Below are 57,671 nucleotides of genomic sequence, written 5' to 3' on the forward strand. Positions count from 1 at the left end.
AATGATTCAGCGTTTGGTTCCAAATGCCAGAGTCGGAATTGGTCACGGACAAATGGAAGGCGCCAAACTCGAGGAATTGATGTTAGGTTTCATGAATGGAGATTTCGATGTTTTGGTAGCAACCACTATTATCGAAAGCGGTTTGGATGTTCCAAATGCCAACACGATTTTTATCAATAATGCCAACAATTTCGGATTATCAGATTTGCATCAAATGCGTGGACGTGTAGGACGAAGTAACAAAAAAGCATTCTGTTATTTCATCTGTCCTCCGTATTCATCGATGACCGAAGACGCCAGAAAACGTATTCAGGCGTTGGAACAATTTAGCGAATTAGGGAGTGGTTTCAATATTGCGATGAAAGATCTTGAAATTCGTGGTGCGGGAGATTTATTAGGTGGTGAACAAAGTGGTTTCATTAATGAAATTGGTTTTGATACATACCAAAAAATCATGAACGAAGCGATCGAAGAATTAAAAGAAAACGAATTCAAAGATTTATATCCTGAAGAGAATGATATTGAAACCAAAGAATACGTAAAAGATCTACAAATTGATACTGATTTTGAGCTTTTATTTTCTGATGAATATATCAATAATGTCACAGAACGTTTGAGTTTATACAACGAATTAGGTTCTGTAAAAAATGAAGCCGAATTAGTCATTTTCCAGAATAAATTAATTGACCGTTTTGGTCCAATGCCTCCGCGCGCCAATGCTTTGATGAACAGTATTCGGATCAAATGGATTGCGACAGCTGTTGGTATTGAAAAACTGGTGATGAAAAAAGGTAAAATGATTGGTTATTTTGTTTCAGATCAGCAATCAGATTATTATCAATCGAAGCGTTTCCATAAAATGATAAAGTTTGTGCAAACTCACAGTAATCTTTGTCAGATGAAAGAAAAACAAACTCCAAATGGTTTACGACTTTTACTGACTTTCGACAATGTAAAATCTACCAAACGAGCTTTGGAATTGATGGAAATGTTGGGAGAATAATGTTGTTTTTTAGGAGCAGATCAATTTAGTTTCAGAAGAACATTAGTCCCGCTATCCCTTACAATCTTTTGTCCCAAACAACGGGACAAAAGGATTTTCAGTTCTATCGGGGCTAGACGAGAAATCTAGTAATTCTATGAACTTTACTATTGATTTTTAATGATGCAATAAGAAGCTATTAAAGAATATTTCAAACGAGTTTATCAGAGACTTCTCTATTTATTCTGATCTAACAAGATCTCGGTCATATTCTTATAATTATTAAGAAACCCTTTGGTGACTAAATAATGTTCTGTTTCTTCATAATCAATTTGTCTTATTCCTTTTTCATCCAATTGATATATTATCGCTTTTGGATAAGCCAAAAGAATTGGAGAGTGTGTAGCGATTATAAATTGGGAATTGTTATTTACATGTTCATCAATTGCAGTAAATAGAGTAAGTTGTCTCATGGGAGATAAAGCTGCTTCGGGCTCATCAAAAATATAAAGACCATCACCACCTAATCTTTCAGTAAGGATTTTCATGAAAGATTCACCATGAGAACATTCGTGTAAAGAGTGTCCTGTTCCTTGTAGATTATCAGTTTCTTCCATATAGGTTGCAAGGTTATAAAAACTTTCAGCTCTTAGAAAATAAGAATCTTTAGGAAGAATATGACTTTTGATAATCTTAAGATAATTAAAAAGACCTGAGATATTTTGATGGTTGCTAAAGCGAGCATGTTTGCTTCCTCCTTCTTGTCCCAGTCCCATACTTAAAGCAATGGCTTCGATTAATGTAGATTTTCCAGAACCATTTTCTCCCACAATAAAAGTAACATCTGAATGAAACTCCATTTTATCCAATTCTTTTATAGATGGTATCGTAAAAGGGTATTGCTCATAATTGGAAATCAACTCTTTTTTGATGGAGATTTCTTTTAAATATGGTTTATTTGTTATCACTTAATGAGATAGTTTTAATTGAACGGAAGTAGTCTTCAAAAGTAAAACAATTTGATGTAAGAGTTCTTCAAATAAAAAAATGATAAAAGAAAGAGTATTAGAACTGATAAAAATTTTCATTTACAAATGAGTTTCAAAATTTAAATCTTAAGTTTTATTTATCTTTTACTTAAGAAAAACCTTAGAACTAAAGAGTTTTCTTTGAAAGAAATTTTAAAGGAAACCTCTACATGCAATATCAATTTATTCTTCTGTTTTTATTTTTTGGATTAACGACAATTTCAGCTCAACAAACAAAGAAAATCGTTTTAAATGATTCTCTTAAATCAGAAACAATTGATCCGTTGCGTCCCGCAAAAGCAGCATTTTACTCGGCTATTTTCCCTGGATTAGGGCAAATTTATAATAAGAAATATTGGAAACTTCCTTTGGTTTACGGAGCAATTGGAGCGAGTACTTATTTTTATATCGACAGCAAGAAAAACTACAATATTTATCGAAACGAGTATAAAAGCAGATTGTTAGGAAACACTAGTGGTTCTGAATATTTGGCGAACTTAAACAATAGTCAATTAATTGCTGCCCAAAAACAATATCAGAGAAATAGAGATTTATCGGCTTTGTTTATTGTTGGATTTTACGTTTTAAATATAATTGATGCAAATATTGATGCCGCTTTATCTCAATTTAACGTGAGCGAAAATTTGGCCTTTAAACCAGCAATAAATTTTAAGAATGAAAACGTGCAATCTAATTTTGGATTTGCTTGTGTATACTCCTTTTAAGGAAATTACTTTTGTAATTTTAAAACCTTTTTTCTAAATATTAACTTCCCTCAAATAGTATCTTACTTTTTGAGGGAAGTTTCGTTTTTCTTTAAAAACACAGGTTTTTTCTTGCTTTTTACTTTTAAGAATTGAATTTACCTTATATTTATAGGTCACTAAAATTGCTTGATTTATTGTTCAATTAGTAGTTAAGCATATTATTACCAATTATTCTTATGACAGATATATTTAAAGATTTTATTTCTGAATTAGCAGAAGTTAACACGCAGGATATGAGTAGAATAATGTCTTGTATTACTGCTCATAAAGTAAAACGAAATACCATTATTTTATCTCAGGGAGAAGTCTGTAATAAATTTTATTTTCTGGAGAAAGGCTGTATGCGTACTTATTATATCACGCAAGACGGTCAGGAAAAAACAAGATTAATTTCTTTTGACAATACTCCCGTAACAGCACTCACTAGTTTTATCAATCAAAAACCTTCTGTTGAATATATTGATGCATTAGAAGATTCAGAAATACTTTCTATTTCTCATGATGATTTTTTTATTCTTGTGAATGAAATTCCTAGTTGGGGATTATTTTACAGAAGAATGTTAGAATTAGCCTTTACTTTTCAAAATAACAGAATAGAAGATTTGGTTACACTTTCAGCCAAAGAACGTTACGAAAAACTTTTAAAAGAGAGACCACATTATATCCAACGTCTTTCGAATAGAATAGTAGCTAGTTATCTGGGTATTTCTCAGGAAACTTTAAGCAGACTCAAATCTAAATAACGATTTTGACATTTGTCAATGCACACGTTTTTCTATCGACCTAATTTTGTCCTATAAATCATCAGAAAACAAACTGATGTTAATAATAAAATTAAAAAGGTTTGATCATGAAAACACTATTAAGAAAACCATCCGGAAATACTTTAGAAAATGTAACTGATAAATTTAGTATCAAAGAACTCATAGAATTTGAACGTTTTTGCAGAGACAATTCACAATGGGAGGAAATGAAGAAATGTTTTGCAGAAAATTCAACTGTGACAATTTCATGGTTTAAAGGATCTGGACACGGTTTTGTCGACGCTTCAAGCAAAATGGAAACTTATGCGCCTCACAAATTATTTGATACTTTGGTTTGGCTGAATAATGATAAAGCAGTTGCGATTACCATGGCGACAATTCAGATAAGACAGGAAATTCAAGGACATTTATTAGAACTACAATCTGACGTAAAACTTCTATACAAAACTCAGAAAATTAATGGTCTTTGGTCTATTATTTCTATGGAAGGAATTTATGAAAAAGATGCTTTAATTCCAGTTTCTCCTTCTGATGGTATTATAATTCCAAAAGAGGAAATTGCCAAATTCAGACCAAGTTATGCTAATATGTCTTATGCTTTAAGCAAAAGTGGATATACTGTAGATGTTAATTTACCTGGAATTGACAAACCGGAAAGTGTCGCAAAATTGTATCAGGAATCTGAAGAATGGTTAAACTCTTAAAATTAGAAAAAATGAAAATTATAACAATAGAAGAACATTTTAACTCACGAAATGTTAGAGAAAAAATGAAACAGTATCAGAGTAATGATTTAGATGCAGGAAAAGCAAAAGACATGCATGAAATGATCAGACATTTTTTGCCGACTGATGATGATATTGAAGATGTTGGTGCAAGAAGAATAAAATTCATGGATGAAAGCGGTATTGATATGCAGGTTATATCATATGCTGGAGGAAGTCCTCAGGAAATTGCTGATCCAGTTGCAGCTGTAGCGCTTTGCAAAGAAGCAAACGACGAATTAGCAGGCTATATTAGCCAAAACCCAACACGATTTGCCGGTTTTGCCGCATTGCCACTTGCCGATCCAATTGGTGCTGCAAATGAATTAAACCGTGCTGTAAAGGATCTTGGTTTCAAGGGAGCTTTAATAGCTGGAACTTTTCAGGGAAGATTCTTTGATGAACCGGAATTTTATCCGATTTTCAAAATGGCAGCTGAACTAAATGTGCCTATTTATTTGCATCCCGGAATAATTAAAAAAGATGTTGCTGATCATTATTATAGAAATGAAAACTGGTCAAAATTAGTTAATGGAGTTTTTCCTTCAGCAGGTTTTGGCTGGCACATGGACAGCGGAATTCATGTAATCAGAATGATTCTTTCGGGAGTATTTGACAAGTTGCCCAACTTAAAATTAATTTCAGGACATTGGGGAGAATTTGTGCCTGCTTTTCTCGAAAGATTAGACGAAACGCTTTATCCTGAGATTACAAATTTAAAACGTACGATTTCAGAATATTATAAAGAGCATGTTTATATCACGCCAAGCGGAATTTTCTCTGAAACTCAACTGCAATTTGCAATTGCACAAATGGGAGCGGACCACATTATTTACTCAGGAGATTATCCTTATTTGATAAAAAACGAAACAGGAGATTTTCTTAAAAACGCTTCAATTTCTGAAGAAGACAAAGCAAAAATAGGACACTTGAATGTCGAAAAATTATTGAATTTATAATTCTTAAAACACAAAAGAAATGGAAAATACTAAACAACCAATAGAAGGTGTAACAACAGGAATATTAAAAGTATCAGGAGCTGAATTGTATTATGAAACGAAAGGAAGCGGACCGGTTTTATTAATGATTCCGGGAGCAAATGGAGATCATTTTATCTTTACACCTATTCGCGAAATATTATCAAAAACGTTTACAGTAGTAACTTATGATCGTAGAGGATTTTCGGGTTCTAAATTAGTTGGCGAACAAGATTATACGCATCGTATCGATACGGATGCAAATGATGCGGCAGCTTTAATAAAACATTTGACTAGCGAACCTGCTTTTGTGTTTGCAAGCAGTTCAGGAGCTTTGGTTTCGCTTCAGTTAATGGTGCTTCATTCAGATATTATTAAGGCGCTTGTTCCTCATGAACCAACAGCTTTAAAATATCTTCCGGACTTTGACAAATGGAAAGCGCAAAATCAGGCAGTTTATGATCTTTATAAAAAAGAAGGCGAAGGTCCGGCCAAAGCTAAATTTGTAGACGAAATTATTCCCGGAACTCAGGATGGTGAATTCATGAGAGGCGGAAAAGGACCGGAAACACCAAACACAACTTATTGGTTTGAACACGAAATAAGACAATATCCTCCGACTGATTTTGATACCCAAAAGTTAGAAGAAAATAAGGATAAAATTATTTTCTGTGTAGGAAAAGATTCTGTAAATACAATGCCGGCATGGCCAGTTACCAATCTTGCAAAACAATTTGGAACAGAAGTTTTATATGTTCCCGGAGGACATTTAGGATATGCACTTCATGCAGCTGAGTTTGCAAAAGATTTACTTGAAGGTTTACAAAAAAGAGGAAAGCTTTAGAAATAAAAAATGGCGTATGAAAATCTCATACGCCATTTCTTTTATAACTAAAATGAAATTATTTTACGATCAGTTTTTTATTCACATTCAATGTTGCAGAGTTTATATTTACAATATAAATACCAGAAGATAAATGATGATTAATTTGTCCTGAAGTTGAAAGTTTTTCTGTTAAAACAGTTTTTCCGTTCATATCAGAAACCGTAATTGAAGCCTGATTCCCAGTTTCTAATTCAGGCAATGACACATTAAATTGATTGTCTGTAGAAGGATTTGGATAAATAGTGACCACTTTTTCGGTTGCTAAAACTTCTTGTGAATTTGCAACAGATTTTGAAGTAGAAACAGTTGTTGTTTCCAATTGCCATTGTGCGCTGTACCAACCATCTTGAGAATTACCATATTGTGCAGATCCTGTTTGGTTTTCAACATGAATAATGTTTCCGGTTTGCCATCTGTTTCTTAATCTAACCCAAGTTCCGTCGATATAATCGCTTGACCATTGTGCACTCCAGAAAGTAGTATCTGTTATATTAGACTGAACATTTCCGGTTTGACTTTCGATATTCATTAATTCGCCAGTTGCTACATTTTTAAGTACAAAATAAGTTGCGTCAATAGCGATTTTTTGCCATTTGTAATTGTTGTTTGCAACCGTTGCACCGTAACCTACATTTGCTCCGGCATCAGATAAATAAGCACCTGTCCATCTGTTTTTTATTGTATAATAAGTTCCTGTTGCAGTCGAAACTGTTACTGCACAAGTACTTGTTTTGCTTCCATCAACTGTAGTTACTGTAATAGTTGCTGATCCATTTGCTAAAGCAGTTACCAATCCAGATGAATTTACAGTTGCCACAGCTGTATTGCTTGAACTGTAATTTACAGATTTGTTTGTTGCATTTGCAGGTAGAATCGTTGGCGTTAATTGTTGTGTTCCACCTACAGATAATGATGCTGAAGTTGGACTCAAACTTACGCTTGTTACGGCTACATTTGTTGCATTTACGGTTACTGCACAAGTTGCCGTTTTTGCTCCATCCTGAGTTGTAACTGTAATTGTTGCAGAACCTGCAGCTACAGCGGTTATTAATCCCGAAGTATTTACAGTTGCTACAGTAGTATTACTTGAACTATAAGTTACTGCTTTATTCGTTGCTGTTGCAGGCGCAACTGTTGGCGTTAATTGTTGTGTTGCTCCTACTAATAAAGTTGCAGTTGTTGGAGATAATGTAACTCCTGTAACTGCTACAACTGTTCCAGGGTTCGAATCATACCAAGTTGTATTCATGTACCAACCTGTTTTGTTTCTGTTTAAATCAGCTGTTTGACTTGTTCCGTCATTAAAAATTAAATTAGTCGAAGTTACATTTGTAAATGTATAACTGTACCAGCCATTTCCGGCATCGGTCATGTTTACGCCTGGCCATGAAGCATCAGCTAAAACTCCTGTTGGTAAAGCGCTCCAATAATAGATTTTAATTCCAGTTCCCCAATTTGATGGTTTGTAGAAATAAACCGTGAAATTAGTATTCGCGTTTACAGTAATTGCTGCAATTGCAGTTTTACTTCCGTCTTGTGTAGTTACGGTAATATTTGCTGTTCCTGCTGAAACTGCTGTTACTAATCCAGACGAATTTACAGTTGCAACTGCTGAATTGCTAGAACTCCATGTTACGGTTTTGTTTGTTGCATTTGCCGGAGCAATCGTAGCCGAAAGCTGTTGTGTATTTCCTGCATATAAACTTGCCGTTGTTGGCGAAACACTTACTGAAGCAACAGGAATTGCCGCAACAGTTATAGCGGAAGTTGCTGTTTTATTTCCGTCAACTGTTTTAACGGTAATAGTTGTTGTTCCTGCCGAAACTGCTGAAACTAATCCTGAAGCGTTTACAGTTGCTACAGCTGTATTGCTTGAAGTCCAGGTTACGTTTTGGTTTGTTGCATTTGCCGGAGCAATAGTTGGATTTAATTGTTGTGTAGATCCTAAACCAACCGTTGCCGTCGCTGGACTAACCGAAACTCCTGTAACGGCTACAACCGGCGCATTTGTATTGGTTAAAACCAAATATTCGTAAGCCGAAAATGTTCTTGTAGCGCCAGTAGTTAAAGTTACCGAAGCATTATTGTTATACGGATTTACATAAGTTCCTGCTAAAGCTGCCGGAATTACATACGATTTTGAAGCGTTTCTTAAATTTGACATTACGATTACTTTTTCAGTACCTAATGTCTTGGTAAAAATGCTGATATCATCATTCGCATACGTAGTTAAATCACCGCGTCTGATGGCTGCGCTTGTATTTCTAAAATTTAGAATTTTGGCGAAATCTGCTGCTGCAGTTGGATTTTGTGACCAGTTGAATTTAAAGTTAGTCCAAGGCCAATCTGTTTTTGGTTCGTAGTCGATTTCTTGTCCGCTCATTAAAAAAGGAACTCCTTTCATATAAGCCGAAACTAAGAAATTAGCAACAATACCGTTATGGGTTTTGAATGCTACAAATGGTCTTCTTACGCCATTATCATTTGTATAAGTATCGTGGTTACCAATATATCTAACTATTTGCTGATTTCCAGTCGCTTTAGCATATTCATAAGTAGACTGATCCTGGAGCCTTTGAGAAACTGGTCCTCCATTAGCAATATCATATAAACCGCTATGAAACCATCTGTCACCATAATTCATGTCGAAACCAACCTGAAAGTTTTCTTGTCTGTCTCCTTCGGCTAACATTAATAAATTATGAGAAGAAATTCCTCTAAGGTTTGAATTAACTTCAGACCAAAAATCCAAAGGAGGATTATTAGCATAATCACAGCGATATCCATCAATGTTTGCAGCAAAAATCCAATAACGCATTGCGTCTTTTATAGCATTTCTTGTAGCCGAACTATTAAGGTCTAATGCAGCAATATCTGAGAAGTTTCCTAATTGTTGAATCGTAGTTCCGGTTCTCATATAATATTCCGGATGTGAAGTTGTCCAGACATTGTCCCACGAAGTTCCGTTGATGGCAATATCAAGAATAACTGCCATTCCGCGGCTGTGAGCGCCATCGACCAAAGTTCTTAAATCTGAAAGTGAACCATATTCTGATCCTACAGCTTTAAAATCTTTAATACAATAAGGTGATGCTGAACTTTTAGAATCAGTACCATGTGGGTAAATTGGCATTAAATAAATAACATTGGTACCAAGTGCTTTAATATTATCTAAACGGGCGGTTACTCCGGCTAAATCTCCGTTGGCACTAAACGGGCGAATATGTACCTGATACATGTTTACGTCTCTCGTATCTGGAACACCAGCGAATGGCGTGCCGTATTGAGGCGGATCTTGTGCATAAACTGAACTTGCAAATAATAACAGAAAACAGACTATTGTTTTCGTAAAATGAAATAATCTTGGGGTAATTTTTATTTTCATGATTTTTTGTTTTTTGCATGCTTGTCAGCATTTCTAACTAAAATTCATTCTCACTCGCATTGTTTTTAAATTCGACAAACATTTTGTGGTTAATAGTTTTCAAGTAGTAAAATTTTAATTTTTGTCCAAAAAAGGACATAGTCATCTGCCACGAATTTCACGAATTGGCACAAATTTTAATCTGCAGCCTTAATTCGTGTAATCCGTGAAATTCGTAGCAAAAAAACTTAGTAATCTATAACTTTTTCAATCCCTTTAATTCTGTAGCATTTCCTTCCTTAATGCTAATTGCAACACCTCCGCCCGGAGCTAAATACTGTTTTAAAATTGTTTTTGAGGTTACAACAACTTTAGTCACAGTATATTTTTGCGGGTTTTCATTCCAATTTGCTTCTTTGGCATCAGCATAAATTGTAGCTATGAATTTTTTTCCGGCAGGTAAATAATCAAAAGTAATGTTGGCAGTTCTTGAGTTTTCGTCTGTGATTCCTCCCACAAACCAAGCATCTTTTCCTTTTGCTTTACGGGCAATCGTGATGTAATCTCCTGGTTCTGCTTCAAGAATGTAACTGTTATCCCAATCTACAGCAACATCTTTGATGAACTGAAATGCATCTGGAAAACGCTCGTAGTTTCCAGGAATATCAGCTGCCATTTGCAACGGACTATACATCGTAACATAATATGCCAATTGTTTTACCAAAGTTGTATTCACACGTTGCGAACTTCCGGTTCCGTAATAAGAAAGATCAGTTTGAAAGATTCCCGGAGTATAATCCATTGGACCTCCCATTAAACGTGTAAATGGCAAAATCGTGGTGTGATCCGGTGCTAATCCTCCCATAGATTCAAACTCAGTTCCGCGTGCAGATTCTTGTGCAATCCAGTTTGGGAAAGTTCTGTTTAAACCCGTTGGTCGAACGGCTTCGTGACTGTCAATCATGATCTTATAATCGGCAGCACGTTTGGCTACATTAATGTAATGATTCACCATCCATTGTCCGTCATGGTGTTCACCACGCGGAATAATTTTACCTACATAACCTGTTTTTACAGCATCATAACCGTTGTCATTCATAAACTGAAAAGCACGATCTAAACGACGCTCATAATTTGTTGCAGATCCTGAAGTTTCATGATGCATGATAATTTTTACACCTTTTGAAGCTGCATATGCATGAACTGCTTTTACATCAAAATCAGGATAAGCGGTTACGTAATCAAAAACTTCCTCTTTCCAGTTGTTGATCCAATCTTCCCAACCAATGTTCCAACCTTCGATCAGGATGGCATCAAAACCATTTTTAGAAGCAAAATCAATATATTCTTTTGCGCGTTCTGTTGTGGCTCCGTGTTTTCCGTTTGGCGTAAGTTTGGTAAAATCATCCGTTAATTTTACGTTTGTTTCTTTTCCGAATGCCCACGTACTTTTTCCGGCAACAAAATATTCCCACCAAATTCCGATATATTTTACCGGTTTTATCCACGAAACATCTTTATAACTTGTTGGTTCGTTGAGGTTCAGGATTAATTTTGAAGCCAAAATTTCAGTTGCTTTATCACTTACTACAATAGTTCTCCAAGGTGATTGTGCATCGGTTTGCATATATCCTTTTGCACCAACGGCATCAGGTGCCAAATGACTGCGCATTTTGTAATTTACAGCATCAACTTCAAGATACATTGCCGGATAATTGATCAAACCTGCTTCGTGAATGTTAATGTATAAACCGTCATCAGATTTCATCATTGATGGCGTTTGCACAGACAATTCTTTGATAGGCCATTGCGAATTGATATCGATCGTAGCTTTTTTCATTAACGAAGCAACTTCAGAAATTTTCGAAGTTGTATACGCATATTCATTGGTATCATAATCTCCCGGAATCCAGAAAATTTTATGATTTCCAGCCAAATTAAATTCAGAACGTTCTTCTTTTATAACAAAATAATTCAAATCATTTTGCTTCGGAAATTCATATCTAAAACCTAATCCGTCATTGAATAAACGGAAACGAATGCGAATATATCTGTTGTTGTTTTTTGCTTGCGCCAAAGTGACAACCAACTCGTTGTAATTGTTGCGAATTGTTTTTTCTTCACCTAAAACCGGATTCCAATTTTCATCAACAGAGGATTGTGCTGTATTTGTAACGGTAAAACCATCCAAAAACGAAGGCAAATTTTGCAGTTCTAAACCCAAAGAACTTGGTTTTATAACTGCTTTTTGTTTATATGATAATTGGTAAGATGGAATTCCACCTTCTTTTAATTCAAATTTTAGAGAAAGGTTTTTGTTTGGCGAAGTTATTTCCTGCGCCTGAACCCATAATGAGTTTGCACACACAAAAAGACACAAGCAAACTGTTTTGCTTAAAGATGAAACTTTAAGCAATGCTTTTTTGGATTGAAAATTCATGGCATTTAATTTGATGAAACTACAGCAGCGTAGTATTAAATTTTTATTTTTTTAGGATTAAATATTGATAAGCCTCCAATTTGATTTGATTCGTTATTTCAACTGATTCACCTGTAAGCGCGTTTTTCCAGGTAGTGTTAGCAATTCCAGTTGCAGCGCCATAGGTTACAGCATTGTTGCGCAAATTCACTACAACTAAAACTTTTTCGGTGTCAGTTTGCATTATAAAAGCGCTCACATCAGTATTACTGTATCCTGTCAATTTTCCTTTTCTCAAGGCATCACTATTATTTCTAAAAGCAATTAAATTTTTGTATTCTTTTAGCATTGCGTAATCTGCTGTTGACCAATCGATTGGTGTGCGATCAAAATAATCAATTCTTTTATTGTAACCGACTTCCTGACCATTATAAATCATTGGAATTGAGTTCATAGAAAAAGCGACTACAAAAGCGGCAAGTGATCCTTTTTTTCCACCAAATAATTCTAGGGGAGTACCATCAGACAGATTCACATCATGATTGCTTGTATAGCGAACAATTCTTCCTGAAGTTGAATTGACTCCATATTCTTTCGTATTTTGTGTCTGCAAATTTGAGGCAGGTTGTCCATTGGCAACTACTTTTTTTAATGCATCATAAAAACCAAAACCGAAATTATAATCAAATCCAGCTGTAAAATTTTCAGTACGGGTACCTTCTGCCATCATCAGGAAATTTTGATTTTTGATTTTTTTAACAGTAGAAATTGCCTGCGCCCAAAAAGCGGTTGGCACAAAATCAGCATAATCACATCTAAAACCGTCAATGTTCGCATTGTAAACCCAATAGGACATTGCATCAATCATAGCGGTTTTCATTGGAGTACTGTTAAAATTTAATTGGGCAACATCGTTATAATTTGTTCCGGGAGGAATAATAATGTTTCCGCTTGCATCTTTTTGATACCAGTCTGAATGCTCTGTAATCCATTTGTTATCCCAAGAAGTATGATTTGCAACCCAGTCTAAAATAACAGCCATATTGCGTTTATGAGATTCATTTACTAATGAACGAAGATCTTCTAAAGTTCCAAAATCAGCGTTAACAGCTTTATAATCTTTAACGGAATAAGGAGAACCTAATTTACCTGATTTTTTTACTTGTCCAACAGGATAAATCGGCATTAAATAGACCACATTTACACCTAATTTTTTTATTGAGTCTAATCTTTTCTCAACACCTTTTAATGTTCCTTCGCTACTAAAGGCGCGAATATTTACCTGATAAATAATGGCATCAGTACTTTTAGGCATATTAGCAAATGGCTCGCCGTATTGCTGATATTCCGTTCCTGTTCCCGGATTTGGTTTAGGATCTGTTTTCGGATTGTCATCCGATGAACTGCAGGAAACAAACGCCAAAGCAAGCAGCAAAATTAAAACGATGTTGGTATTAGACTTCATAATTAAGGAATTTAATTTTTTATAAGGCTGAGCTGTAATTTTTGAATTTTAAAGTTTGATAGATAACCTGCCTTTCGCTCAAAAAAGGCAGGTATCACTCAAACTAATCTAGCTTATGTTATTATACGTTAGATTATTTTTTAGTAACAGTGAAAGAAGCTGTTGTTGGATATGTATCTTTATCTGTAGCAACTCCGGCTGCTTCATTTACAGTAAATGTAACTTCATATGTTCCTGCTTCTGAAATATAATAAGCTCCTCCGTCATAAGTTGCGACTGTGCTTGATCCATCGTTAGGTCCATAATTAATAACCCATTGATTATTCAATTTGAATTTAATATTTCCAGGGATTAATGCGGCAGTAATTTTCCATGTTTTTGTTTGGTAATCATAAGACATAGGAAGCGCATTGTTCCAACCGTAGTTTGGATCTTCAGCTGTTGGTAAATGTGTTGCATCTCCAGCAATTCCCCATTCATATGCTGTGGTTGTATATTTCAGAGTATTAAGATTTACTTTAACCTGATAAGAACCAGTTCCAGGGAATTCTAAATTTTTATCATTCATTCTTTCAAGATTGCCTTCGCCAGCACCAGCACCGTAAAATTCAGTCCAGTTTCTGGCTGTATTTACTTTAAAGATTGTGCCGTAACCAGGAAGAACCGTAGCGTATCCTTGATAAACACCTTTTTCAATAGCAGTTAAAACAGATGCTGTATCTACATTCCATTCGCCCTGATATGCTCCAGGCATATAGATTTCGCCAAAAACAATCGCTTTTTCGTAAGTAGTAACTGTAATGTCAATTGCATTAGAATATATACTTCTATCCATTACAGCTACAACTCTAACGGATATCGCACCGGTTACTTCGGGTGTAAGTCCTAAGTCTGTAGCAATTTTATTTAATTCTCTTACGGTGAAAGATTTACTCAAAACGTCATTTCCGGCTTCGAAAGCTTTGGCATTTAGCCATGCGTTTTTGCCTTTAGTGTTTGCGGTTAAATCAAATTGAACGGTGTATAGTACGGGAGCTGCAACGGGAAAAACAACAGCCGGCCAAGATATCGTTATAGCCTCATTGTCTGCCGTTGCCTCCGTTAATACAACTGTACTTACTGAAGAAGTAATTGGTGCCGGAAAACTAACAGATTGTAAAACTGTCAATGGCAAATCACTGTCACAAGAAGTAGCAAACACTACAATGGTGAGTAATGCTACTAATTTATTGATATATTTTTTCATAATGTGTACTGTTTTTAGTAACCTGGATTTTGTTTAAGTCCTAGATTAGCATTTAAAGCTGAAGTTGGGATAGGGAATATTTTTCTATATTCTGGTGAAAGACCTCTGAATTGATTTGGTAATAAAAATTTATCAAAACGAATCATATCTTCTCTACGGTGTCCTTCCCAGTTTAGTTCACGACCTCTTTCATCATAAATATCATCAAGAGTTGGATTTCCAGTTAAACCAGAAATACCTGCACGTGTTCTAATAGCATCTACAAATGGTTTAGCTGCTCCGGAATTGCCCATACGAACATTACATTCTGCCATCATTAAAACAAGATCGGCATATCTGTAAATAGGGAAATCATTAGATGCTCCGCCGCCACCTCTTGGTACAACAGGATAAAATTTAATATTACGAACTCCCTCTTGTGCACCAGCACCCGGATCGTCTAATGAAGTTACATCCAGTGTATAATTTGCTCCTCCTGGTTGTTGTCCTACTAAAAACTGGTTTTTACGTACATCACCATCTTCATATTTCAAATAAAACTCTTTAGGTACAATCGTTCCGTTCCATCCGTCATAACCAAATAAGGCTCTGCAATGCGCACCATACAAACTACGTACGGCAAAGATGTTTCTCGAAACTACATCTACTGTTGTATAAATAGATAGAATTGTTTCATCCTGAGGAAGTACATCTCCAAATAATTCGTAGTATTTACTGTTTAAAGGATTGGCAACATCTTCAGCACCAGAGTGTAGTGAAAAACCACCACCATTGACAACGTTACAAGCAGCCAGACATTCAGCCCATTTTGGTGTTCCGGTAAGTACACCTGCATTTAAATATACTTTGGCAAGCAATGTGTATCCTGCCCATTTGTTGAATCGGCCATACAATTCTCCACCTTTACCTGTTGGCAACAAATCAACATTCGCTTTTAATTCAGAAACGATGAAATCAAATACTACCTGACGACTTGCTTGCGGAATTTTATCTACAGTAATATTATTGTCTGTATAAAAAGGAACGTTCCCAAAATCATCAATCAATAAATAATAGAAAAAAGCTCTTAATACTTTTGCTTCAGCAATTTTTGAAGAATCAGCACCTGATAATTCTAATTGATTAACAGCTAAATTGGCATTGAAAACGGATCTATACAACCAGTTCCAAGTATTATTTATCATTGTATCTGTTGGCAACCAATCGTGTTTGTAGGTACGTGCAAAATCAGTACCCCAGTCACCTGTATTTCTGTGCGGAATAACTTGTTCATCGGCACACATAGAATTCAAATCATACCAGCCTAAATCAGCACCAGCATAACCAACTCCATCCCAGTTACCGCCTATCTGGGCATAAACACTTGCCAAAGCGATATCCGCTCCTTCCGGTGTTCCGTAAAATTCATCGGGCTGATATTTGTCATAGACAGTTTCATCAACGTTAGTACAGCTAACCAGAGCAAAGAAACAAACGCTTCCTGCTATCAATATATTTTTAATTTTCATTTCTTTTACTATTTAAATTTGACAATTACCCCAAACGCAACACTTCTTGTACGAGGATAAATACCTCTATCACCACCAAAATATGCATTATTATCGTTACTTCCGTTTAGGTTAATTTCAGGATCGATACCAGTGTAATCTGTGATAAGAAATAAGTTGTTTCCAGTAAGAGAAAGTCTGATAGACTCAAAAAAGCGGTCTTTAAAAGCAAAATTGTATCCTGCAGTAACATTTTCTAAACGAATAAAAGAAGCATCTTCTAACCATATGTCTGAACCATATATAGAAGTCCTGATACCTTTATCTAAAGCACTGTCTAATACATTTGATTTACCAATATTCTCTAAATAACTTGAACGTTGATTAACAAGATTGTAGACCTTATTACCTCCTGAACCTCTTAATAAAAGCGATGCATCAAAGTTTTTATATCGTAAAGATGGATTGAAAGCAAAAGTATACGTTGGCAAGGCAGATCCTTCCATTACACGATCAGGACTTCTGGCACCCTGATCGAAAACTCCATCTCCATTTTGATCCACTACAGTTTCAACACCAGAAGCGTTTACGCCCTCATGTTTTAAAATATTAAATGTACCAATTGGTTGTCCTTTTATCAAATACATGTTAGGCGTTCCTCCCCCCCAAGCTACATAATCAGTATTTAGTGGTATACCATTGATACTTCCGCTTAAGTTAAGTACTTCATTGCGCATAAAAGAAACGTTTCCAGCCAATGTCAATGTTGTATTTTCATTACGAATAACATCATAACCTAAAGAAACTTCCAATCCTTCGTTCCTAATACTACCTACGTTGGCTTTAATATCACTTTTTGGATAAGGTGGTTGCGGCACTGTGTAATTAAATAAAAGATTATCAGTTGTAGCTGTATATACATCAACGGTACCTCTTAGTCGGTTATCGAGCAAGGCAAAATCAAGACCTAAATTGGTTTGTTTTTTTGTTTCCCATTTCAAATCGGCATTGGCATTTTGACTAATGGAGAAATTAGTAATTTGAGAACCTCCAAAATAGGTAGATCCTGCACCATCAACTAAAGATAGGGAACCCTGTGGGCTTAAACCTTGTTGATTTCCTGTAACACCATAACCTGCACGTAATTTCAACTCATTTATTAATGTTTGATTGCGCATAAATGATTCTTTATTAATTTGCCATGCAACTGATGCTGATGGAAAATTACCCCATTTGTTGTTCGCTCCAAAAACAGATGATCCATCACGTCTTAAACTTGCTGTAACTAAATAACGGTCTAATAAAATATAATTAGCTCTTGCTACAAATGAAGCTAATGTTCTGTCATTTTTTTGTGATTTTATATCATTATACAATACTTTAGACATATCTCCATATTGTAATGCATTATACGAAGTCACATCACTAATAAATCCTCGTGCTTGCAAAAAACTTTCTTCGTAAGTTTGATTTTGCCATTCGTATAATGCCAAAGCATTGATATTATGGATGCCAAAGGTCTTTTTGTAAGTTAAACTGATGTCCATCAACTTCTCATTCTGTCTCTTATTTGTAATGTTTCCAAAACCATCTTGTCTAACAGCGCCAGGATCCGTTGATGATACTGGTAAATAAAAACCAGTTGTTGCATTTGTTTTTCTCCAGCTGCCAAACCAACCAGCTTGTAAACCATCAGCTAAATCTAAGTCAGCTTTAAGACTTCCAAATAAGTTATCCCATTGTGCGTCATTAATTGTTTTTTCTGCTACTGCATAAGGGTTTATATATTGAAACAAACCTGGGTCTGTAAAATAAGATTTTCCATCTGTATCAAAAACAGGGTCAGTTGGACGCATTAAATAAGCTTGTGAAATCAAGTTAGAAACCTGTCCCGATCTACCCAAATCTGCGATACTTCTTGTACTATTTTCAATTCCGTTATTTAAATTAAAAGTTAATTTTAATTTATCGTCCAGTCCTCTTTGAGTAGCTTGTACTCTGGCAATATATTTTTTGTTACTAGAGTTTATGACAACACCATCCTGTAAAATAGCAGTCAAAGAAGCACGGTAATTTAATTTATTTGTGCCTCCTCCAAATGAAAGTGTGTGAGTTTGTGTAAAACCAGTTTGGGTTAATACTCCATACCAATCTGTATCAGCGCCATGATTTGAAGAGGCAGGAACACCATTGCTTGCTGCCGCCGTTGTCCATTCCGCAGCATTTAACATATTTAATTTTTTCGGAATAAAATCTATAGATGTAGATCCAACATATTCTATAGTAGATTTTCCATTTTTGTTGCTTTTCGTAGTTACAAGAATAACTCCTGCAGCTCCTCTTGATCCGTAAATAGCTGTTGCAGAGGCATCTTTTAAAATGTCAATAGATTCTATTTCAGTTGGAGGAATCGAAGTTAGCAAGTCTAAATTTCCTTGTATTCCATCCACCACGACTAATGGATCACTTCCGCCAATTAATGAACTCACTCCACGTATACGAACACTTGGGCCGGAGCCTGGCTCACTACCAATTTGGTTAATGTTTACACCGGCAGCTTTACCTGAAATCAATTGCAACGGATTAACAATTGCACCTTGGTTCATGTCTTTTGCAGCTATAGAAGAAACTGCTCCGGTAACATCTTTTCTGGCAGTAGTACCGTAACCAACCACAACAATTTCCTGCAAGTTTGTGGCATCAGGAAGAAGTTGAATGTTGATAATGCTTTGGTTTGCAGTTACTTTTTTCTCTTTATATCCAATAAAAGTTACTACAATTACAGCCGTATTGCTTTCGACAGTAAGTTTGTATTTACCATCAAAATCAGTTACCATTCCGTTTTTAGTTCCTTCTTCAAAAACAGATGCTCCAGGAAGTGGTAAACCATTTTCATCCGTGATAATTCCGGAAACGGTTTGTTTCTGAAACTGGATAACTTCTGTTTTAAGTTCTGGCTTTTTTAGAATAATCTGAGTATCGCGAATTTTAAATTCGGTTGGAGTTCCTTTAAAAAGTCGATCCAAAACAACATATATCGATTGGTCTTTTACAGAAATTGAAATCGTTCGATCTAAGTCGATGTCATTCAGTTTGTAAATAAATCTGAAATCTGTTTTTTGTTCTATGGTCTCAATAACCTTTTCGATTGTTGAATTGTTTAATTCTAGGGTTACTTTTGTTTTTTGGGCATAAGTATTCCCTCTAATATTAAACATGGCGACCAAAATAAGTAGTGTAGTTAATTTCAATTTTAGGTCATTTTGGAACACTCGGTATAAAAACCCAGTATTCTTTGATTTTTTTTTCATAATTTTGTTAATTGATTGTAGTTAATTCGTTATATTCAATCACTTAGTTAATCGGAAATTGTTCGCAGCTCTTTCCGATTTTTTTATTCTAGTACTTTTCTTTCTTCATGTTTTTTCATTGGTTAGTGGTTATTTAATTAGTATTTGATTGTTTTTTATGGTGTAATTGATACCGTGAATGTCATTGAAATAACTCATCACATTTTCTATAGATTCTTCTTTAAAACTTGCATTGAATTTTTCGTTGGCTAATTTTTCATTTTTGTTTACAATTGTAACATTATAGCGTCTTTCCAATTTTGTAATAATGTTTTTGAAAGTCATATTCCTAAAGGTTAATCCGCCATTTATCCATGAAGTATAAATGTCAGTTATAACAGCTTTGGTAGAAATCGCATTGTTTTCTCTGTTGAAACTTCCTTTATAACCAGGTTTCAAAACAGTATTTTTATTAGCATCAAACTCTTCGTTTAAGCCATACATTCCAACAGAACCTTCTACAAGAACTACATCAGTTGCAGCATCTTCTGGATAATTAGAAACATTAAAATGAGTTCCAAGAACACGTACATTCAGCGCGTCAGCATTTACAATAAAAGGGTGTTTTTTATCTTTGGCAACATCAAAAAAAGCTTCTCCGTTTAGAAATACCTGTCTGTTTTCACCGGCAATAAATTTCACAGGATATTTTAAAGTTGTTCCTGCGTTCAAATGAACCATTGTTCCGTCAGACAATTGCAATTTGAATTTTTTGCCATATGGAATTTTAATGATGTTATAAGCTACTTTCTCTAAACCAGTATTTGGATCATAAACAATTTTGTCTCCGTTTTGATTTCCAACGATATTTCCTTTGGCATCTTTTACCTGAGCCGAATTATTTTCTGATATGATTTGAGTTTGCCCATCTTCTAATTGTAAAACGATATCAGAACTTTTGAAATCAAATTTTTGCTCAACAGGTTTAGTCGAAAGGCTTTGTTTGTAGAAAAATCCAACTCCTAATAAAACAACAATAGAAGCAGCAATCGAAATGTACTTTTTGAAATTTGATCTTTCAGGAGCAATTTGAATTGTTGTTTCATTTTCTTTTGAAGCAGATAGAATATTTAAGAAAATATCATCGGCAGTTTGTCGATCCATTTTTGGAGTTTCAATAAGAAGCGCCTGAATATCTTCTACAGAAGGGAAATCATCCGTAAGTTTATTTTTTTTATAATAGGCAACTACCTCGTTTGTTTCCTCGGGTGTACATTCGTTTAAAACAAACTTTTGTAAAAGACTTTTTATTTCAGAATTTGAATTCATTAAGAATTGATTTAAGATCCGGTTCTGATATAATACAGTTGAAGTCTTGTTGAGTACTACTCAAACGTTGTAAATTTTTCAATTTTAACATTTGAGTAAATCGATAAACTTTGTGAAGTACTGATTTTGTTGAGGTTTTTGCTGAAATAAAAATTTAGAAAAAAAATAAAAAAATAGTTCTTTTTAGGATGAAGATAGTGTTTTGTCATTTCGACAGAGGAGAAATCTCCGCGAGAAGCTCCGCAAAGAATTGTGTATATGTTTGTCGATTCTGATTGCGATGGATTAATCCGTTGAAGGGGAGGAAATTTATTCAAACAAAATCGCCAATCTTTGTAGAGTTTCTTGTATGTCCTTCGACTTCGCTCAGGATGACAACCTTCGCGATCGTTGCGTAAATCTTTGCGCACTTTGCGGTTAACCTTAAATTAAAAACAAAAAAAAATCACCCGAGAAGAGTGATTTTAATGGTTAATGTGGTTTTTTGGTTTAGATAATCTCGTCATGAACGTGAAAAAAGACTCGCATCGATTCTAATGCTTTACTCATTTGGTTCCGGACTGTATTTATAGAGATGCCAAGTTCCTGGCTAATTTCTTCATAACTCATTCCCTTCTTTCGGGACATTTTAAAAATCTGCTTTCGTTTGGGAGGCAATTGTTTCATGGCCTGCTTTCGAAGTTTTTTGCAATCCTCTTCCCGAATCGAATAATCACCGTAATCATGTGATTTCTGACTTTCATAAAAAACGGCTTCTTTCAGCACCAAATCATTTGCTGCTTTGTTTAGAGCATTAAATGCCTGATTTTGTGCAATGGTAAAAATATAAGCTTTAAAAGATTGGTCCGGATTTAGGTTCTCCCGGTTTTGCCAAACTTTCATAAAAACATCTTGTACATTTTCTTCAGCGGCCTCTTTTGATTTTAAAAGACTAACGCTGTAACCATAGATATCCTGATAGTATAAATCAAAAAGAGAACGAAATGCTTTTTCGTTGCCATTTTTGAGCTCACTCACCAATAATTGTTCGCTATGATTGTTTGTTTCTAACATTAATTTAATTAGTCCTTATTTAAATCTAATTATATTATGATACTGTCAAAATTGGTACTCTAATCTGCTGACGGGTTAGCAAATATATAAAAATATTATTCTCAGCATATAGTATTAAAAAAAACTTAATTTTATTTTTTTTAGTTCATTTCAGCCAAAATAGCAGTAAAAGCGTTGCTAAGTCTCTTTTTATCAAGTGTGTGACTTTTTAACTGATATTTTGTGTAATAATTACAAATAATTTTATTTTTTACGAATATTCTTATTCTGTAATAAAATGATTGATGATATTGTAATAATTGGAGGAAGAAAAAATCCATTTATCTTTTGTTTAAAAAAGATAAATGGATTTTATAAAATGAAGAATCAGATAAAGATTCTATTGTGTCGTATTTGATTAATTTTTCAAATCTTTAATTACTTTAAAAGCAACATCAACCTGATCTTCACCAACTAAAATTGTAAATTCATTTGAAGTCGAAATTACCTCATTGATAATGATTCCTTCCCACGCTAAACGCTGAAAGATAAAGTAATAAATTCCCGGAACCACGATGTTTTCCTTAGGTAATTTTACTGTGATAGATGCTAAATTATCTAATTTCTGAATCAGTTTTTCGCGCATAAAGTGTTTTTCAACCAAATGATTCACACTACTACTTACTACAATATTAGTTTCGTTAACACCACGTGACGAAGTATAAAAAATATCAGATAAAGCGTTGATATCAGAGATTAAATCAGCTTGTTTGTTTAAAACAGTTTCTGATGCAGCAAAGGTGTAATCTGTCAATTCAGATCTTACGGTGATTTCACCAATATTCTTGATTACTTTATTGATTTTATGATTTAGTTTAAAATCCAATTCTTCTGTAAGCCGTTTTAACGACATTACAACAGCGCCTTGTTTTACCTCTTTGCCAAATTCACTTTCCAATTCGGTCATAATGTTCCGCGAAAGAGAAGTTAGGTTGATAATTCCAAGCGATAATGCATTTAATAAAAAGGGTTTTGTTTTAATGTAATTTTCGACGATTGAAGAAACGGTTTTCATAATTTTTTTTCTTTTTTTTTGTAACTTGATTGGGTTGGTTTAGTTAATAAGGGTGTTATAAATTTATGCAAATATAAATAAAAAAACAATTTGTTATAATTATAACAATGAAAAATTATGTTAAAAGTGATAAAAAGCATCAGTAAGATGTTCAATTGCAAATGTTTCGCCACTTTTATGGATCGCAATGATGTCAAAACGGATTTCAATATTTTCTTCAAAATCCTTTTCCCTATCGTTTATGTAGGCATTTACTGCTTTTATAAGTAGTTGAATTTTTTTTGGCTTCACAAAATCTTGCGGAGAACCAAAATCCAGACTCGATCTTGTCTTCACTTCAACAATTGCTAAAATGGAATCTTTTTGGGCAATAATATCTATTTCGGCTTTTTGAAAAGTCCAATTTCGATCCAGGATTTTATAACCATTTTGTTGAAGATATTCCACAGAAAGTTCTTCTCCTTTTTTTCCGAGTTCATTGTGTTCAGCCATTTTTTTAGTTTTCAGTCTCAGTTTCAGTTTTCAGTCTGGGTGTGAGATTTGTTGTGTAACAATTTATTCCATAAACAGAAACGCAAAGGCACAAAGTAATTTTTAAACTTTGCGACTTCGCGTCTTTGCGAGATTATGATATGTGGTATTTTCTCTTATTTAAAAGAGATAAGAAACGATTATATTATTTTTGAAATGAAACAGTACTTCCAGATTCATTTACATCAATAGAAATTGTATTTCCCATAATTAAGGCACGATTGTCTTGAATATGTCCGGCTGGGAAATTAAAAATTACAGGAATATTATATTTTTTAGTGACGTCGTCTACGATTTCAAGAGCATTTTTACCCCAAGGAACTTCGTTATCTTTCATTTTGGTCATTCCGCCAACAATAATTCCTTTCAGGTTTTCGATGCATCCGTTACGTCTCAAATTCATCATCATTCGATCAATATGATATAAGTATTCATCAAGATCTTCGATAAATAAAATCTTATCCTTACAATCAATTGCCGATTGTGAACCTAATAAACTATAAAGTATGGAAAGATTTCCACCAACTAATTCGCCGGTTGCTTTTCCAAAACGGTTCATTTTATCCGGAGCGATTGAGTAAGAAACTGGTTCACCAAACAAGCTTAATTTCATAGAACTTATAGCTGCCGGAGTTGCACGCGGAATCGTTACAGGCATAACACCGTGAATAGATTTATAACCCATCGTATTCAAATGATTGTGTAGAACTGTTACGTCGCTAAAACCAATAATCCATTTTGGGTGTTGTTTGAATTTAGTAAAATCCAATAAATCGATCATTCTTACCGTTCCATATCCACCTCGAACACACCAAATTGCTTTGATATTAGGATTATCCAATTGATGCTGAAAATCGGCTGCACGTTGTTCATCAGTTCCTGCCAATTGATTAAAATCAAGTCCAATTGTAGTTCCAACAACAGCTTCTAAACCCCAACTATGCAGTAAATCTATTGTAGGTTTTAAGTTATCATCAATGTTTTTTCTGGCAGTTGCTAAAAGCGCAACAGTATCTCCTTTTTGTAAATAAGGTGGTGTGATCATCTTTTGTTGGGATTGACAGGTAAATGAATGTAAAGCAAAAATAAGAAATACGAATGTACCAAAAGCAGAGCTTTTTCTGAAGTCTTGGAGTTTGTTCGTGTTCATGATTTCTTTTTGCTTAAAATTATAAATTATTTTTTAAATCGGGTTTAGATTAAAAGAATCAACCGCCATATTTGTTTTGCAATTCTTCTAATATTAATAGAAGTCCTTTATCAGCCTCTTCAGATTGTACATTGGCAAATAGGAGGAAAGCTTTGTTGATTGTTTTACAAATATACACTTTGGTTAAAAAAGTTCCGGGATTTCCGTTATGAAAAGAATATTTCAATTTGCTTTTTTCATTAATTTCCGAATTCCATCCAAACGAAAATTCGGGTAAACCATAGTGCATGTATTCGAATTCTTCTTTCGTAAACACTTTAGATTTTCCTAACAATCCCTGAAGTTGCATTTGTGTAAACTTGCAATAATCAGGTAAACTAACATTTATATTTCCTGCTGATGAAAGCCAGTTTAATTTATAATTTAAAGAAGGTTTTTCAGGTTCTAGATTTTCATCATGTCCCCAAGGCTGATTTTTATCTTTTAAATTCGGCTGACCAAAATCAAAATCGATATTGAGACTTTTGCCCAATTCCTTTACTAATGATTCATAAGTTTTGCCAGTTGCTTTTTCGAGCATTAATCCCGCAGCAACATAACTTGGATTTGACCAATATACAACTTGCTTTTCTGTGGCAGGATTCTGTTGCAAAAACCAAGCAATAAATTCATAACGCTGTTGCTGATTATTGCCTTTGATTTCTTCCTGAGTCGGAGTGTCATTTCCATACGACCAAGTATTGATTCCTGCTCGAAAAGTGATGAAATCTTGTAATGTAAAATTGTAAGTTGCCGGATTGCTTTTGGCTTTTAACTCTGGATATAAATCAAAAAACTTAGTATCCCATTTTATTTTTCCTTCCTTAACTAAAAGTGCAGCAAGATAGCTTGTTACTGTTTTGGTAATAGATCCCAATCTAAATTTATCATCAATTTTAGCCTTGTATTTTGAATTTATTCTCTGATATCCCAAAGCTTGAATTTCTAAAATTGAATCAGCAGAAATTACTGCATATGCAACTTCCGGAATATTATATTTTACCCTTATACTATCAACAAACGAACTGTTTTTTTGTGCATTTGTGTTATTAAAAAGAATAAGAAATAGAAAGGAAAAAAATATGTTTTTCATTTTATAGAAAGAGAGATTTGAGTCAGCAAGTTACAAGAGATTCTGTGATATTCAAAAAAATGATTCAAAAAATAAATTAGAAATTTCTTACAAAACAATTAATTTGCCTACATTGATCCTTCTAAAGAATTATTTATGCAAACGCTCTCCTTTAAACTTTATATAATGGCATTTTTTTCATTGTCATTTGTACAAGCACAATCAAAAAAATACGCAATTCATACCGTTGCATTTTATAATTTCGAAAATCTTTTTGATACGCACGATGATCCAAATACAAACGATAACGAATGGACACCAACGGGAGCACAAAATTGGACAGAAGAAAAATATCAACAGAAATTAAAGAACCTTTCAAGAGTTTTATCTGAAATAGGAACGCCCGAAAACCCCAATGCACCAACTATTATCGGAGGTTCTGAGATTGAAAACCGTGGCGTAGTCGAAGATTTAATCAAACAAGAGAAACTAGTAGACTTTGGTTACGGAATTATTCATTTTGATTCTCCTGACAAACGCGGAATTGATGTTGTATTGTTATATCAGAAAAAACATTTCAAACCCACTTCTTATTCCAATATACCTTTGTATATCTACAAAAATAAGTTGCCAATAAAGGAAGATAAAAAAGAGGAAACAGATGATGAACTTGAACCTAAATTAGGAAATAACAATCGAATATTTACACGAGATCAGTTATTAGTTACTGGTTTTCTGGAAGATGAAGAAATACATATTATTGTCAATCACTGGCCGTCAAGATCTGGTGGCGAAAAAGCCAGTAGTCCATTTAGAGAAGCTGCAGCAAACCTGAACCGAAAAATTATTGATTCGTTACAACAGATTAATCCAAATGCAAAAGTCATTACAATGGGTGATTTAAACGACGGACCTTTTAATAAAAGTGTAAAAATAGCTTTAGGAGCCAAAGCAAAAAAGAGTGAAGTTGCGGAGTTTGGCGTTTTTAATCCGTTTGAAGAATTGGCAAACAAAGGAATGGGAACAATAGCTTTTCGAGATTCCTGGGATATTTTCGACCAGATTATAATTACAGAATCACTTATAAAACCGGATTTCTCTACATTTAAATATTGGAAAGCAGGGATATTCAGTAAATCTTATCTGATTCAAAAATCGGGGCAATATAAAGGATATCCGTTGCGACATACTTTGACAGAAGTTGGTTTTAGTGATCACTTTCCAGTTTATATTTATTTGATCAAAGAGATGAAATAAAACTTTTCCCTAACTTAGCTACTTAGAAACTTAGCACCTTAAAAAATGGCAATTGCAAAACCTTTTAATCTTACCAAATGGATCGATGAAAATCGTCATTTATTAAAACCACCTGTTGGGAACAAAAATCTTTATGTTGATTCCGGTGATTATATTGTGATGATTGTTGCTGGTCCAAATGCCCGAAAAGACTATCATTATAACGAAACCGAAGAGCTTTTTTACCAACTAGAAGGAAGCATCAAAGTCGTAATTCAGGAAGATGGCGAACGCAAGGAAATGGAATTAAATGCTGGCGATATGTATCTTCATCCAGCAAAAATCCCTCATTCTCCAGTTCGTTCAGAGGGTTCTATAGGTTTAGTAATCGAGCGCAAACGTGCAGGAAAAGGATATACAGACGGTTTGCTTTGGCATTGCGACAACTGCAATCATAAACTTTACGAAGTCTTTTTTGAACTTCATAATATAGAAAAAGACTTCTTGCCACATTTCGAACATTTCTACAATTCTGAAGAATTGAGAACTTGCAACAATTGCGGAACCGTAATGGAATCTGATCCAAGATTTGTAGCGAAGAAATAATAGATTGAGTCAATATATCCTAAAAGGTTTTTAAATCTGTTAGGTATTATATAGTCGAAATAGAAATTATTGAATAGAAGTTTCTTTAGAATTGAAAAATTTAATTTTTTTAGGAGCTATTTCCCGCTATCCGTTTCAATCTTTTGTGTCCGCCGCGGCGGACACAAAAGGATTTCCACTTCTATCGGGGCTAGGACATCACTATAAAAAGAATTTTAATAGGCTTAAAATATGAAAGATATAATTGTAAACAATTCCAATGAAGAAGATTTTTTGAAGGAATTAAAAGAAGGTATAGAACAAGGTAAACTTGATTTTGAAAATGGAGATTTTATAACTCATGAAGAAATGTTAGAGGAATTGAGAAGAAAAAAAATTATTTAAGAACAATGATTAACACAATATTGTCATTTCGACGAAGGAGAAATCACACTAGAAACTCCACAAAAAATGGCGACAATCTTTGTCGATCAGCGCGCGTGATTTCTCCTTCGCCGAAATGACAAAAGACAAAAAAAATCCGTTTAATCTGTGAAATCTGTGGCTAATTAACTCGTTTACAACTCAAATCTCTTCCCTTGTTCCGGATAAACAATCTTCAAACCTAAATCGTTCTGATTTTTAAGTTGCTCTTTAAGTTTGATGATATTTTTGGTTGGTGGTTTCAAATGCGTAACAATAATATTAAAACCTTTCAAAGTGTCTTTTCCTGATAATTCTTCAAGAACATGAAGCTCTTTCAGTAAGTAATTTGGAGTCAAATGTCCAAACAAAAATTTGTCAGGTTGCTCATTTGGGAAGGAAACTTCAATAAAGATTCCCTTTAATTGTTTGCTTTTTACAAGAGGAGCAATCGCTGTCCAAAGAGATTTTAGTTTATCGCTTTTTTCAACCGAATCTGGTCCGGTATCTCCTAAATAAAGCACATAAGAATCTCCATTCCTAATCAGGAAAGCAGTACTTTCAAACGGATTCACATGACTTAACGGAAATGCTTTTACCGTCATTGTGGTATTGGTAATTGGCGTTTCTTCTCCAATATTAAGAGTTTGAAAATGGTATTTTTTTAATGGAGTTCCAGGACCTTTATCACCAAAATTTGCCCAGGTTTGATCATTAAAGTAATGATTTTCCATCATTTCCATACATTTTTCAGTTGCATAAACCGTTTTTGAAGAATCGGCCGGTGAATTAATTATCAAACCAGAAACGTGATCTAAATGTGCGTGTGAAATAAAATATCCTTTAATGTATTTTCTTAAAACCTCGCTAGTTTGAACTTTAAAAACCTTGTTTTCAATTGCTTTTTCGATTCCTGCATTTATGGTTCCTGCATCCAAAGAAATAAAATCGTTTGTATTTGTTGGTGCCACCAAATAAGCTGAAAGATTTTTTTCGTCAATACCACCTTTTATTCCCAAAGGAACAACCTGAAAAGCATGGTTTTGTTCTTTCTGGGCAAATCCATTTATTGAAATTAAAAAGAAGCAGAGTAGAAGACGATTGAAAATATTCATAATTAAGTAATTTTGTTACCGCAAATTTCATGAATTATAGTGAATAAATTATAGCGTATTCCTTTAAATGCTATTAATTAACCCTAAATTTACTTTGATTTTAACAACGGATTTGGGTTTAAATTCAACTCTAAATAATATCTTTACAATAAAAATATAACAATTTTAACTAAAAAAGTTACAATGACAACAATAGCATCGCAATTTGGAATGAATGAGGCTCTGGAAAAATTGGGCATCAAATTGGTAAATGACGGAACATCAACGGGAACGGAGAATTTTGCTTCAGGTGGAAATTTAGATAGTTTTTCACCAGTTGACGGAAAATTAATTGCTTCGGTAAAAATGTCAACACAAGAAGATTACGAAAAAGTAATGCGTGCAGCAACAGAAGCTTTTAAAACATTTCGATTAATTCCTGCACCACAACGTGGAGAAATTGTACGTCAGTTTGGGCAAAAGTTGCGCGAAAATAAAGAAGCTCTTGGTAAATTGGTTTCTTATGAAATGGGAAAATCATTGCAGGAAGGTTATGGTGAAGTTCAGGAAATGATTGATATCTGTGATTTTGCTGTTGGTTTATCACGACAATTACACGGATTAACAATGCATTCTGAAAGACCAGGACATCGTATGTATGAGCAATATCATCCACTAGGAGTTGTCGGAATTATTTCGGCATTTAATTTCCCGGTTGCAGTTTGGTCGTGGAATACTGCTTTGGCATGGATTTCAGGAGATGTTTGCGTGTGGAAACCTTCTGAAAAAACACCTCTTTGTGGAATTGCCTGTCAAAATATCATTGCTCAGGTTATCAAAGAAAACAATTTACCGGAAGGAATTTCATGTTTGATAAACGGTGATTATAAAATAGGTGAATTAATGACGGCTGATACACGAATTCCGTTAGTTTCTGCGACAGGTTCAACCCGAATGGGGAAAATTGTTGCACAAGCAGTTGCGGGTCGTTTAGGTAAATCATTATTAGAATTGGGAGGAAATAATGCCATCATTGTAACTCCGGATGCTGATATTAAAATGACTGTTATTGGTGCTGTTTTTGGTGCTGTAGGAACTGCAGGACAACGTTGTACATCAACTCGAAGACTGATTATTCATGAAAGTATTTATGATAAAGTAAAAGATGCTTTAGTGGCGGCTTACCAACAATTGAGAATCGGAAATCCGCTTGACGAAAATAATCACGTTGGTCCGCTAATCGACACTCACGCAGTTGAATTGTATGCTCAGGCTTTGAATAAAGTAGTTGCCGAAGGTGGAAATATCCTAGTCGAAGGTGCAGTACTTTCGGGTGAAGGTTACGAAAGTGGCTGTTATGTTAGACCTGCAATTGCCGAGGCTCAAAATTCATTTGCAATCGTACAACACGAAACATTTGCTCCGGTTTTATATTTAATTAAATATTCAGGAGAAGTTGATAATGCAATTGAGCTTCAAAACGGAGTTGCACAAGGATTATCGTCAGCTATTATGACTAATAATCTTCGTGAAGCTGAAAGGTTTTTATCTGTGGTAGGTTCTGATTGCGGAATTGCAAACGTAAATATCGGAACTTCTGGTGCTGAAATTGGAGGTGCTTTTGGTGGAGAAAAAGAAACCGGAGGAGGTAGAGAATCTGGATCTGATGCCTGGAAAATCTATATGCGTCGTCAAACCAATACTATCAATTATACTACTAGTTTACCTTTGGCGCAAGGAATTAAATTTGATTTGTAGATTCTTTTTAAGAAATCAATTATATAAAAAAGGCTTCCAATTTGGAAGCCTTTTGTTTTTCTAACATTATAACAATTTGTTATTTTTTAAGAATAGTTTGATTGATTGAACCATTAGTAGTATAAATTTTTGCTAAATATGTTCCTGGAATTAATCCAGTCAAATCAATATTTTGATTCCCTTTATGTGCTGTTTTAACTAATGTTCCTGACATATTATAAAGCAAAACTTTCTCTACTTGTTGATTAGAATCTGATAAATACAAAGTATCTGTTGCTGGATTTGGATATAAAATTACTTTAGTACTTTCTGTGTTTTCTGTTATTTCAGTCGTTTTTGCAAGACGTAATGTGCTTCCACTATATTCAGTACTAATGTAGAAAAGGTTAGCTACAGATCCCTTGGTTATTGTATTTGTTCCTGCTGGAATTGATGCTGTTACGATTCCGGCCGAAGCAGTATAAGACACATTATTTACTTTAATTGTTCCTGTAAAATTGGAATCAAAAACCAAAGTCAATGTTGAAGCGCTGGTTGTTGTGTAAGTAATTGAAGTACTTGATTCAATTTTTAAGCGTGCCGTTAATGTTAATCCTGCATAAGTTACAGATCCTGCAGTAGAGTTCATGTTTCCTGTAATGGCATAGAATGAACTTGTTTTTCCAGATGTTGTAAAATTATGAATCTCATTTCCCGTTGGAGTTCCAGTTGTTACCGTAATCGTTCCTGATCCTGTTGCAGGAGTTCCAGTTCCGGTTGTAGTAATTGAGTAGGAAACGTTTGCTGTTGGAGTTCCTGTAATTGTGATTGTTTTTGCTGTTGTATTTTTTACAAAACTAATCCCTGAAGCTGGTAATCCAGTTACTGTTGCATCTGTCGCATTTCCGCCCCAAGTAAAAACTATTGTACCAATTGCTGTTCCGCTTGCAACAGTTTGATTGTTGTTTGTTGTAGATGTAAGTGTTTGACTTCCTGCAGCTGTTACAGTAATAGTTCCTGATCCTGTTGCCGGTGTTCCAGTTCCAGTTGTTGCTATAGAATAAGATATTGTAGCAGTCGGAGTTCCTGTAATTGTAATCGTTTTTGCAGTTGTATTTTTCACAAAACTAATTCCCGAAGCTGGTAATCCAGTTACTGTTGCATCCGTAGCATCTCCGCCCCAAGTGAAAACAATTGTACCAATTGCTGTTCCGCTTGTTACTGATTGATTGTTATTTGTTGTCGAAGTTAAGGTTTGAGTACTTGTTGGTGGATTACCTTCGCCTTGCACCGCCACAAGTGAACCTGTATAATTAGTAAGTGTAGATTTTAACGCTGTAATTACAAGTGATGATGTATCGTCAACACTATTGTTGAATACCCATTTTAAATCTCCTCCGGAAACACGTCCTGAATACTGTGTTACTTTTGTTTTTGCTGTTGCAGGTTGATCTATCGTCAGGTTTTTAACGTACAAAGCAGCATCTGTATCAAAGTTGTTATACGTATTTGCTCCAGATTTTGATTTAATACTACTGCTTACTGTTTCACCTCTTGTTGCGGAAACATAAGCATCAAAATCTGTGGTGGAACTTATTTTTCCTGAGATGTTGTATAACGGATTTGTATCACCGTAAGCAACAAAACGCATATTATTTGTAGCATTATCAGCATCAAAAGTATTGTTGAAAGCTTTAATAGTTCCTCCGGCTTCTCCAGAAAAAGTTCCCATTGTACCGGCATTATTTACTTGATTTGCTTCATCCCAAATATCAGAGCCTTGCAAAGAAGTAAGCATTGGATGTTTGCTATTGCGGTAATAATTTCCTTCTACGAAAAGTGATGATCCCAAAGTTGATCCCGCTCCATATTTTGAAACTCCGTCATAATAGTTGTTGTAAATATGTGCGGAATAATAGCGAACACGTGGATGACGAGAATCGGAGTGGTCAAACCAATTGTGATGATATGTGATATATAATCCCGTTGTAGTTCCTTCGCTTAAGCCTAAAAGACTTGCTTTTCCGTTATCCCAAAAGTGATTGTAAGACAAGGTTATGTAAGTTGACGATTTATTATCTAACGCACCATCGCCTTTAATTTGGTCAGCGTCACTACCTGCATTTCCGTAGAATAAATCGCAATTGTGAACCCAAATATGGTCATTATCCTGTTGCATTCCCACATTGTCTCCTGCGGTACTATTGCAATTCATAAAACCAATATTGCTAACTTCGATATTTGAAGCAGTTTTAAGGCGAACGCCCCAACCATTTGCAACAGCATCAGTTCCTACACCTTCGATAGTCACGTAGCTTGAAGCATTGTTTGCGTTTTCGATCACAACATCTCCACCTTCCATCACGGTCATATCAGTTATATTTCCAATCAAACGAATAATGAACGGTCTTGTATCTTTCCCTTTTTTGATGGCATAAAGAATATTTTGTAAACCAACACATGGATTTGCACTAGCTCCGGTAATATTCATGGAAATTGTATTCTTTGTGTTTTGTGTAATGTAAAGAATAACAGCTCCATCTTTTGGTGTTCCATCAGCTTTGTATCCTCCAGGAACACGTCCACCGTCGAAAGCAAAACCGTTTCGATCTTGTGCTAAAACAGTTAAATTACTTGTTGTAGATCCTGTTCCTTCTACTCCGGAAATCACAGGTTTTACTTTGACGGTGTAGGTTCCGGATTTAAGTCCAGGAATATCAGCTCGGAAATAAGTTCCGTAACTGCGAATAAGCTGATCGTCTATTTTTTGATCTGTAATTCCTTGTCCGGAGTAATAAACATTATACGTTTGAGCATTGCTTACAGGTTGCCATTTCACAAATGCAGATTCAAGCCAACCTGAAGCTTCATTAATTTGAACTTGTTGTGCCCATGTTTGCAGGGTGAGAAAAAATACAATCAGAATAAGTAGGTTTTTTTTCATAATTTTTTGGTTTGATGTTAGTTGTAAAAACGGATAATTTTAAATATCAAAAACTCAACGTTGAATTGTAATCGATTACACAAAAATATATCTTATTTTGTAATTACATATTTATTTTTAATTAAAATCAATAATAATATAATTTTTTAATTATTAAAATGATTATTATGTAATAAATTACACTAAATGCAATTTATTACATAATGGCAGAAAACATTGTTAGGTGAGAATTTTGCTGATAATTTGAATTTGTAAGAGAAGGTATTTTATTAAAAATATCAATTTTTACATTTTTTTAAATCCAAAAAACAAATATTTAATTTTTAAAGAAAAATAGTGTTAATTATAAAATTTTGAATTGATTTTTTAACCTGTAAAAGTATTTTTAAGCACAATTTAAACTAGATTTTTATGTTGAAATTAATCAGGAATTTAAATTTAGATAAAATTGATTTTGAGAATGTATAAGTTTAAGAAGATATTTTTGAGTAAAAATTGGGCATAAAAAAAGCCTTTTTGAAATTTCAAAAAGGCTTTTTTTTTATTGTTTGTAGCAACTATTATTTATTGCTTGCTAGTTTTGATAGTAATCTTAGGAATTCTATATATAACCAAACCAGAGTAATCATTAGTCCCATTGCACCGTACCATTCCATGAATTTTGGCATTCTTTGTTCAACTCCTTTTTCGATTTGATCGAAATCTAAAAATAAGTTCAAAGCAGCAATGATAATCACGAAAACGCTAATTCCAATACTCATCATTCCATTTCCGTAGTGAACAGGAGTGAAATTAAAAATCAAAGAAGCAATCCATGAAATCAAATAGTAAGTAGCAATTGCTAAAGTAGCAGCAATCACAACCGATTTGAATTGTTCCGTAACTTTTACAATTTTAAATTTATATAAACCTAAACAAACTAAAAAGGTAACTAATGTTGCACTAACAGCATTAATTACAATTCCAGGATATCTTAATTCAAATATTGCAGAAATTCCTCCAATAAACAGACCTTCAAACAAAGCATAACCAGGAGCTAAATATGGTGAAGCCTGAGGTTTAAAAGTAGATACTACAACTAGAATTAACCCAACAATTGCACCACCAATAGCTGGTAAAATTGGATTCATTCCGTTAAAAGCCATCCACCATGTTATCATAGAAGAGGCACATAATATTAAAAATAAAATAGCTGTTTTATTGATAGTACCTGACAATGTCATTTCCTGATTGTAATCAATAATTTGTGCATGGTGTACTTCTTCAGCTTTTGAAACAGCATTTGATGAGAAACGCTTGTCGCTTAAAAATGGATTTTTTGAATTGAAGTTCATAGTTTTAATACATTTAATTGTATTCAAATATATGGAGTTTTTTCGAAGTCCTATAGTTTCGGCGAAATTTTTAACATGATTTTTTCTTCTGTTAAAATCCTTTCTAAAATAAAAAAGTCCATCAAAAGAAACTCTTGATGGACTTGTATTTTATTTAGTTAATTTTATTTCAATAAGTCTACTACTAAAGATGGAAATAAACCGAGAGCAATATTTAATACAATTGAAATTATTGCAACTGCATAAATAAGGAAAGGTTTTCCTGTACGTTCCTGATTTGGCTCTTTAGAATACATTGCTAAAATTAGTTTGAAATAATATCCAACACTAATAATAGAATTGATAACAGCAACAATTACTAAAGCGATATATCCTGCTTGAATTGTTTGATTGAATAAGAATAACTTAGCAAAGAATCCAGAGAAAATTGGAATACCGGCCATAGATAATAATGAACCTGTAAGGATAGCAGCCAATAATGGATTTGTTTTTCCTAAACCATGAAAGTTAGTAATATCTTCGTTATCCTGATTTTTGCATACATATAGAACAACACTAAAAGCAGCGATTCCGGCTAATGCATAAGCAGCTGTGTAATATAATAATACTCCTGCAGATGTTGCTACAGTTAATAAAGTCATCAACATAAAACCTGCATGTGAGATTCCTGAGAATGCTAACATACGTTTTACATTTACCTGACGCAATGCCATTATATTTCCAACAGTCATAGAAGCTATTGAAATAATTACTACAATCGTTTCAAATGTTCCTAAAAGATCCTGATTGTCTAAAGATGGAACTAAGTTTAATGCTGAAACTAATTTGTAAAGTGTTGCAATTGCTACAACTTTAGCCAAAGTACTCATTAATGCTGTAGTCAAAGCAGGAGATCCTTCGTAAACATCCGGAGCCCAGAAGTGGAAAGGAACCGCAGCAACTTTAAACAACATTCCGATAATCATTAAGATCATTCCAATTGGAAACCAGATTGGTAATTCGGCAGATAAAGAACTTTCGTGAATTTCTGCAACATCAAAGCTTCCCATTGCTCCGTAGATCAAACAGATTCCGAATAAGATAATTCCAGATGCAAAAGATCCCATCAAGAAGTATTTCATACCAGCTTCGTTACTTTTTAGATTCAAACGATCGCTCGCTGCCAAAATATAAAGAGCAATTGATAAAATTTCGATTCCTAAGAAAAACATCGCTAAGTTTCCAAAAGAAACCATTGCAACTCCTCCAGCTAATAAAAACACTTTTATAGCAACAAAATCTGAAATTTTGGTAGGATGATTTTCGTAAAAATTATGACTTAATGCTACTAAGAAAATGGTTAGAATAATAAACAATGATGAAAACGCAGTAGAGAACTTACTTACTGTAATCATGTTGTTGTAATAACTCTGCTCTAATCCAAATTCGTTATAGTTAAGTGCCAAAACACCTAATAAACCAATAATGGTAATAGGAACGATGGCCTTTCTTAAATTAAGAATTTCAAACAATAGGCAGAAAATACCCAATCCTGTTATAGCTATTAATGTATTCATTTTTGCTTTTTTGATTTAGGAAATCTAAAACTAATGACGCCCTAATTTATTTTTATTTAAAATATTAATTTTTGTTGATAACGCTTAGAATTGTCTCTAAACTTGGTGTAATCAAATCTGTAATTGGTTTTGGATAAAATCCGAAGAAAATTAAAACCACAATAATTACTACTAATGAAATTCCTTCATTAACAGAAACATCTGCAAAAGTTTTAGTATTAGTTTCTCCTAACATTACATTTTGAAACATTTTAAGCATATAATAAGCTCCTAAAATAATAGTTGTTCCGCCAAAAACAGCAAACCAAATATTAATTTGAGAAAGACTATACAAAACAGTAAACTCTCCAACGAAATTAAAAGTACTTGGCAAAGCTACAGAAGCTAATACCAAAATTAAAAACATAGAAGTGAATTTTGGAGATTGTGTACGAATACCTCCTAAATGTGAAATTTCTCTTGTTTCATATCTTCTGAAAATAATTTCGGCAGCAAAAAACAATCCAACTACTACAAAACCGTGAGCGATCATTTGTAAAACAGCTCCACGTAAACCGTCAATAGTTAACGTGTAAGTTCCTGCAGCAATTAATCCAACGTGCGCAAGAGATGAATAAGCTAATAATTTCTTTAAATCTTTTTGTCTTAAAGCTACGATTGATCCGTATATAACTCCGGCAATTCCTAAAGCAATAAAGATATTCATGTATTCTTTTGCAGCCAATGGTGCAATTGGCAATTGCCAACGAATAACACTGTATAATCCCATTTTTAGCATAATACCAGATAAAAGCATTGTTCCAACTGTTGGTGCTTTTTGGTACACATTTGCCTGCCATGTATGGAAAGGAATAATTGGAATTTTAATAGCATAAGCTAAAAAGAAAGCTAAGAAAATCCAAAGTTGCTCAGAAGCTGATAAGTCTAATTTGTATAAATCTTCGATTAAGAAACTTCCAGCTTTTTGGTATAAATAGATGAAAGCAATTAACATGAATAACGAACCTGCAAGTGTGTAGATAAAGAATTTAACTACTGCTTTTCTGCGTTCTTCCGCATCACCATTACCCCAAATAAGAGCAATGAAGTAAATAGGAATAAGCGCTAACTCCCAGAAAATATAATATAATAGACCATCTGCTGCAAGGAAAGTTCCTGTCATAGCAAAAGCCATAAATAAAATTAAAGCATAAAAAGCTTTTGAATTTTTATATTCATTTCCAAAAGAAGAGAATATAATAATTGGCGTCAAAGCTATAGTTAACAATAACATTGCGATTCCTAAACCATCTGCATTTAGCGCAAATGAAATTTTAGGTTGTGTAATCCAAGCGTTGATCAAACTGATGTTTTCGCCTGCACAAAAATGATTTAATAAAACAATTGAACAACCTAAAGCCGCCAAACTAAAGAACAAAGCTACTTTTGATGCTAGTTTGTCACCAACAAAATAAGTGGCAAATGCACCAATTAGAAGAATAATTAATATAAGAGAAACGTTCATAGTTGTAAAATTATTTAGCTAAAAATATATAGGAAACAATGGCACAAAGCCCCAAAACAAATGCAAAAAGATATAATCCGATACTTCCGTTTTGTAGTTTTTTACCTTGAAAAGCTAGTTCGTTAGTTACTTTTCCTAATCCAAAAACAAGAGCAGATAAACCTGTCTCAATATAGTCTCTGAAAAATCTTGATAATCCGTTAATAGAGCGAACAAATATTGCATCGTAAGCTTCGTCTACATAATATTTATTATATAATACTTTGGTTAAACCAGTAATATTTTCATCTGCTTCCGGAACATTATCTTGTTTGAAGTATTTAATGTAAGCAATTAAAATACCTAATAATCCACCTAAAACAGCAACTCCCATCAAAGTATATTCTGTTGTACCTAAATGATGTTCTTCACCAGCTACTTTTGTGAAAAGAGGCGCTAAATATTCATTTAACCAGCTATTTCCAGGTAAGCTAATGATTCCGCCAAAAGTTGCAAGAATAGCTAAAATAATTAAAGGGAAAGTAATCAATCCGTCACTTTCATGTAAGTGATGTTTTTGTTCTTCAGTTCCTCTAAAGTCTTTAAAGAAAGTAAGGAACATCAATCTAAACATATAAAATGCTGTCATGATTGAAGCAATAGATCCAACTACATATAATGCTTTACTATGGTGGAAAGCAGTCATTAAAATTTCATCTTTAGAGAAGAAACCAGAGAAAAACGGAACACCTGAAATTGCTAATGATGAAATTAACATTGTCCAGAAAGTGATTGGCATTGCTTTACGCAAACCGCCCATTTTACGCATATCTTGTTCTCCGTGCAAACCGTGAATTACAGATCCTGAACCTAAGAATAAACAAGCTTTAAAGAAAGCGTGTGTTATTACGTGGAAAACAGCTACTTCATAAGCACCAAATCCTAATGCTAAAAACATTAATCCTAATTGAGAAACAGTAGAATAAGCAAGTACTTTTTTAATATCAGTTTGAACCAAGCCAATTGTTGCAGCAACTAATGAAGTGATAGCTCCAATTACAGCAATAACAGTTTGAACGTCCGGTGCTAAATCAAATACAAAGTTTAATCTTGTTACCATAAAGATACCAGCAGTAACCATTGTTGCAGCGTGAATCAATGCAGAAACCGGAGTTGGTCCAGCCATCGCATCAGGTAACCAAGTGTATAATGGGATTTGTGCAGACTTACCACAAGCTCCAATAAATAAACATAAAGCAGCTAATGAAAGCAACGGTATATTTAAGTTTGTTGCTCCGGCAATTGCAGTTTTTAAAGTTGCATAATCTAATGTTGAAAACATTGAACCAATAATGAACATTCCGATTAAAAGACCTAAATCTCCAATTCTGTTCATGATGAAAGCTTTTTTCGCAGCATCATTGTAATCCTGGTTTTTATGCCAAAATCCAATTAATAAGTACGAACAAAGTCCAACACCTTCCCAACCAATAAATAAAACTAATAAGTTACTTCCAATTACAAGTGTAATCATGAAGAACACGAAAAGATTTAAATATGCAAAAAACTTGTGCATATTTTCGTCATCGTGCATATAACTAATAGAGTATAAGTGTATCAATGAACCAATACCAGTTACAAAAAGCAACCAAAGCAATGATAATTGATCTAATAAAAATCCAAGATTGATATGTAAATTACTAATTTGAATCCAGTCAAATAAAGTAACCTGAATGGCTTGTTTTGTTTGGCTAATTTGATTGAAAAAGAAAAGTGTAACAGCAAAAGAAACTACTACAGCGGCAGTCCCGATGATTCCTGAAACTGTTTTTCCTAAGCTCTTGCCAAAGAAAACATTGATTAAAAATCCTAAAAAAGGAGATAAAACTAAAAGTAAAGCTAAATTGGTATCCATTTCTATTTATCCTTTTAAATTTTTTAAATTATCGATACTAATCGAACCTAAATTTCTAAAGATCGAAACTAAAATAGCCAATCCAACTGCAACTTCTGCTGCAGCAACTGCCATCGAGAAGAATACAAAGACTTGTCCTTGTGCATCTTGATGATAAGTTGAAAAAGCAACAAATAAAAGGTTAACAGCATTCAACATGATTTCGATAGACATGAAAACGATAATAGCATTTCGTCTGTACAATACACCAAAAATACCAATACAGAAAAGTACAACACTTAAAAAGATGTAGTTTTCAATACCTATTTGATTTAATATATTACCCATTATTTATTTAATTTTTCTTTTTTAGACAATAATACAGTTCCAATCATGGCTACTAAAAGCAAGATAGAAGCAAATTCAAACGGAACCATATATTCGTTCAATAATATTTTACCAAGAACCTCGATCGATTGGAAATCTTCACCAGTTGAATCATATTCTCCAACAATTGGTTTAGAGTTAATGAAAATGGCAATCAGTACAACACAAATCAAACAGAAAGAAACAATAGCGCCTAAACGTGTAATTCTAGGTCGGTGTACTTCTCGTTGTTCGTTCAGATTCATTAACATAATCGTAAACAGGAAAAGAATCATAATCGCTCCAGAGTAGACTATTATATGTACGACAGCCAAAAATTGAGCGTTTAATAATAAATAGTGACCAGCAATCGAAAAAAAACAGATTACCAAGTAAATAGCACTATGAATTGGGTTTCTACTAAAAATAGTCAAAAAAGCGGTAATTACCGTAATAAACGCTAAGAAACAAAATACAACTTGTACAGTTGTTGCGTGAGCAAAATCAGGAATATGTATCATTTAGTTAGCATTATTAAGTTGAGCGTTTTTGATTGCCACATCAAGAGGCATCACTAATCTGTCTTTTCCAAAAATGAAGTCTTCTCTTTCATAGCTTGAAGGAACTAAAACTTTTGAAGTCGTCAAATAAATAGCATCTTTTGGACAAGCTTCTTCACATAAACCACAGAAAATACAACGTAACATATTGATTTCATATATCGAAGCATATTTTTCTTCTCTGTACAAATGTTTTTCATCTGCCTTACGTTCTGCAGCTTTCATTGTGATTGCTTCAGCCGGACATGATAAAGCACATAATCCGCAAGCAGTACAATTTTCACGACCTTGTTCATCACGTTTCAACTGGTGTTGACCACGATAAACAGGACTCATTTCACGCACTTGCTCAGGATAGTGAATAGTTACTTTTTTTCTGAATAAGTGTTTAAGTGTGATACCTAATCCTTTCACAATCGCCACAAGATACAATCGTTCCCAAAAAGTCATCTCTTTGTTAGAGACCATCTTTTTTCTACCCGATAATGATATAGTTTCTATTGACATTTTTAATGTATGGTTAATGATTCTCATTTGACGGTTAGATCAAATTTAAAATCTATTTTATTTTTTATTTGAAGCTAATCCTGCTATCCGCTGTATCTTTTATTTTTTTAAAGAAAAAAAATAAAAGGATGCCGCTTCTATCAGGGCTAGGGCTCTTAGAATCCTAAAGCTGCTGCGATATCGTGTCTTAAAATAACAGCACCTGTAATCATGATATTAATGATCGAAAGCGGAATTAAAATTCTCCATCCTAAATTCATTAATTGGTCATATCTAAATCTTGGAATTGTCCAACGTACCCACATATAAAAGAATATGAAGAAACATATTTTAACAAACAATACTGCGATTCCTAAAAGATTGGCAGTATTTACACCAACATTTTCTACCATCCAGCTCATTCCAGGATAATTATATCCACCAAAGAATAAAACAGAAATAATAGTTGCCGAGATAAACATACTAGCATATTCAGCAAATAAATAGAATCCCATTTTCATGGATGAATATTCAGTATGGTAACCTCCAATTAATTCGTTTTCACATTCTGCTAAGTCAAAAGGAGTTCTGTTTGTTTCAGCAAACGAACAAATTAAGAAAATTAAGAATGATAAAGGTTGGTATAAAACATTCCAATGCCATTCTGGCTGTTGTAATGAGATTTCTTTTAAGCTTAAAGTTCCAGTCATCATTAATAAAGCAATCATTGATAATCCCATGGCAACTTCATAAGAAACCATTTGAGAAGCAGCACGAATAGCTCCCATCAATGAAAATTTATTGTTAGATGCCCATCCACCAATCATAATACCATAAACACCTACTGAAAGTACTCCGAAGATGTATAATATACCAATATTAATATCGGTTGCTTGTAAATAAACATCACGACCAAAAATATGTAATTTATCTCCCCACGGAATTACAGCACTTGTCATTAAAGCTGTACTCATGGCAATTGCCGGTCCTACAACAAATAAAAATTTATTAGGTGTATTTGGGAAAAATTCTTCTTTAGAAAATAATTTCATACCATCTGCAAGAGGTTGCAATAATCCTCCCCATCCTGCACGGTTTGGTCCAACACGATCCTGAAGATAAGCCGCAACTTTACGTTCAGCCCAAGTAGAGTACATGGCCATAATCATTGTGATAGCGAAAACTACAACAATTACAACACTCTTTTCTATAATAAACGTACCATCTACCATCGTTAAGAATTTTTGTTGTTTGTGTTTAATGGAATTTCAGCCATACTAATTTTTTTACGGTCAATATCTCTACCCATAAGGATAGTTTTTTCAGTATCGATTTCTACTTTCTCTAATTTTTGAGTGTAGTTATTTTGGTTGATAACAGAATCTTTTTCAAATTCTCTTGGTCCTTCAATAACCCAGTCATTTACATTTTTATGTTCAAAACGACAGCTGTTGCAAATGAATTCTTCCACTTCATGGTACTCATCTTTACGACCAGTTACACGTTGAATTTCTCCACCAAACATCCAAACAGTAGTTTTTCCACAACATCCAGGCGTAGTACACTCTCTATGTGCATTGTAAGGTTTGTTGAACCAAACTCTTGATTTGAAACGGAAAGTTTTATCAGTCAATGCTCCAACAGGACAAACATCAATCATGTTTCCTGAAAATTCATTGTCAATAGCTTTTGAGATTCCAGTTGAAATATTAGCGTGATCACCACGATCTAATACTCCGTGAACTCTGTTGTCTGTCAATTGATCTGCAACTTGTACACATCTTTGACATAGAATACAACGGTTCATATGTAGTTGAATATTTGGACCAATATCTTCTGGTTCAAATGTTCTTTTTTCTTCAATAAAACGTGATTTCGGATTTCCGTGCTCAAAACTTAAGTTTTGAAGATCACATTCACCAGCCTGATCACAAATAGGGCAATCTAACGGGTGATTGATTAATAAAAATTCTGTTACAGATTTACGAGCTTCTGTTACACGATCAGAAGATTTACTGTTTACTTCCATTCCGTCCATACATCCTGTTACACAAGATGCCATAAGTTTTGGCATTGGTCTTGGGTCAGCCTCACTTCCTTTAGAAACTTCAACTAAACAACAACGACATTTTCCGCCGCTGCCTTTTAATTTTGAGTAATAGCACATGGCTGGCGGCACCAAATCTCCACCAATCATACGTGCAGCCTGCAGGATCGTTGTTCCTGGCTCTACGTCTATACTTTGACCGTCTATGGTTACTTTCATCTCTTATTGATTTGAATGTTGAAAGTCGGAATATTGAAAAGAATTGCTGTCCTTTTTGATATTATTAACTTTATAACTTTCTGCTTTATATTTCTTTATACGATTACTTTACCGCCTACTAAATGTTTCACTTGCGAGAAAGGTTCAGCAACAAAGTGATCTCTGTGTTTTATTTTTTCAGGGAAACGAACGTGATATTCAAACTCATCTCTAAAATGGCGAATCGCTGCTGCTACTGGCCAAGAAGCTGCATCACCTAATGGGCAAATTGTATTACCCTCGATTTTGCTTTGAATGCTCCACAATAATTCGATATCTTCTTCACGGCCCTGACCGTTTTCGATTCTCCACAATATTTTTTCTAACCATCCAGTTCCTTCACGACAAGGAGTACATTGTCCGCAAGATTCATGGTGATAAAAACGTGCAAAATTCCAAGTGTTTCTAACAACACATGCAGTGTCATTGTAAACGATAAATCCTCCAGAACCTAACATTGATCCGGTAGCAAAACCACCATCACTTAAAGATTCGTAAGTCATTAATCTGTCTTCTCCATTTGCTGTTTTGAAAATTAATTCAGCTGGTAAAATTGGCACAGAAGATCCTCCCGGTACAAATGCTTTCAGAGGTCTGCTAGAAGACATTCCGCCTAAGTATTCGTCAGAATTCATGAATTCGTCAACACTTAAACCTAATTCAATTTCATAAACTCCCGGGTTTTTAATGTGTCCTGAAGCAGAAATTAATTTAGTTCCTGTTGAACGTCCAATACCGATTTTTGCATAATCATCACCAGAATTGTTGATGATCCAAGGCACAGTTGCGATAGTTTCTACGTTATTTACCACAGTTGGATTTGCCCAAAGTCCTGATACCGCAGGGAATGGTGGTTTGATACGAGGATTTCCTCTTTTACCTTCCAAAGATTCGATAAGTGCAGTTTCTTCTCCACAAATATAAGCTCCGGCTCCACAGTGAACGTGTAATTCTAAATCGTAACCTGTTCCTAATATATTTTTTCCTAACCAACCGGCAGCTTTAGCTTCGGCGATTGCTCTTTCTAGTATTTTGAAAACCCACATATATTCTCCACGAATGTAGATATATGATAAGTTAGCGCCTAAGGCAAAACTTGAAGTGATCATTCCTTCGATCAATAAGTGAGGAATAAATTCCATCAAATAGCGATCTTTGAATGTTCCCGGTTCAGATTCATCGGCATTGCAAACTAAGTGTCTTGGTTTTCCTGATTTTTTGTCAATAAAACTCCATTTCATTCCGGCAGGGAAACCTGCACCACCACGACCACGAAGTCCTGATTTTTTTACTTCTTCAACAACTTCATCTGGTGTAAGTGTTTTCAAAGCTTTTTCTACAGAAGCATAACCACCATTTTGGCGATATACTTCGTAGGTTTTGATACCCGGAACATTGATTTTATCTAATAATATTTTCTGTGACATCTTATTTATCGTGTAATATTATTTTATCATCTCTACAATCAGCGATTAACTGATCGATTTTTTCTTCTGTCAATTTTTCTTTGTAGAAATCTCCTAACTGCATCATCGGAGCATATCCGCAAGCACCTAAACATTCTACACCAGCAATGGTAAACATTCCGTCTGGAGTTGTTTCACCCATTTTAATGCCTAATTTTTCAGAAGTATAATCCATTAAATTTTCGGCACCGCTTAAACAACAACAAGAAGTTTGACAGAATTCGAACATGTATTTTCCAATTGGTTTTTGGTTGTACATGGTATAAAAAGTAACCACTTCGTAAACCTCAATTGGTTTGATGTGCAAAATTTCAGCAACTTTATCCTGTAACTCTGTACTTAACCAGTTGTCGTGAGCGTCTTGCACTTCGTGTAAAACAGGTAACAAAGCCGATTTTCTTTTGTCTTCAGGATAATGACTGATCAATTCATTGATGCGAGTCATCAATGCTTCAGTCATGTTTATTTCTTGTTTGTAATGTTTACGTTCCATTTTTATTTTAGATTTTAGATTTAAGACTTTCGATTTTAATCTGATGTCTTTAAATCCATATTCTGCAATCTTTTTTTAATTTCAGATTTTACATTTCAGGTTTCAGATTTTTCAATCTGCAATCTAAAATCAACAATCTTTTTTAGGCGTCTAATTCTCCTGCAATAACATTTAAACTTGATAGAATAACAATTGCATCAGATAATAAAGAACCTTTGATCATTTCAGGATATGCTTGGTAATAAATGAAACAAGGTCTTCTGAAATGTAATCTATATGGAGTTCTGCTTCCGTCTGTAACTAAATAGAATCCGATTTCTCCATTTCCTCCTTCAACAGGGTGGTAAATTTCTGCAACTGGTACAGGAACTTCTCCCATTACAATCTTAAAGTGATAAATTAAAGATTCCATTGAAGTGTAAACATCTTCTTTTGGAGGAAGGTAGTAATCAGGAACTTCTGCATGATATTCGTTTCCGGCTGGCATTTTTTCTAATGCCTGACGAATAATGCTTAAACTTTCCCAAACTTCAGCATTACGAACACAGAAACGATCGTAAGTATCTCCTGATTTTCCAACAGGAACAACAAAATCGAAATCTTCGTATGATGAGTAAGGTTGTGCAACACGAACGTCGTAATCAACTCCGGCAGCACGTAAGTTTGGACCTGTAAATCCGTAAGCCATTGCTTGCTCTGCTGAGATTGCACCTACGTCTACAGTTCTGTCAAGGAAAATTCTGTTTCTTTCGAATAAGTTAACAAACTCTTGCCAAGCAACAGGGAAATCTTGTAAAAAGACATCTAATTTGCGGAAAGCTTCAGGTGACCAATCTCTTTCGAAACCACCAATTCTTCCCATATTTGTTGTTAAACGAGCACCACAAATTTCTTCGTAGATTTCGTAAACTTTTTCTCTAAATTGAAAAACGTATAAGAAACCGGTATAAGCACCAGTATCAACACCAAGAATCGAGTTACAAATTAAGTGATCTGTAATACGAGCCAACTCCATTACAATTACTCTTAAATATTGTGCTCTTTTAGGAACTTCAATATTTAGTAATTTCTCTAAAGTCATCCACCATCCCATATTATTAATAGGAGAGGAGCAATAGTTCATACGGTCAGTAAGAGGAGTAATTTGGTAAAAAGGACGATTTTCGGCGATTTTTTCAAAAGCTCTGTGGATGTATCCAATAGTTGGTTCAGCCTCAAGAATTCTTTCACCGTCCATTAACAGGATATTTTGAAAAATACCGTGAGTCGCCGGGTGTGTAGGACCTAAATTTAGTACTGAAAGCTCGCTTCCGTCTTCGTTTAGTTTATCCTTAATTATTTTAGCATATCGATGCTCTGGTGGTAATAATAGTTCTGACATTTTATAATGTTGAATTATTTATTTTTTAGCAATTTGTTGTTGTTCTTCCAAAGAATCTATCGTCTTTATCTGTTCTTCCGCTGTCTTCCATTGGGAATTCTTTTCGCATTGGGAACGATACCATCTCATCCATATTCAAAATACGTTTCAATTGTGGATGTCCAATAAAGTCAATCCCGAAGAAATCGTATGTTTCTCTTTCCATCCAGTTTGAACTCAGGAAAATATTTGAAATGGTTTTTATCGCTGGTTTTTCACCGTTTAAGAATACTTTGATTCTAATACGTTTGTTTTCGTACCAATTGTGTAAATGATATACGATTGCAAACTGACGTTCTGTTTCGTTGTCCGGATAATGAACGCCGCATAAATCGGTTAAAAAGTGGAAACGTAAATCAGAATCGTTTTTCAAAAAAAGAATTAAAGCTGTGATTTTATCAGCAGAAGTTTCTAATGAAAAAATATCTCTTTCTTGGTGAAAGTTAAAAACATTTGTATCAAATGTTTCTGTAAGTTTATCTTGAATCAGGGTGTTTTCTAAAGCCATCTTATGAAATGTTATATGAAGCTAGTAATTCTTGGTATTCTGGTGAGCTTCTGCGTCTAACAGATTCGCTTTTTACCAATTCCTGAAGTTTCATTACTCCATCAACAATTTGCTCTGGTCTTGGCGGACATCCAGGAACGTAAACGTCAACTGGAATTACTTTGTCAATTCCTTGTAAAACTGAATAAGTATCGAAGATTCCACCTGATGATGCACAGGCTCCAACTGCAATTACCCAGCGAGGTTCAGACATTTGTTCGTAAACTTGTCTTAAAATAGGTGCCATTTTCTTAGAAATAGTTCCCATTACTAATAACATATCTGCCTGACGAGGAGAAAAACTCACACGCTCAGAACCAAATCGTGCTAAATCGTAATGTGACGCCATTGTAGCCATAAATTCGATACCACAGCATGAAGTTGCAAAAGGCAATGGCCATAATGAATTGGCTCTTGCTAAACCTACAACGTCATTTAGTTTTGTAGCGAAGAAACCTTCTCCTACAACTCCTTCCGGCGGCGCAACCATATTTACATTTGAATCGCTCATTTTTATTTTAGATTTCTGATTTTAGATTTTAGATTTGGGAAATCATAAAAGTTAAAATCAATTTTTTTAAATCAGTATATTAATTCGAAGAAATCAAATTTTAAATTGTGGTTCTATATAAGTTCAGATAACAACTGATTCTTAAATCTAAAATCACTAATCTAAAATCTGGAATCTTTTTATTCCCACTCTAATGCTTTTTTCTTAATGATGTAGAAAAAGCCAACTAAAAGAAGTGACATAAACACGATCATTTTAAGCATTCCTTCAATTCCTAATTCTTTGAAGTTTACTGCCCATGGATAAAGGAAAATTACCTCTACATCAAACAATACGAACAAAATGGCAACAAGGAAATATTTTACCGAAAAAGGAATACGTGCGTTACCAACAGATTCGATACCACACTCAAAGTTTTTGTCTTTTACTTCAGAACTTCTTTTTGGGCCTAATTTTCCCGAAATAATGATTGTTCCTACCACAAATCCAATAGCTAAAATTGCTTGCATTAAAATAGGAATGTAACTGTATTGATCAGATTGCATAAACTTAGGGTTTTTACTTAAAGAATAAGCCACAAAGATAACTTTCAACTCTGTAAATCACAAGCTAAAAAAGGATTTAAGTATGTTACTAAAGGGTGTTTATTTGTAATTTTTATCGATTATAAATAAGAATGGTCTTTTTTAAGATTTTTTTAAGATTTGAGCAAAAAAAAACGTTTCGAAATTAATCGAAACGTTTTCAAAACCATTCAGAGGCAAAAAAAATAAATTGCTATATTTTTCTTAGATTACTGCTACTTTAGCAGCAACTTTCCCTTTTCTTCCTTCTTCTTCTTCATAGCTTACACGGTCACCTTCGCGTAATTCTTCCGCGTTAATTCCTGAAGCGTGAACGAAGATATCTTTTCCTGTTTCTTCGTCTGTAATGAATCCATAACCTTTAGATTCATTGAAAAATTTTACTGTACCTGTACGCATTGTAATTGTAATAATAATTTATAATGAAGCAAATGTAATATATAAATTCATACAAAAGACAATAAGGTGTTAATTTTTTGTAAAAATTATTGATTCACAGTGTTTTCGCTATTTATATTGCATCAATTTTGATATGGAACTATTTTATTTAATATTTAGTAATTGTTAAATTAAATGTTAAAAAAGTAGCTTATAGTTTACAAAAAATTTGTATATTATGCCAACTCGGTTATGTAAATCTGTGTTTATGTGGGAGAATACTTGTATTTGCTGGTCTCACATTTTTTGATAAGTATTTTATTGGTGTTCAAGTCAGAAGAAAAAGCAAAAAAAAACTACAACTAATAAGATTTAGCTGTAGTTTTTTATGTTTTTATATTTCTAAGAATTTAGATCAAATCAACTTTGATATGTAATTCTTTTAATTGAGCATCATCAATTGTAGCAGGAGCATCAATCATAACATCGCGCCCTGAATTATTTTTTGGGAAAGCAATAAAATCTCTAATCGTTTCCTGACCTCCTAAAATAGCAACCAATCTGTCTAAACCAAATGCTAAACCTCCGTGTGGCGGTGCTCCAAATTGGAAAGCATCCATTAAGAAACCAAATTGAGCTTTTGCTTCTTCTTCGGTAAAGCCTAAATATTTAAACATTAATTGTTGAGTCGCTTTATCGTGAATACGAATCGATCCTCCGCCAATTTCATTTCCGTTAAGAACCATATCATATGCATTAGCACGAACCTTTCCTGGCTCAGTTTCTAATAATTGCATGTCTTCCGGTTTTGGAGATGTAAATGGGTGATGCATCGCGTGGTAACGACCGCTTTCTTCGTCAAGTTCTAATAATGGGAAATCAACAACCCATAATGGAGCAAATTCCTCAGGATTACGCAATCCTAAACGAGTTGCCAATTCCATACGAAGTGCCGAAAGTTGTGCACGTGTTTTGTTAGCCGGTCCTGAAAGAACAAAAATCATATCGCCAGGTTTTGCTCCTGTAATTTTTGCCCATTGTCCTAAATCATCCTGATCGTAGAATTTATCTACAGAAGATTTAAAAGTTCCGTCATCATTACATTTTGCATACACCATTCCTGATGCTCCAACTTGTGGGCGTTTTACCCAGTCAATTAATGCGTCAATTTCTTTACGAGTATAATTTCCTGCTCCCGGAACTGCAATTCCCACAACTAATTCAGCAGCATTGAATACTGGGAAATCTTTGTGTTGTGCAAATTCGTTTAATTCACCAAACTCCATCCCAAAACGAATGTCCGGTTTGTCGTTTCCATATGTTTTCATGGCATAATCGTAGGTAATTCTTGGGAATTTATCTACTTCAATACCTTTAATTTCTTTTAGTAAATGTCTTGTAAGACCTTCAAAAACATTCAAAATGTCTTCTTGTTCCACAAATGCCATTTCGCAATCGATTTGAGTAAACTCAGGCTGACGGTCTGCACGCAAATCTTCGTCACGGAAACATTTCACGATCTGGAAATATTTATCCATTCCACCAACCATCAATAATTGTTTGAAAGTTTGTGGCGATTGTGGTAATGCATAAAATTGTCCTTCATTCATACGGCTTGGTACAACGAAATCTCTCGCACCTTCAGGAGTCGATTTGATTAAGTAAGGAGTTTCAACTTCGCAGAAATCTAAATCAGATAGATATTTACGAACTTCCATTGCTACTTTATGACGGAATAATAAACTGTTTTTTACAGGATTTCTTCTAATGTCTAAGTAACGGTATTTCATTCTGATGTCTTCTCCACCATCAGTTTCATCTTCAATTGTAAATGGAGGAGTTAAAGCAGCGTTTAGAATAGTTAACTCAGAAACTAAAATTTCGATTTCACCAGTTGGGATATTTTTGTTTTTAGCTTCACGCTCAATTACAGTTCCTTTTACCTGAATTACAAATTCTCTACCAAGAGTTTTAGCCAATTCAAATACAGTTTTATCAGTACGACCTTCGTCGAAAATAAGTTGTGTAATTCCGTAACGGTCGCGTAAATCAACCCAATTCATAAATCCTTTATCGCGTGATTTTTGAACCCAACCCGCAAGTGTAACTTCCGTATTAATATTTGAGGCGTTTAATTCGCCACAATTATGACTTCTATACATGATCAAAATTTTAGACTGCAAAAGTAAACACAAAATTCAAATTATACCATTTAAAATTAGAATTAACTATAAAAGAAAAATATCATTTTATTGCATCAAATTCTGAGTTTAAATGAAGTAAAGGTTAGAAAGTGGTAACAAACTACTTAACAAATTGAAAAATTTTTGTTAATTCTTAAATTTCTCAGCAGTAATTTCTTTAGATTTGAATCACTAAAAACAAATTTTAATTTATATGAACAAACTTTTTGTTACTGGTCTGTTGATTTTTAGCGCTTTGAATGTTATCGGTCAAACCAAAAATCAAATTAAATTTACGGCTAAAATTGAGAATAGAAATAGTGACACCTTAGTCATTAAAGGAAATGATAATTTTAAACAAGTTATTCCGATTAACAAAAAGGAAACTTTTGTGGCTGCTTTTGATGCGCCAAAAGGATTTTATGTGTTTTCTGACGGAACTGAATCTTCAAGGTTATATTTAAAACCAAATTCTGAGGTGAATTTAACGATGAATGCCAAAGAATTTGATGAAACTATTGTTTATAAAGGTAAAGGTGTTGACGAAAGTAATTTCCTGGCGCAACAAGCTTTAAGAAATGAAAAGTTTGAGGAAGCTTTTTCTAAAGAACCAGCTGAATTTACGGCACTTTTAGAAGCTAAGAAAAAGGAAGATGCTGAAAGTTTAGAGAAAGGGAAATTTGATCCGGAATTTGTAACTGCAATGAAAAGTAATTTTGAGCGTTTCACTCAATACTCACTTGAGAATTATGAAAGAGCAGCAAAAGCAAATAAACTTACAGGAAAACCTTCGCCTGATTTTGATTATGAAAATCATAAAGGAGGAAAAACTAAATTATCTGATTTAAAAGGTAAGTATGTTTATATCGATCTTTGGGCAACTTGGTGTGCGCCATGTAGAGCTGAGATTCCTTATCTTCAAAAAATCGAAGAAAAATATCACGGAAAAAATATTGAGTTCGTAAGTGTTTCAATTGATAAATTGAAAGACAACGAAAAATGGAAGAAATTTGTAGATGATAAAAAATTAGGAGGTATTCAGTTATTTGCTGATAAAGATTGGGAATCTGAGTTTGTTACGAATTATGGCGTTACAGGAATTCCTAGATTTATTTTGATTGATCCAAACGGAAATGTTTTAAAAGCTGATGCTGCAAGACCATCTGAACCAGAACTTCAAGCACAACTAGATACATTATTGAAGTAATTTATTTATCAAATTTACAACGTTATCGTAAATTTGTAGTTTTTATAAAATCCCAGTAAAACCAATGCTTCGGCGTTGGTTTTTTTGTTTTTAGGATGTTTCCAATGTTAAGTTTTTATTCAATGTTACCAAATTGTTAAGTAAAAGTTTGTTTAATGTAAACATTTAACTATATTTGATAACGATTTGATAACATTAAATACCTAAAGATATGAAAAAGTGTGTAATTTTAGTTGCAATATTGTTCTCTGGAATTCTAGTTGCACAAGAGGTAAAACCTGAATTAGAAGTTGTTGGAAACAAAGTAAAAGCTACTTACTATTATGAAAATGGTAATGTACAACAAGAAGGCTTCTTTAAGGATGGTAAATTAGACGGCGTTTGGGTATCGTATGATGAAAAGGGAAATAAATTGGCTGTAGGAGAGTACACAGACGGAATGAAAACTGGAAAATGGATTTTCTTCAATGAAAAAAATCTTAGCGAAGTTGCTTATGAAAATAGTCAAGTAAGCTCAGTTAAAAATTTACAAAAAAATGCTTTGGCAAACAGAAATTAATAAGATTTCGAACAACATAAAAAAACCGCTCATTATAAGCGGTTTTTTTGGGATTAAGACATATTAGGAGAGACATAAAATATTTTGTATTAGCTAATTGTTTTAACCGCAAAGAATGCAAGTCTTTCTATTTATAAGATTTTATACAAACGCAAAGTTCGCAAAGCTATAACTGATATAGCTTTGCGAACTTTGTGTTTGTAAGCGTAATAATAAGATAAAAAACTTGCGTTCTTTGCGGTTAAATTTTTTATGCCTTTATTTTTTTGCAGGATTTATTTCTTCTTCCGTACCAAATTACAAAACCTGTTACTGGCAAAGCGGCAGCAATTAAACTAACTATGAAAGCGATTATTTTTCCGGGTAAATCCAAAATTTGACCCGTGTGAATTCCATAATTCATTTCGACAACCTGCAATCCTAAACTCTTTTTTGGGTAAGGATCACTTTGCATTAATTTTCCATCGCCGGGATGAAAATAATAATTACTCTGATGATCGTATCTTAATGTATGCGGATAAGCTCCTGTACTAATAATGTCGGTTTTTTGTTGTGGAAAAGTAACAAAACACATTTCGGCTTTTGGCTGAAGTTTCATCGTTTCAATAAAAGCCCGATCTACTGCGGCAATCGAATTTATATCAAATTTGGTAGTGTCGATTACCGGAGTTTTTGTTTCGGCAGCTTTATCACCTCCAAAATTGAAAGTTTTGTAGATTCCGTCGCCAACCCATTCGTATGTAAATGTTAAACCTGTAATAGCAATAATTACGGCTATTATCGAAATATAAAACCCGGATGTATTGTGCCAGTCATAATTTACACGACGCCATTTTGCAGACCATTTTACAGAAAAACTTCGCTTTATATCACTTCGTCGTTTTGGCCACCATTGTATAATTCCTGAAATCAACAATAGTATAAAGATGATTGTTGCGCCGCCAATAATGTGTTTTCCAATATAATCTGGCAAAAGTAAATACAAGTGAATGTATTCGACGATTATAAAGAAATCGGTTTTAGGATTTTCTGTTTTTAGATATTTGCCTGTGTACGGATTAAAATAAAGGTATAGATTCTCTGTGTCAGAATACGTATAGACAATTGCCGATCTATTTTTGCCATAGTAAGAAATCATGCTTGCTTTATTTTTTGGAGCAATTTCTTTGGCTTTTTCTTTTAAAACAGAAGGTAATAAAAACGGTTTATTTTCGGGTTCAACCAAACGCCATTCTTTGCGTGTAATGTCTTTTATTTCATCATGAAAACAAAAAATACAACCAGTAATACTTATAATAAAAACAATAAGCCCGGAAATTAATCCGAGCCATTTATGTAGAAAACGTATTTGTTTTTTGAAACTCATGTTATACCAATTTTATTTATGCTATAGTTCAATGTTTCCTGGTATAATGCCGATGTAATATGAAAATAGTACAATGTAATTGGACTATATTGAATATACAATCGGTATTTTTTGTAAAGACATTCTGAAAGGCAAAAATACCATTAAAAGGTAAATTGTCCCGTAAAGTTTTTTATAAATTCGTTTTAAAATTTATAAGTAATACTTCCCATAAAAGTTCTTGGCGCTTGTACGTTGACAGTTGTATAACCATTAAAATAAAGCTCATCTGTAAGGTTATCTACTTTTAAGGAAAGTCTGTATTTTGGCTGATCATAGTATAATGTCGCATTTACGACATTGTATGAGGGTAAAACAAATGTTTCGACATCGGCAGGATTTCCTGAACCAGTCGGGTTTCTGTTATACACAAAAGTTTCACTACCATAATTTCCTCCAACACCAAAACCTAATCCCTTTAGTTTAGAAGTTTGCAAACTGTAACTAATCCAGTAATTAATTAAATTTTCCGGTCCAGCAGTTTCAGGTCTTAATCCGTTTACATCAGCATTTGCATTGTTTAATTTACTATCGTTGAAAGCATATCCAAAAATAAGATTCAATCCCGAAAACGGATTTGTAGTAACTTCAAGCTCAAATCCTTTACTGGTTTGATTTCCGTCCTGAACGTTTGTGTTAGCAGCTTGTCCTGCGCGAACAATGTTTTTTACATCAATATTGTAATAGCTTAAATTGGCGCTTAATTTATCTTGTAAAATGTTTAGCTTAAGACCAGCTTCGAATTGATTCGCTTTTTCAGGATCAAATTGTTTCAATTCCGGATTTCCATTTACTTTAGCGAATAAGTATCCAATGTTTTTAAAACTATTTTGATAGTTTCCGAAAATGGAAACTTTGTCTTTTATAATTTGATAAACAAGTCCCAGTTTTGGAGAAAATGCGTTTTGCGAAAATGCTCCTGAATTAATATTTGTCGATGGATCGTAAGTTCCGTTATTTTTATAATGATCAAAACGCAAAGCAACCGAAAGAATTAATTGATCTGTAATATTGATAGCATCAGCAGCATAAACGCTATAAGTTGTCAGGGAAGTAATCGTTCTGTATTGGTAACCGTTTACAAATAAAGGCTCAATATTAGTTGGGCTAAACTGGTAATAATTACTGTTTGCAGCAGAATAATCTACAATATCATAATCTGTTTTAAACGGATTATTAGGATCTCCACCAAGATATCCAAGGCTACTATTAGTTTCTGATCTTAAAATATCACCGCCAAAAAGTAATTGGTGTTTCATACCAAAAAGTTCGGTCTGACCATTAAAGTTTTGTTGAAATTCGACAATATTATCTTTCCCAACCATATTCCAGGCATTTCTGGACATTTTATTGTTTCCTAATAAATAGAACCAAGCCTGAGGTCCATTAGATTGATTGGCACTGGAACTAAAAATAGTTTGCGATTTCCAGTTTTCATTAATTTGATAATGAGCCTGAGCAAAAATGTTGGCCGTTTTAGTATCCATCATGAATTCGCCACCTGTAAAAGATCTTTTCCAGTCTCTGGCAATTTCATTTGCATTATGTAAATTGATACTATTTGGCGTTTGTCCGTATGGGATATAAGTAAATGCCGGTGATGAAGAATTAACCGAAGACAATTCGGCATCAATAGAAATTGTTAGTTTGTCATTTATTTTATAAGCAAATGACGGAGCAAAAAAGTAGCTTCTGTTTTTTCCGTAATCCTGAAAAGTATTGGCGTCATTATAAGCTGCGTTTATTCGTAATAGCGCTGTTTTCTCATCATTTAAAGGCGTATTAATATCAGCAGATAATCGGTTTAAGCCGTAACTTCCGGATTGATAACTAATATCTCCTCTAAAAGTTTCTGTTGGTTTTTTGGTAACTCGGTTGATTAATCCACCATAAGAAGTTAAGATACTTCCAAAAAGTGTTGCCGAAGGTCCTTTTATACTTTCGATTCTTTCTAAGTTTGCAGCATCAACACTGTTTGTAATTTTTCCGGCGATTCCGTCTCTCAATAAACTTTGTGTTACAAATCCGCGTGAAGCGAAATAAGAACCACCGTCACCTACTTTTCCGGTTGCAGCCCAAAGTTGGTACAATCCCGGAACATTTTTTAAAGCGTCATCTTGATTAATAACCAATTGATCACGCATTAAACTTTTGGTTACAACACTATAAACCTGAGAATTTTCCAGATTTTTAATCTGCATTTTTGAAACAAAAGGACTTTCAGATTTATTGTATTTATTGATGTTTCCTTTTATAAAAACCTCTTCAAGCTCTTCAGTATTTGTATTGATCGTGAAATTTTCTACGATTTCAGCTTCTCCGCTTACAATGATTTTCTTTTCTTTTGGTGTATGGCCAAGTGCAGAAACACGTATTGTATAGTTTCCTAAATTGATATTCTTTATTTCATATGAACCCTGACTATCAGTAAGTGCTCCAATTTTAGTTCCTCTTAATTGAACCGAAACATTTTCTAAAGCTTCACCATTTACAGATGTCACAATTCCTTTTATCGTTGTTTTTTGTTGTGCTAAAACGGATGTTTGTGCAAATAATAAAAAGTAAAAACCAATTAGCAATAGTGTAAATTTTCCCTTCATTTTATTTAGAATAAATATTGATTAGGCAAAAGTAAGGCTAAAAGTTTAGTTGACAAATTGTCAAAAGTTAAAGTGTAAGGCGAAATTTACAAATCAACAATCGAGTTGTTTTTAATGTACTAATTAGTTTTTTTAGGTTTTAGATGATAAGCGACATAAAGCGTTATTGAAGCCAGAACAATCCAGAAAACATCAATAAAGAAAACCTGAATTTTATTTTGCATAAATGAATTCCAAAACCAATTTCCGGAAACAATTCCGTGTGTAATAGGAATCAGAAATCCTAAAATGCTTCCAGATATTAAACAGAATCTGTTGGTAAATGCGTCGTTCTTTTTAAGAATAAAAAAGATTGTAAGTGCTAACCATCCTACGAAATAAACCAAATATAAATTGTCCTGAGTCAACGGATAAAATATTTTGGTTACAATAAAAGCAAGTGCCGTAATAGGATACATGCTCAAACAAATTGCCAGATAAATGCGAACAACAGCGGCGTTAAAACGTCTTTTTTTCTCTGGTAAATTATTTTTTTGTCTGGCAACTAACCAAATCATTACGCCGGAAATTATCACAAAACAAGTGATGATTCCTAAAACGAAACTCACAATTTTTAAGGCATATCCGCCATAATCTCCAAAATGAATT

The 57,671-nt window shown here is 33.9% G+C and carries 47 protein-coding genes (2 of these 47 running past the window's edge); 12 read left to right on the forward strand and 35 right to left on the reverse strand.

Annotated features, from left to right (window positions below; all coding sequences use genetic code 11):
* Nucleotides 1-1,003 carry the end of a transcription-repair coupling factor gene (gene mfd / locus CLU81_RS13525; protein ID WP_099710292.1) on the forward strand. The gene continues 2,363 nt to the left of window position 1, outside the view, so the window shows 1,003 of its 3,366 coding nt (coding positions 2,364-3,366); its start codon lies beyond the left edge, outside the window; its stop codon occupies nt 1,001-1,003.
* A gap of 215 nt (nt 1,004-1,218) precedes the next feature.
* Here mfd and CLU81_RS13530 read toward each other — a convergent pair whose 3' ends face one another.
* The gene (locus tag CLU81_RS13530; protein ID WP_099710293.1) at nt 1,219-1,950 is read right to left on the reverse strand and encodes an AAA family ATPase; all 732 of its coding nucleotides are present in this window, start codon (nt 1,948-1,950) and stop codon (nt 1,219-1,221) included.
* A 230-nt stretch (nt 1,951-2,180) separates the two neighbouring features.
* On the opposite strand from CLU81_RS13530, the gene CLU81_RS13535 reads away from it, so the two are divergent.
* The 5 genes from CLU81_RS13535 to CLU81_RS13555 all read left to right on the forward strand — a co-directional run bounded on the left by CLU81_RS13535 (nt 2,181) and on the right by CLU81_RS13555 (nt 6,126).
* Nucleotides 2,181-2,735 (forward strand): DUF5683 domain-containing protein, encoded by a 555-nt coding sequence (locus CLU81_RS13535; RefSeq protein ID WP_099710294.1) that lies wholly within the window; start codon nt 2,181-2,183, stop codon nt 2,733-2,735.
* Between the two features lie 218 nt (nt 2,736-2,953).
* A complete protein-coding gene (locus tag CLU81_RS13540; RefSeq protein WP_099710295.1) occupies nt 2,954-3,520 on the forward strand; it encodes a Crp/Fnr family transcriptional regulator in 567 nt (188 codons plus the stop codon).
* 107 nt (nt 3,521-3,627) lie between these two features.
* Nucleotides 3,628-4,245: a hypothetical protein gene (locus CLU81_RS13545; protein WP_199174568.1), complete on the forward strand. Its 618-nt coding sequence runs from the start codon at nt 3,628-3,630 to the stop codon at nt 4,243-4,245.
* 11 nt (nt 4,246-4,256) lie between these two features.
* Entirely contained in the window at nt 4,257-5,264 is a 1,008-nt protein-coding gene (locus CLU81_RS13550) for an amidohydrolase family protein (protein ID WP_099712759.1), read from the forward strand.
* Nucleotides 5,265-5,283: 19 nt separating this feature from the next.
* Entirely contained in the window at nt 5,284-6,126 is an 843-nt protein-coding gene (locus CLU81_RS13555; protein ID WP_099710296.1) for an alpha/beta hydrolase family protein, read from the forward strand.
* A gap of 58 nt (nt 6,127-6,184) precedes the next feature.
* Here CLU81_RS13555 and CLU81_RS27110 read toward each other — a convergent pair whose 3' ends face one another.
* The 12 genes from CLU81_RS27110 to CLU81_RS13620 form a co-directional block, all read right to left on the reverse strand.
* Nucleotides 6,185-9,553, reverse strand: a complete 3,369-nt coding sequence (locus CLU81_RS27110; protein ID WP_233209705.1) for an Ig-like domain-containing protein — start codon at nt 9,551-9,553, stop codon at nt 6,185-6,187.
* 235 nt (nt 9,554-9,788) lie between these two features.
* A complete protein-coding gene (locus tag CLU81_RS13570; RefSeq protein ID WP_233209706.1) occupies nt 9,789-11,972 on the reverse strand; it encodes a glycoside hydrolase family 97 protein in 2,184 nt (727 codons plus the stop codon).
* Between the two features lie 43 nt (nt 11,973-12,015).
* A complete protein-coding gene (locus CLU81_RS13575) occupies nt 12,016-13,416 on the reverse strand; it encodes an alpha-amylase family glycosyl hydrolase (RefSeq protein ID WP_099710297.1) in 1,401 nt (466 codons plus the stop codon).
* Between the two features lie 133 nt (nt 13,417-13,549).
* A complete protein-coding gene (locus CLU81_RS13580) occupies nt 13,550-14,662 on the reverse strand; it encodes a SusE domain-containing protein (protein WP_099710298.1) in 1,113 nt (370 codons plus the stop codon).
* Nucleotides 14,663-14,676: 14 nt separating this feature from the next.
* Entirely contained in the window at nt 14,677-16,170 is a 1,494-nt protein-coding gene (locus CLU81_RS13585; RefSeq protein ID WP_099710299.1) for a RagB/SusD family nutrient uptake outer membrane protein, read from the reverse strand.
* Between the two features lie 8 nt (nt 16,171-16,178).
* Nucleotides 16,179-19,400 carry a TonB-dependent receptor gene (locus CLU81_RS13590; RefSeq protein WP_233209707.1) on the reverse strand — a complete coding sequence of 1,074 codons (3,222 nt, stop codon included), beginning with the start codon at nt 19,398-19,400 and terminating at the stop codon, nt 16,179-16,181.
* Nucleotides 19,401-19,589: 189 nt separating this feature from the next.
* Complete coding sequence (locus CLU81_RS13595; protein WP_099710301.1) at nt 19,590-20,768, reverse strand: FecR family protein; 1,179 nt, start codon at nt 20,766-20,768, stop codon at nt 19,590-19,592.
* Nucleotides 20,769-21,257: 489 nt separating this feature from the next.
* Nucleotides 21,258-21,821 carry an RNA polymerase sigma factor gene (locus CLU81_RS13600; RefSeq protein ID WP_099710302.1) on the reverse strand — a complete coding sequence of 188 codons (564 nt, stop codon included), beginning with the start codon at nt 21,819-21,821 and terminating at the stop codon, nt 21,258-21,260.
* Between the two features lie 397 nt (nt 21,822-22,218).
* On the reverse strand, nt 22,219-22,875 hold the full coding sequence (locus tag CLU81_RS13605) for a hypothetical protein (protein WP_008466087.1): 657 nt from the start codon (nt 22,873-22,875) through the stop codon (nt 22,219-22,221).
* 120 nt (nt 22,876-22,995) lie between these two features.
* Entirely contained in the window at nt 22,996-23,367 is a 372-nt protein-coding gene (locus CLU81_RS13610; RefSeq protein ID WP_099710303.1) for a YraN family protein, read from the reverse strand.
* A 184-nt stretch (nt 23,368-23,551) separates the two neighbouring features.
* Nucleotides 23,552-24,451, reverse strand: coding sequence for an LD-carboxypeptidase (locus CLU81_RS13615; protein ID WP_099710304.1), 900 nt, complete (start codon nt 24,449-24,451; stop codon nt 23,552-23,554).
* A gap of 163 nt (nt 24,452-24,614) precedes the next feature.
* Nucleotides 24,615-25,688, reverse strand: coding sequence for a serine hydrolase (locus CLU81_RS13620; RefSeq protein WP_099710305.1), 1,074 nt, complete (start codon nt 25,686-25,688; stop codon nt 24,615-24,617).
* Between the two features lie 165 nt (nt 25,689-25,853).
* On the opposite strand from CLU81_RS13620, the gene CLU81_RS13625 reads away from it, so the two are divergent.
* The 3 genes from CLU81_RS13625 to CLU81_RS26800 all read left to right on the forward strand — a co-directional run bounded on the left by CLU81_RS13625 (nt 25,854) and on the right by CLU81_RS26800 (nt 27,893).
* Nucleotides 25,854-26,924, forward strand: a complete 1,071-nt coding sequence (locus CLU81_RS13625) for an endonuclease/exonuclease/phosphatase family protein (protein ID WP_233209708.1) — start codon at nt 25,854-25,856, stop codon at nt 26,922-26,924.
* Between the two features lie 45 nt (nt 26,925-26,969).
* On the forward strand, nt 26,970-27,509 hold the full coding sequence (locus CLU81_RS13630; protein ID WP_099710307.1) for a 3-hydroxyanthranilate 3,4-dioxygenase: 540 nt from the start codon (nt 26,970-26,972) through the stop codon (nt 27,507-27,509).
* A 231-nt stretch (nt 27,510-27,740) separates the two neighbouring features.
* Entirely contained in the window at nt 27,741-27,893 is a 153-nt protein-coding gene (locus tag CLU81_RS26800) for a hypothetical protein (RefSeq protein WP_158235333.1), read from the forward strand.
* A gap of 173 nt (nt 27,894-28,066) precedes the next feature.
* Here the strand turns inward: CLU81_RS26800 and CLU81_RS13635 are convergent, their stop codons facing one another.
* Nucleotides 28,067-29,026: an MBL fold metallo-hydrolase gene (locus CLU81_RS13635; RefSeq protein WP_099710308.1), complete on the reverse strand. Its 960-nt coding sequence runs from the start codon at nt 29,024-29,026 to the stop codon at nt 28,067-28,069.
* Between the two features lie 183 nt (nt 29,027-29,209).
* Here CLU81_RS13635 and CLU81_RS13640 point away from each other — a divergent pair, with 183 nt between their 5' ends.
* Complete coding sequence (locus CLU81_RS13640) at nt 29,210-30,763, forward strand: aldehyde dehydrogenase family protein (RefSeq protein ID WP_099710309.1); 1,554 nt, start codon at nt 29,210-29,212, stop codon at nt 30,761-30,763.
* A 79-nt stretch (nt 30,764-30,842) separates the two neighbouring features.
* On the opposite strand, the gene CLU81_RS13645 is transcribed toward CLU81_RS13640, so the two are convergent.
* From CLU81_RS13645 to aspS, 18 genes are all read right to left on the reverse strand, one after another.
* Nucleotides 30,843-33,686 (reverse strand): T9SS type A sorting domain-containing protein, encoded by a 2,844-nt coding sequence (locus CLU81_RS13645; RefSeq protein WP_099710310.1) that lies wholly within the window; start codon nt 33,684-33,686, stop codon nt 30,843-30,845.
* Between the two features lie 560 nt (nt 33,687-34,246).
* Nucleotides 34,247-35,020, reverse strand: a complete 774-nt coding sequence (locus CLU81_RS13650; protein ID WP_099710311.1) for a Bax inhibitor-1/YccA family protein — start codon at nt 35,018-35,020, stop codon at nt 34,247-34,249.
* 164 nt (nt 35,021-35,184) lie between these two features.
* Nucleotides 35,185-36,576: an NADH-quinone oxidoreductase subunit N gene (locus CLU81_RS13655; RefSeq protein WP_099710312.1), complete on the reverse strand. Its 1,392-nt coding sequence runs from the start codon at nt 36,574-36,576 to the stop codon at nt 35,185-35,187.
* 64 nt (nt 36,577-36,640) lie between these two features.
* Nucleotides 36,641-38,080 (reverse strand): NuoM family protein, encoded by a 1,440-nt coding sequence (locus tag CLU81_RS13660; RefSeq protein ID WP_099710313.1) that lies wholly within the window; start codon nt 38,078-38,080, stop codon nt 36,641-36,643.
* 10 nt (nt 38,081-38,090) lie between these two features.
* Nucleotides 38,091-39,974, reverse strand: a complete 1,884-nt coding sequence (gene nuoL, locus CLU81_RS13665) for an NADH-quinone oxidoreductase subunit L (RefSeq protein ID WP_099710314.1) — start codon at nt 39,972-39,974, stop codon at nt 38,091-38,093.
* 6 nt (nt 39,975-39,980) lie between these two features.
* A complete protein-coding gene (gene nuoK, locus CLU81_RS13670; protein WP_017494599.1) occupies nt 39,981-40,301 on the reverse strand; it encodes an NADH-quinone oxidoreductase subunit NuoK in 321 nt (106 codons plus the stop codon).
* A complete protein-coding gene (locus tag CLU81_RS13675) occupies nt 40,301-40,840 on the reverse strand; it encodes an NADH-quinone oxidoreductase subunit J (RefSeq protein ID WP_099710315.1) in 540 nt (179 codons plus the stop codon). The genes nuoK and CLU81_RS13675 overlap by 1 nt, the downstream gene beginning before the upstream one ends.
* Nucleotides 40,841-41,386 (reverse strand): NADH-quinone oxidoreductase subunit I, encoded by a 546-nt coding sequence (locus CLU81_RS13680; protein WP_099712762.1) that lies wholly within the window; start codon nt 41,384-41,386, stop codon nt 40,841-40,843.
* Between the two features lie 155 nt (nt 41,387-41,541).
* Nucleotides 41,542-42,597, reverse strand: coding sequence for an NADH-quinone oxidoreductase subunit NuoH (gene nuoH / locus CLU81_RS13685; protein WP_099710316.1), 1,056 nt, complete (start codon nt 42,595-42,597; stop codon nt 41,542-41,544).
* A 2-nt stretch (nt 42,598-42,599) separates the two neighbouring features.
* Nucleotides 42,600-43,631: a 2Fe-2S iron-sulfur cluster-binding protein gene (locus CLU81_RS13690; RefSeq protein ID WP_099710317.1), complete on the reverse strand. Its 1,032-nt coding sequence runs from the start codon at nt 43,629-43,631 to the stop codon at nt 42,600-42,602.
* Nucleotides 43,632-43,726: 95 nt separating this feature from the next.
* Nucleotides 43,727-45,097 (reverse strand): NADH-quinone oxidoreductase subunit NuoF, encoded by a 1,371-nt coding sequence (nuoF, locus tag CLU81_RS13695; RefSeq protein WP_099710318.1) that lies wholly within the window; start codon nt 45,095-45,097, stop codon nt 43,727-43,729.
* Between the two features lies 1 nt (nt 45,098).
* Entirely contained in the window at nt 45,099-45,629 is a 531-nt protein-coding gene (locus tag CLU81_RS13700; protein ID WP_099710319.1) for an NAD(P)H-dependent oxidoreductase subunit E, read from the reverse strand.
* A 142-nt stretch (nt 45,630-45,771) separates the two neighbouring features.
* Nucleotides 45,772-47,010, reverse strand: coding sequence for an NADH-quinone oxidoreductase subunit D (locus CLU81_RS13705; RefSeq protein ID WP_099710320.1), 1,239 nt, complete (start codon nt 47,008-47,010; stop codon nt 45,772-45,774).
* A gap of 25 nt (nt 47,011-47,035) precedes the next feature.
* Nucleotides 47,036-47,557, reverse strand: coding sequence for an NADH-quinone oxidoreductase subunit C (locus tag CLU81_RS13710; RefSeq protein ID WP_099710321.1), 522 nt, complete (start codon nt 47,555-47,557; stop codon nt 47,036-47,038).
* 1 nt (nt 47,558) lies between these two features.
* Nucleotides 47,559-48,107 carry an NADH-quinone oxidoreductase subunit B gene (locus tag CLU81_RS13715; RefSeq protein ID WP_041516812.1) on the reverse strand — a complete coding sequence of 183 codons (549 nt, stop codon included), beginning with the start codon at nt 48,105-48,107 and terminating at the stop codon, nt 47,559-47,561.
* Nucleotides 48,108-48,286: 179 nt separating this feature from the next.
* Nucleotides 48,287-48,652, reverse strand: a complete 366-nt coding sequence (locus CLU81_RS13720; RefSeq protein ID WP_099710322.1) for an NADH-quinone oxidoreductase subunit A — start codon at nt 48,650-48,652, stop codon at nt 48,287-48,289.
* A 243-nt stretch (nt 48,653-48,895) separates the two neighbouring features.
* Nucleotides 48,896-49,090, reverse strand: a complete 195-nt coding sequence (locus CLU81_RS13725; RefSeq protein WP_007137066.1) for a cold-shock protein — start codon at nt 49,088-49,090, stop codon at nt 48,896-48,898.
* 389 nt (nt 49,091-49,479) lie between these two features.
* On the reverse strand, nt 49,480-51,231 hold the full coding sequence (gene aspS, locus CLU81_RS13730) for an aspartate--tRNA ligase (protein ID WP_099710323.1): 1,752 nt from the start codon (nt 51,229-51,231) through the stop codon (nt 49,480-49,482).
* A gap of 235 nt (nt 51,232-51,466) precedes the next feature.
* On the opposite strand from aspS, the gene CLU81_RS13735 reads away from it, so the two are divergent.
* On the forward strand, nt 51,467-52,459 hold the full coding sequence (locus tag CLU81_RS13735) for a TlpA disulfide reductase family protein (protein ID WP_099710324.1): 993 nt from the start codon (nt 51,467-51,469) through the stop codon (nt 52,457-52,459).
* A gap of 211 nt (nt 52,460-52,670) precedes the next feature.
* The gene (locus CLU81_RS13740) at nt 52,671-53,018 is read left to right on the forward strand and encodes a toxin-antitoxin system YwqK family antitoxin (protein WP_099710325.1); all 348 of its coding nucleotides are present in this window, start codon (nt 52,671-52,673) and stop codon (nt 53,016-53,018) included.
* A 250-nt stretch (nt 53,019-53,268) separates the two neighbouring features.
* Here the strand turns inward: CLU81_RS13740 and CLU81_RS13745 are convergent, their stop codons facing one another.
* The 3 genes from CLU81_RS13745 to CLU81_RS13755 all read right to left on the reverse strand — a co-directional run.
* Nucleotides 53,269-54,384: a PepSY domain-containing protein gene (locus tag CLU81_RS13745; protein ID WP_099710326.1), complete on the reverse strand. Its 1,116-nt coding sequence runs from the start codon at nt 54,382-54,384 to the stop codon at nt 53,269-53,271.
* A gap of 185 nt (nt 54,385-54,569) precedes the next feature.
* The gene (locus tag CLU81_RS13750; RefSeq protein ID WP_099710327.1) at nt 54,570-57,023 is read right to left on the reverse strand and encodes a TonB-dependent receptor; all 2,454 of its coding nucleotides are present in this window, start codon (nt 57,021-57,023) and stop codon (nt 54,570-54,572) included.
* Nucleotides 57,024-57,142: 119 nt separating this feature from the next.
* Nucleotides 57,143-57,671, reverse strand: partial view of a PepSY domain-containing protein gene (locus tag CLU81_RS13755; protein WP_099710328.1) — the end only. The gene runs 1,019 nt beyond the window's last position; only the last 529 of its 1,548 coding nucleotides appear in the window; the start codon falls outside the window, past its right edge; the stop codon is at nt 57,143-57,145.

It is taken from the genome of Flavobacterium sp. 9, from assembly GCF_002754195.1.
GTDB lineage: Bacteria > Bacteroidota > Bacteroidia > Flavobacteriales > Flavobacteriaceae > Flavobacterium.

Coding starts and splice junctions, on each gene's coding strand:
- CLU81_RS13545 (WP_199174568.1), top strand. CDS start 3,628: ATGAAAACACTATTAAGAAAACCATCCGGAAATACTTTAGAAAATGTA.
- CLU81_RS13660 (WP_099710313.1), bottom strand. CDS start 38,080: ATGAACGTTTCTCTTATATTAATTATTCTTCTAATTGGTGCATTTGCC.
- CLU81_RS13680 (WP_099712762.1), bottom strand. CDS start 41,386: ATGTCAATAGAAACTATATCATTATCGGGTAGAAAAAAGATGGTCTCT.
- CLU81_RS13620 (WP_099710305.1), bottom strand. CDS start 25,688: ATGAAAAACATATTTTTTTCCTTTCTATTTCTTATTCTTTTTAATAAC.
- CLU81_RS13745 (WP_099710326.1), bottom strand. CDS start 54,384: ATGAGTTTCAAAAAACAAATACGTTTTCTACATAAATGGCTCGGATTA.
- CLU81_RS13570 (WP_233209706.1), bottom strand. CDS start 11,972: ATGAATTTTCAATCCAAAAAAGCATTGCTTAAAGTTTCATCTTTAAGC.
- CLU81_RS13555 (WP_099710296.1), top strand. CDS start 5,284: ATGGAAAATACTAAACAACCAATAGAAGGTGTAACAACAGGAATATTA.
- nuoF (WP_099710318.1), bottom strand. CDS start 45,097: ATGTCACAGAAAATATTATTAGATAAAATCAATGTTCCGGGTATCAAA.
- CLU81_RS13645 (WP_099710310.1), bottom strand. CDS start 33,686: ATGAAAAAAAACCTACTTATTCTGATTGTATTTTTTCTCACCCTGCAA.
- CLU81_RS13725 (WP_007137066.1), bottom strand. CDS start 49,090: ATGCGTACAGGTACAGTAAAATTTTTCAATGAATCTAAAGGTTATGGA.
- CLU81_RS13615 (WP_099710304.1), bottom strand. CDS start 24,451: ATGATCACACCACCTTATTTACAAAAAGGAGATACTGTTGCGCTTTTA.
- CLU81_RS13690 (WP_099710317.1), bottom strand. CDS start 43,631: ATGAAAGTAACCATAGACGGTCAAAGTATAGACGTAGAGCCAGGAACA.
- CLU81_RS13715 (WP_041516812.1), bottom strand. CDS start 48,107: ATGAGCGATTCAAATGTAAATATGGTTGCGCCGCCGGAAGGAGTTGTA.
- CLU81_RS13700 (WP_099710319.1), bottom strand. CDS start 45,629: ATGGAACGTAAACATTACAAACAAGAAATAAACATGACTGAAGCATTG.
- CLU81_RS13735 (WP_099710324.1), top strand. CDS start 51,467: ATGAACAAACTTTTTGTTACTGGTCTGTTGATTTTTAGCGCTTTGAAT.
- CLU81_RS13740 (WP_099710325.1), top strand. CDS start 52,671: ATGAAAAAGTGTGTAATTTTAGTTGCAATATTGTTCTCTGGAATTCTA.
- CLU81_RS13650 (WP_099710311.1), bottom strand. CDS start 35,020: ATGAACTTCAATTCAAAAAATCCATTTTTAAGCGACAAGCGTTTCTCA.
- nuoK (WP_017494599.1), bottom strand. CDS start 40,301: ATGGGTAATATATTAAATCAAATAGGTATTGAAAACTACATCTTTTTA.
- CLU81_RS13705 (WP_099710320.1), bottom strand. CDS start 47,010: ATGTCAGAACTATTATTACCACCAGAGCATCGATATGCTAAAATAATT.
- nuoH (WP_099710316.1), bottom strand. CDS start 42,597: ATGGTAGATGGTACGTTTATTATAGAAAAGAGTGTTGTAATTGTTGTA.
- CLU81_RS13610 (WP_099710303.1), bottom strand. CDS start 23,367: ATGGCTGAACACAATGAACTCGGAAAAAAAGGAGAAGAACTTTCTGTG.
- CLU81_RS13635 (WP_099710308.1), bottom strand. CDS start 29,026: ATGAATATTTTCAATCGTCTTCTACTCTGCTTCTTTTTAATTTCAATA.
- CLU81_RS13710 (WP_099710321.1), bottom strand. CDS start 47,557: ATGGCTTTAGAAAACACCCTGATTCAAGATAAACTTACAGAAACATTT.
- CLU81_RS13630 (WP_099710307.1), top strand. CDS start 26,970: ATGGCAATTGCAAAACCTTTTAATCTTACCAAATGGATCGATGAAAAT.
- CLU81_RS13585 (WP_099710299.1), bottom strand. CDS start 16,170: ATGAAAATTAAAAATATATTGATAGCAGGAAGCGTTTGTTTCTTTGCT.
- CLU81_RS13605 (WP_008466087.1), bottom strand. CDS start 22,875: ATGAAAACCGTTTCTTCAATCGTCGAAAATTACATTAAAACAAAACCC.
- CLU81_RS13580 (WP_099710298.1), bottom strand. CDS start 14,662: ATGAAAAAATATATCAATAAATTAGTAGCATTACTCACCATTGTAGTG.
- CLU81_RS13655 (WP_099710312.1), bottom strand. CDS start 36,576: ATGAATACATTAATAGCTATAACAGGATTGGGTATTTTCTGCCTATTG.
- CLU81_RS13625 (WP_233209708.1), top strand. CDS start 25,854: ATGGCATTTTTTTCATTGTCATTTGTACAAGCACAATCAAAAAAATAC.
- aspS (WP_099710323.1), bottom strand. CDS start 51,231: ATGTATAGAAGTCATAATTGTGGCGAATTAAACGCCTCAAATATTAAT.
- CLU81_RS26800 (WP_158235333.1), top strand. CDS start 27,741: ATGAAAGATATAATTGTAAACAATTCCAATGAAGAAGATTTTTTGAAG.
- CLU81_RS13550 (WP_099712759.1), top strand. CDS start 4,257: ATGAAAATTATAACAATAGAAGAACATTTTAACTCACGAAATGTTAGA.
- CLU81_RS13595 (WP_099710301.1), bottom strand. CDS start 20,768: ATGAATTCAAATTCTGAAATAAAAAGTCTTTTACAAAAGTTTGTTTTA.
- CLU81_RS13750 (WP_099710327.1), bottom strand. CDS start 57,023: ATGAAGGGAAAATTTACACTATTGCTAATTGGTTTTTACTTTTTATTA.
- CLU81_RS13720 (WP_099710322.1), bottom strand. CDS start 48,652: ATGCAATCTGATCAATACAGTTACATTCCTATTTTAATGCAAGCAATT.
- CLU81_RS13675 (WP_099710315.1), bottom strand. CDS start 40,840: ATGATACATATTCCTGATTTTGCTCACGCAACAACTGTACAAGTTGTA.
- CLU81_RS13575 (WP_099710297.1), bottom strand. CDS start 13,416: ATGAAGTCTAATACCAACATCGTTTTAATTTTGCTGCTTGCTTTGGCG.
- CLU81_RS13540 (WP_099710295.1), top strand. CDS start 2,954: ATGACAGATATATTTAAAGATTTTATTTCTGAATTAGCAGAAGTTAAC.
- CLU81_RS13600 (WP_099710302.1), bottom strand. CDS start 21,821: ATGTTAGAAACAAACAATCATAGCGAACAATTATTGGTGAGTGAGCTC.
- CLU81_RS27110 (WP_233209705.1), bottom strand. CDS start 9,553: ATGAAAATAAAAATTACCCCAAGATTATTTCATTTTACGAAAACAATA.
- CLU81_RS13640 (WP_099710309.1), top strand. CDS start 29,210: ATGACAACAATAGCATCGCAATTTGGAATGAATGAGGCTCTGGAAAAA.
- CLU81_RS13535 (WP_099710294.1), top strand. CDS start 2,181: ATGCAATATCAATTTATTCTTCTGTTTTTATTTTTTGGATTAACGACA.
- nuoL (WP_099710314.1), bottom strand. CDS start 39,974: ATGGATACCAATTTAGCTTTACTTTTAGTTTTATCTCCTTTTTTAGGA.